Consider the following 57,098-nt stretch of genomic DNA (forward strand, 5'->3'; position numbering starts at 1 on the left):
GGGGAGGTCCACCACCACCACCACCCCCCCAACCCCCACCACCCCCCCCCCCCACCGCCCCCCCCCCCCTTATTTCTCTTAAATTCCGGCGCCCCCCCCCCCCCCCCCCGGCGGAGGGGGAGCGGAAGGTGCCTAGTGCATCCCCAGCGCGGCCTCGATCGGGCCGATGGCGAAGAACAGCAGGAACGCCGCGGCCACAGCCCACATGAGCGGGTGCACCTCGCGTGCGCGGCCCTGGAAGGTGCGGATCAGGACGAAGGTGATGAAGCCGGCACCCAGGCCGTTGGCGATCGAGTAGGTGAACGGCATCAGCGTGAAGGTCAGGAAGGCCGGGATCGCGATGCCCAGGTCCTGCCAGTCGATCTTGCCGACCTGGGAGACCATCATGAAGCCGACGATGACCAGCGCCGGGGCGACGGCCTCGAACGGCACGAGGTTGATCAGCGGGGTGAAGAACATGGCCACGAGGAACAGCAGGCCGGTGACGACCGAGGCCAGGCCGGTCCGGGCGCCTTCGCCGATGCCGGCGCCGGATTCGACGTAGATCTGGTTCGAGGAGACCGAAGCGCCGCCGCCGATGATCGCGCCGAGCGCGTCCACCTGCAGCACGCGGTCCACGTTGGGGATGTTGCCGTCCTTGTCGATGCTGCCGGCCTCCGTGGCCAGGCCCACCATGGTGCCCATGGCATCGAAGAAGATGCTGAGCAGGATCACGAACGCCAGCAGGGTCGCGGCGACAAAGCCGAGGTGCTCAAAGGCGCCGAACGGGTTGGCCTGCCCGATCAGCGACAGGTCCGGGGCCGCCCATTCCGAGAACGCCGGCGCCACGAGGGACCAGCCCTGCGGGTTGTAGGTCGTGCCGTCGAAGCTGGGGCCGATATGCAGCGTGAATTCCAGGATCACGGACAGGATCGTCGAGGCAACGATGCCGATCAGGATCGCGCCCTTGACCTTGCGGACCACGAGGGCGATGGTCAGGATCAGGCCGAAGACGAAGACCAGCGTGGGCCAGCCCAGCAGCTTGCCGTCGAAGCCCAGGCCGACCGGCACGGTGGTGCCGGCAACATCGGGGATGCGGCGCACGAAGCCGGCGTTGACCAGGCCGATCAGGGCGATGAACAGGCCGATGCCCACCACGATGGCGGTCTTCAGCCCTTCCGGGACCGCCTTGAAGACCGCGGTCCGGAAGCCGGTGAGGACCAGGATCAGCATAGTGATGCCCGAGAGCATAACGAGGCCCATCATGTCCGGCCAGGTCAGGCCGGGGTTGGTGGCCACCGTGACGGCGACGAAGGCGTTGACGCCCAGACCCGTTGCCAGCGCGAAGGGGTGCTTGGCCCACGCGCCCATCAGGATGGTCAGGATGCCGGCCACAAAGGCGGTGACGGCGGCGACGGCAGGGAAGCCGAGGGTGGCGCCGGAGGAATCGGGACCGGAGAGGATCAGCGGGTTCAGCACCACGATGTAGCTCATGGCGAAGAACGTGGCGAAGCCTCCCCGGATCTCCCGCGACAAGTTCGACCCGCGCTCGGAGATCTTGAAGTACCGGTCGAGTGCAGAGCCCTGCTTGAGCATTAGATCTTGCATTAGTCCTCCGGGAGTGATGTGTATTGCCCTAATCCTATTTGGCGCCCGAGGGCCGACCCCGCGATTTCGCCTAGTCTGTAAGGAAGCCAACACTAGGAGCAGCTTTTCCATGCGCCTCATCCGCCAGCTTTCAAGTGCCCTCCTGGGCGCCCTGATCCTCGCCGCCGCCCTGCTCGGCGCGCTTGCCCCGGCCTCGGCCCACGATGCCGCCGAATCCACCAGCCCGGCCTCCGGGGCCACGGTGGCGGCGCCGCCGGAGCAGGTCTCGGTCACCTTCAACAAGAATCCGCTGGCGCTGGGGTCGCAGATCCTCGTGAACGATGCCGCCGGCACCAACTGGTCCGACGGCGCCGTCGAGATCGTGGACAACGTCGCCTCGCAGAAGCTCAAGGCCGGCGCCCCGGCCGGGGCCTACACGGTGGTCTGGCGCGTCGTCAGCTCGGATTCACACCCGATCGAAGGCAGCTTCACGTTCACGGCCACAACCGGAGCGGCGGGCTCGACGGCGGCCGCCGCAGTCCCCACGATGGGAACCGCCCAGCCGGGCACCACGCCGGCGCCATCGCAGCCGGTCAGTTCCGCCGAGCCGTTCCCCTGGAGCATTGTGATCTTTGTCGGAACGGCCATCGGCATCCTGGTGGTCCTGGGCCTGATGGCCAAGAGCCGGCTCAAGCCGGACTCCGGCAGCGACACGAAAAGCTGATCAGACGCAGCGCCGTTTCCCCGGCTAACTCAGTCACCACCTAACCCCGACACCGCATAACTCCGGGCGGCGAGCTGCGGCTAGGCCGGCGAGGCGAGATCGTAGTAGCCCGTGAGGGCGGCGGGAAAGCCGTCGGGGTGGACCTTGGCGGAGATCGCCTGGCCCACGACCTTCGCCTGGCGCAGCACTTCCTTCGGCGTCGGTGTGATGAGTTCGCCCACGCCCACCAGGTACATCCCGACGGCGTGCATGGCCGCCATCAGGTTTTGCCCCGCGGTCATGCCGAGCTCGGAGAGCATCCGGCGCAGCTGGCTGTGGGCGCAGCGCGTCAGGACGAGGTGGTCCGCCAGGAGGACGCCGCCGGGCGTGCGCACAGCCCACTGCTGGGCCGGGCCGGTGACGCCGGCGTCGACGTGGTCCAGCTGCAGGGCCCGGATGTTGTTCCGGACATCCAGCTTGTGGCTGGCGGCGTAGTTCCGCAGGTGCCGGAGGATCTCGTTGCGCTCCCGGAGGCTGGCGGCGTCGGCCGCGTCGCAGCGCTGCAGGGAGGAGGTGTTGGCCGGATGCCCGGCGCCCAGCAGATCGAGCCCGTCCACAATGATGGAGTCCACGCCGCGTCGCTGCAGCTCGCTGGCAACCGCCAGCCCCGACAGGCCGGTGCCGATCACGACGGCTGCGGTCCGTTCGATACCACCGGACATGGGCATGGTCGACACTGCAGGGTCCCTCCTCGAATGGTGCCAGTCGCGGGGCCGATGCCCCGGACGCTGTCCGCTGCCCGCCCGAACGCGCCTCTCACCGCAACAGCAGCAGGATTCGCGTTCTGAAACACGAGTCTCGGTTCAGCAACGCCTCGAAGACTACCTAACATTTCCGGCCTTGGATAGAGCAGCCGCCACATTGGCTCATCCGGGAATTTCCGGGCTTTTCGGGCGGCGCCGAGGGCTTTTTCCCGCGCCCTCCGGGGCCGCCGGCAGCCCTGTAAACACTGGGCAAAACCTGCGTGACGATCGCCGGTTCGGAGGCCCGGCAGCGCGCTTGCTAGTTCCCCGAAAACCGAGAATAGTTGGAAAGACCAGGGGTTCTAGCCCGCGGATTCTTCGGGCGCGTCGCCGGTGGACGCTGCACGCGGACACGTCTGGCAGAATAGCCGCAACATCAGGCAAGAATCGCGAGGAGGCGGACCCCATGGGCCGAGAACAGGTTCATCCGGATCCGGCAGGGGATACCCCCGGCGGGTCTGCGGCTCCCCGGGGGATCGTGGTCGGCGTCGACGGTTCAGACCACAGCAAGTGCGCCCTGGTCTGGGCCGCCCGCGAAGCCGAGCGCCGCAATCGTCCGCTGCACATCGTGACCGCCTATTCCGTTCCGATCTTCGCGGCCTCAGGGCTCGACGGCGGTTATGCCACCGTTGATGATTCGGTGATCCGCGAAGGCGCTGAGGCCATCCTGAAGCAGGCCGTGAACAAGGTGGCCGGGTACCTGATCGACGTCGACGCCTCCGTCGAGAACGGCGATGCCTCCGGCGTCCTGCTGGAGATGTCCGAAACCGCCGAGCTGCTGGTCTTCGGCACCCGGGGCCGGGGCGGTTTCGTCGGCCGGCTGCTGGGATCCGTCAGCAGCGCCCTCCCCGCGCATTCCAAATGCCCCACGGTCACCGTGCCCCTGATCTGCGCCGACCGCCTGGGCGAGACCACCGACGACAAGCATGTCCTCGCGGAGCGGGCGAAGTCCGGTCACGTCCCCGTCGAAAACGTGGTGGTGGTGGGGGTCGACGGCTCCGAGCAGGCCCGCGTGGCGGTGTTGGAGGCAGCAACGCAGGCCGAGCGGCTCTCGGCACCGCTGCGGGTGGTGTGCGCCGTCCCGCAGTACAGCGGTTCGCTGGCCTGGGTTCCCGCGCCGATGGACCGTGACGCGCTTTTCGCTGACATCAGGGCCCAGCTTGAGGCCGGCAGTGCCTGGATCAGGAGCCATTTTCCCCGCCTCACAGTGGAGACGCAGCTCGTTGATGGCTCGCCGGTGGACATCCTCGTCGAGGCCAGCCGGCATGTGGAACTGGTGGTCGTCGGCACCCGCGGACGCGGCGGCTTCGCCGGGATGCTGCTCGGGTCCACCTCGGACGGGATCCTGCACCACGCCAAGGGCCCCGTCATGGTGGTCCCGGACCGGGACGATCCCCGGCTGGCGGACCGGGTGAATTTCGGACCCATCCTCGGCGATTCATAGCCCTGACAAGTCCGGCCCCGGGACGGGCCCGGACCCGGCCGGGACGGAAGGCTTCCTCGCTGAAGGGAGGGCCGGCAGGTGAAGCAGCTGGTGCTCGCACTGGAACTGGCCGGCGCGGAGCTGCTGCCCGACGTCGGCGGCAAGGCGGCCAACCTCGGTGAGCTGCGGCGGGCCGGGCTGCCGGTTCCGGCCGGTTTCTGCCTGACCACGCAGGCCTACCGGCGGGCCACGGCGCCCGCCGGGCTCGAGAACATCCACGCCGGACTGGCCGAGACCGCCCCGGAGGACCTTCCGGGGCTCGCCCGGCTCGCCGCCGCCGCCCGGGCCCTGGTCCTGGCCGCTGACATCCCCGCTGACGTTGCCGAGGCCGTCCGGGCTGCCTACACGGCACTGGGACCGGACGCGCCCGTGGCGGTGCGGTCCTCCGCGACCGCCGAGGACCTGCCGTTCGCCAGCTTCGCCGGCCAGCAGGATACCTTCCTGAACGTCGTGGGCGCCGACGCGGTCCTGGCCGCCGTCCGGCAGTGCTGGGCGTCGCTCTGGACGGACCGCGCCGTGAGCTACCGCGCCACCCACGGGATCAGCCCCGCAGCGGTGTCGCTCGCCGTCGTGGTCCAGCAGATGGTGGACGCGGCCGTGGCCGGTGTCCTGTTTACCGCGAATCCGGTGACCGGACGGCGGCATGAGGCGGTCATCGACGCCAGCCCCGGGCTGGGCGAGGCCGTGGTGTCCGGGGCGGTCAACCCGGACCACTTCGTTGTCGACAGCGCCACGCGGCGGATCCTCGAGCGCCGGACCGGGAGCAAACGGATGGCCATCCGGCCACGGCCGGGCGGCGGAACCGAACGGATCGAGCAGACCGGTTCCGGGTCCCAGCCCTGCCTGGACGAAGCCCAGCTCCTGGCGCTGGAGCGCCTTGGACGGCGCGCGGAGGTGCACTTTGGCGCGCCGCAGGACCTCGAATGGGCCATTGACGGCAGCGGAGCCGCATGGCTGACACAGTCGCGGCCCATCACCACCCTCTACCCGCTGCCGGAGCCGCGGCCCGGCCGGGACGGGACACGCGTCTACCTGTGCTTCAGCCTGGCCCAGGGCCTGACCCGCCCGCTGACCTCGATGGGGCTGGCCGGCTTCCGGCTGATTGCCTCGTCCGTGGCACGGGCCGCGGGGTTCGATGTCCCCGTCCCGCACGACGGGCCGGCGCCCTACGTCCAGGCCGGCCAGCGCCTCTTCTTCGATCTGACCCCGGTGGTGCGCAGCGCCGTGGGACGGGCCATCGTGCCGCGCGTGTTCGACATCATGGAGGCCCGCTCCGCGGCCGTGCTGCGGCGGCTGTTCGCAGATCCCCGCTGGTCCGTCACCAGCAGGTCCCCCTGGCGGGTGCTGCGGCACGTCGGCCCGGTGGCGGCGCGGGCCAGGGTCCCGGAGACGTTGCTCCGCGCCCTGTTCCGGCCCGAGGCCGCGCTGCGCCGGGCGGAACGGTTCGGCGAACGGTTCAGGGCCGCCCTCGTCGTGCCGGCCGGGTCCACCCCGGTGCAGCGGCTGGACCACGTGGAACGCATCCTCGGGCAGGAGCTCTTTCCGGTGGTGCCCAACATCCTGCCGCTGCCCGCCCTGGGCTTTGCGCTCCTGGCGGCCGCCGGCCGGCTGCTGGGACCCGCGGCCGGCCCGGGAGCACTGCAGCCGGTGCTGCGCGGACTTCCCAACAACGTGACCACCGAAATGGACCTGGCACTCTGGCAGCTCGCCTCAGCCATCCGGGCCGACGCCGGATCCGCCGCGATGTTTGAGGGTGCTGTGTTCGATGAAACAGGGGTGCCGGAGCTGGTCCGCCGCTACCGGGCCCGCGAACTGCCCGCCGTCATGCAGTCCGGGCTCGCCGGCTTCCTGGGCCGCTACGGGCACCGCGCCGTGGCGGAAATAGACCTCGGGATGCCGCGCTGGTCCGACGACCCGGCCCATATCCTCGGCGTCCTGGCCAACTACCTGCGGCTGGACGACCCCGGCCAGGCCCCGGACCGGCTGTTCAGCAAAGCGGCACGTGACGCCGAGACCCAGGTGGAGCGGCTTACCGCCGCCGCGGGGGAACGGGGCAGGCTGCGAGCAGCGCTGGTCCGGGCGGCGCTGAAACGCACCAGGATGTTTGCCGGGTTGCGGGAACTGCCGAAGTACCACATCGTCGAGGCCCTGGCCGCGGTGCGCGGGCAGCTCCAGGCCATCGGGGCCGAACTCGCGGCCGCCGGCAGCATCACTGCAGCGGACGACGTCTTCTTCCTGGACCTGCCCGAGGTCCGCGAAGGCCTCGCGGGAAGGGAACTGCACGACGTCGTGGCGCAGCGCCGCGCAGCGTATGCCCAGGAACTGGGCCGCCGGCACATCCCGCGGGTACTGCTCTCGGACGGAACGGAACCTGAGGCGCTGCAGGCCGGCGCCGCCGGGGCGGAGGCCGGACCCGCGGGCCTGCTGACGGGAACTCCGGCGTCGGCGGGCACGGTCACCGCCCCAGCCCGCGTCATCCTGGAGCCGCAGGGCGCGCACCTGGAGCCGGGCGAGATCCTCGTGGCGCCGTCCACGGACCCGGGCTGGACGCCGCTGTTCCTGACCGCCGGCGGACTGGTGATGGAAATGGGCGGCCCCAACTCGCACGGCGCCGTCGTCGCCCGCGAGTACGGGATCCCGGCAGTGGTCGGGGTTCCGGACGCCACCTCGCTGATCGTCACCGGGCACAGCGTCACGGTCGACGGCGCCGCCGGCACCGTCAGACAGGACCGCCCGGACCAATCCGCCGGGGAAGGGTGAAACGGGACAATCCCGGGCGTAGTGTTGAATCATGAACTGCAAGGTTGGAGCGCGGTCACGATGACGCGCAAATGGCTGCGTTGGATGCCCGCCGCCGTGGTGCCCGCCGTGATCGCGGCCGGTGTCCTGTCCGGATCCCTTCCCGCGAGCGCCGGAGACCCGCTGCCGGAGAAAACCCCGCAGCAGGTGCTGCTGATGGTCGCCCAGCACGGCGAGAAATCCCTGTCCGGGACGCTGGAACAAACCTCCGAGATGGGCCTGCCGGCACTTCCGAAGGCCGGTGCCGGGTCCCCGGAGACCGCCTGGCTGGAACTGCTGACCGGACCGCACACCGCCCGCGTCTACCGGGACGGGCCGGAGAAGGCCCGGGTGCAGGTCATGGACCGGATGGCGGAACGGAACGCGGTCCGGAACGGTGATGAGCTCTGGTTCTACAACTCCAAGGACAACACTGCCGCCCACGCCCAGCTTCCCGCCGATGCTGACGGCCGCCACGAATCGCATCCAGGAACCGTAGCCACCCCCGAGGAGCTGGCCGACAAACTGCTCGCCAAACTCGACGCGAGCACCGACGTGACCGTCGGAGCGGATGTCCAGGTCGCCGGACGGGCAGCCTACAATCTCCAGCTGACCCCGACGTCGGAGGCCACCCTGGTGGAATCCGTCGCCATCGCGGTCGACGGCGACAGCGGACTTCCGCTTGGCGTCGAAGTGAAGGCGCGGGGACAGGCCGAGCCGGCTTTCAGCGTCGCCTACACGAGCCTCACGCTTGAGGCCCCGGATGCCGCCATCTTCAACTTCACCCCGCCGCCCGGGGCCGCCGTGGAGGAAATTCCGGTGCCGGACCACAAGGCCGCCGCCGCCGTGCCGCCGTCGGACGCCGACGCGGCGAAGGCTGCGAAGCGGCCGACCGTCACCGGCACGGGCTGGGCCTCGGTGCTCGAATTCCCGGCCGGGGCCGTGGCGCTGCCGGGCCAGGCACAGCTACAGGACGGAACCCCGGACCCTGCGACCGCCAACCCGCTGCGGCCTGGAACCTCCGACCCGGAGGGAACCGGGTCCGGCGCAGCCGCCCTGCTGGAGCAGGCCGCAGTTGCCGTCCCGGGCGGACGGCTCGTCTCGACGTCGCTGCTGAATGTGCTGATCCTCGACGACGGGCGCATCCTCGCCGGTTCCGTGCCGTTGGAGCGGCTGCAGGCCGCCGCGACGCCGCGGTGAACCACCCGCGGAACCACTCGGTGAACCGCCCGGTGTCCGCCGCGTGACCGCCGCCGCGCCGGCGACGGAACTGAGCATCGAGACGACCGGTCTCAGCAAGCGCTTCGGCCACCAGCTGGCGGTCGACAGCGTTGACCTGGCCGTGCCCAAGGGGTCCGTCTTCGGCTTCCTGGGTCCCAACGGCTCGGGAAAGACCACCACGATCCGGCTCATGCTCGGTCTCGCCGCACCCACGGGTGGCTCCGTCCGGCTCCTCGGCGAGGAAATGCCGCGGCAACTGCACGGTGTGCTGCCCCGCGTGGGTGCTTTGGTCGAGGGACCGGCTTTCTATCCTTTCCTCTCCGGCGCGGCCAACCTGCACCGGTTCGACGCCGCCGACCCGCATGTTCCCGCGGCCACGCGGAAGGCGCGGGTCCAGTCGGCGCTGGACCGGGTGGGGCTGACGCATGCCGCTGACAAAAAGGTCCGCGCCTATTCGCTGGGCATGAAGCAGAGGCTCGGCATCGCCAATGCCCTGCTCGCCCCCCGGGACCTGTTGATTCTGGACGAACCCACAAACGGGCTGGATCCGCAGGGCACGCGGGAAGTCCGCAGCCTGGTCCGCTCGCTCGCGGCCGACGGCGCCACCGTATTTGTCTCCAGCCACCTGCTGGCCGAGGTGGAGCAGATCTGCACCCACGCCGCCATCATGAGCGCGGGCCGGCTGGTGGCGCAGGGAACCCTGGAGGAACTGCGCCAGGGCGGGCAGGCACGGATCCGGGTCCTGACGCCCGACGCAGGGACCGCGGCCGACGTGCTGGCCCGGCTGGGCCTGAGCGCGGCCACAGGTTCCGGCAGCGCAGCGTACGGCGGCGCCGAGGTGCTCTACGCGCCGCTCCCCGAGGCGGCAGGGAACGGAGCCGTGGCACCCGAGGCCGTGGTGGCCGCCCTGGTGGCCGCCGGCGTCCGGGTCCGGGGCTTCGCCACCGAGCAGGTCAGCCTGGAGGACCGCTTCGTGGCGCTGACGGGGGAGGGCTTTGACGTTGTCCAGTAAAGAATCCGCGACCACGCAGCGGGGGCAGTGGGGCCGCGGTCTGCTCGCGTCCGAGCTTGGGGTGCTTTTCCGCCGCCGCCGGACCTGGGCCATGCTGTGCGCCCTGGCGGCCATTCCGATCCTGATCGCCGTGGCAGTGCGGCTGTCCTCCGCCGTGCCGCCGGGCCGGGGACCGGCGTTCCTGGACCGCATTACGCAGAACGGCTTGTTCGTGGGCGTGACCGCCATGCTGGTTTCCGTCCCGCTGTTTCTGCCGCTGACCGTGGGGGTGGTGGCCGGCGATACCGTGGCCGGCGAGGCCGGACTGGGGACGCTGCGGTACCTGCTGGTGGCGCCCGCGGGCCGGATCCGGCTGCTGCTCGTGAAATACGCCGGGGCCGTGGCCTTCGCCGTCGCTGCGCCGCTCGTGGTGGCGCTGGTCGGGGCCGGCATCGGTGCGGCGCTCTTCCCCGTGGGGCCGGTCACGCTGCTCTCCGGGGATTCGATCGGGGCCGCGGAGGCGCTGCAGCGGCTGCTGCTGATTGCCGCCTATCTTGCCGTGTCGCTGACGGGGCTGTCGGCGATCGGGCTCTTTATGTCCACACTCACGGACGTCCCCGTGGGCGCGATGGCGTCCACGGTGGTGCTCGCGGTGGTCTCGCAGGTCCTCGACGCGCTGCCGCAGCTGGAATGGCTGCACCCGTGGCTGTTCAGCCACTACTGGCTGGACTTCGCCGACCTGCTTCGCCAGCCCATTGCGTGGGATTCCTTCCTCACCAATGCACTGCTGCAGGGCGGCTACGTCGCCGTGTTCGGCGCGCTCGCCTACGGCCGGTTCGTCACCAAAGACGTGCTCTCCTGACAGGGGCCTCCGGCCAGTAATGCGGGGCCGGGCTCAGGCGTGCTGGTGGGATTCGTGCTCCGCGTGGGAGACCGGTTCCAGCTGGAAAGTGCAGTGTTCGGTGTCGAAGTGCGAGCCCAGGCAGCTGACAAGCTTGTCCAGGATCTGGTCGGCGCCGCGGGCGCCGAGGGCCGAATCCTCCACCACCACGTGGGCGGAAAACACGGGCACGCCGGAGGTGATGGTCCAGATGTGGATGTCGTGCACGGACACCACACCCTCCACGGCAAGGATGTGCTCGCGGATCATCTGCACTTCCACGCCCTTGGGGGTTGCCTCGAGCAGCACGTCCACCACGTCGCGGAGCAGGTGCCAGGCCCGCGGCAGGATCATCAGCGCGATGACGATCGAGGCGATGGTGTCCGCCGTCTGGAAGCCCGTGACCATGATGACGACGGCGGCGGCGATGACGGCGAAGGAGCCGAGCAGGTCGCCCAGGACCTCAAGGTAGGCGCCGCGGACGTTGAGGCTCTCCTTCTGGGCGCGGCGCAGGATCAGCAGGGACACGAGGTTGGCGACGGCGCCGAGGACGGCCGCGGCAAGCATGACGTCGGTCTGCACCTCGGGGGCGGAGCCAAGCCGGCGGATCGCCTCCGTGAAGATGACCACCGAGATCACAATCAGGACCAGGGCGTTGGCCAGGGCGGCCAGCACCTCGGCGCGCTGGTAGCCGTAGGTGCGCTGCTCGCTCGCCGGCCGGGCGGCGATCCAGGCGGCCAGCAGGGCGATGAAGACCCCGGCCGCGTCGGACAGCATGTGCCCGGCGTCGGCCAGCAGGGCCAGGGAGCCGGAAATCAGCGCGCCGACGATCTGGATCAGGACGACGGCGAGGGTGATGGCCAGGACGGCGACCAGGCGCTTCCGGTGCTTGGCCGTGCCGGTAAGGCCGTGTGAGTGGCTGTGGTCGTGTCCCATGCCTACAAGGCTAGCCCCAGCCGAGCTCATGCAGGCGATCGTCGCTGATGCCGAAGTGGTGTGCGATCTCGTGGACCACGGTGACCGTCACCTCGTGGATGACGTCCTCGCGTGTTTCGCAGATGTCCAGGATCGGCTGGCGGTAGATCGTGATGCGGTCCGGCAGCGAGCCGGCGTCCCACCACGAGTCCCGTTCGGTCAGGGGCACGCCCTCGTAGAGGCCCAGCAGCACGGTGTCCGGATCCTCGCCGGGCTGGGGGATGTAGTCGTCCTCGATGAAGATGGCCACGTTGTTCATGGTCTTGGCGAGGTCCGGCGGGATCCGGTCCAGGGCGTCGCTCACCGCGGCCTCGAAGTCGGTCTCGGACATCGGGAACGGCACGTGGCCGTGGCCGTTCCCGCCGTCGCCGTTCCCGCCGTCGTCCGGGTTGTCCGGAATGATCGGGAGACCTGGCGGCAGGGAGGCGGGCATAGCTGAAACTCTAGCGCCGAATCAGCGGGACCGGCGCCGCGTCAGACCCACGCCCACGAGGCAGATCGCGCCGCCGACCAGGCCCCAGATCGTGGGGATCTCGCCGAGCACCAGCCAGGAGATCAGGATTGTGGTGCCGGGCACCAGATAGGTGGTGGCGGCGAGCCGGCCGGCGTCGATCAGCGACAGGGCATAGGCCCAGGTGGTGAAGGCGATCGCGGTGGGGAAAACGCCGAGGTAGACGAGGCCCAGGGTGGCCGGCAGCGGGGCCGCCTGCAGTTCGGAGATCAGCTGGCCGCTGAAGGGCAGGCAGCAGATGGCGCCGACCATGATGCCGAACCAAGTGGCCTGGGCGGCGGGGAACTTCCGCAGCACCGGCTTCTGCACGATCACACTCACCGCGGCGAGGGCCGCCGCCAGCAGGCACAGCAGCACCCCGGCGACGTCCGCCGTCGACCGCTGGCCGGAACCCAGGGCGATTACCGCGACCCCGCCGAATGCGACGAGGCTGCCGATGATCAGCCAGCGCGGGAAGCCCTCCTTGAGGATCACGCCGGCCATGATGGCGACCAGGATCGGGTTGACGTTGATGAGCAGGGCGGCCGTGCCGGCGTCGAGGAGGTGCTCCGCCGCGTTCAGCGCCACGTTGTAGCCGCCGAACCACATAACGCCGTAGGCCAGGATGGGCCACCATTCGCGGCCCCGGGGGAGGTTGCGGGTCTTCAGAAGCTGCGGCAGCACCACCAGGCCCAGCACGACGGCGGCAATCGCCAGCCGGCCCAGGGTCAGGGAACCGGGGGAGAAGCTCGGTCCCACGGCCCGGATGCCGACAAAGGCGGACGCCCACAGCACCACGGTGACCACGACGGCGGCGATGCCCAGCCGGCTGATCTGGCCCGGCTGCAGGGTCTTGGACGGGGGAGCGGGGGCGGGAGCGCGCGGCGGCACTTCGTGGGTGCCGTCCTGGTGCGTGCTGTCCGGCTGGGGGGAGCCTGTCTGGGCGGTGGTGGCCATGCTGCCAATCTAGTCCGCGCGGCGGCCCCGGGGCTGGCGGAAATCGGCCATGTCTAGTCGAGTTCCTGCCAACCGGGACGCCGCGGCATGGTCTGTCTCACCGGAGGGGGCGGGCGGCGGCCTGGATTGCCGCTGCGACCTCCTCGAGGGCCGCCGATCCGTGCCGCCACTGCTGCCAGTGGAGCGGCACGTCGACGTGCGCGGCGGGGTCCAGGGAGACCAGCGTGCCGCGCCTCAGTTCCTCCGACACCTCGATCTCGGGGAGCAGCCCCCAGCCCATCCCCCAGCGGATCGCTTCGCCGAACTCGTGGGCCGCCGGGACATAGTGCCGGGGCGGCTGGAGTGCCTGGCGGCTCACCGACCGCAGGTACCGGTCCTGCAGGTCGTCCTTGCGGTCGAAGATGATGACCGTAGCGGCGGTGAGCGTTTCCGGCGCTGCCCCCGCGGGGAACCACCGGGCGGCGAAGTCCGGCGTGCAGACCGGCAGGTAGCGCATGACGCCCAGGCGCCGCGAGGAACAGCCCGGCGCCGCCTTGGCCGTGGTGGTGATGGCAGCGGCTGCGGCGCCGCTGCGGAGGAGCTCCAGCGAGTAATCCTGGTCCTCGCGCAGAATCTCCAACTGGACCCTGTCCGCCACGGCCGCCAGCCCGGGCAGCGCCCAGGTGTGCAGGGAATCGCTGTTGATGACCAGGGTCAGCCGGACGCTGGCGGGCTGCGCGCCGGGGTGCAGCTCTTCGGCCAGATCGGCGGAGAGCATGTCCAGCTGCCGGGCGAAGCGCACCACCGCCTGACCGGAGGAGGTGAGTTCGACGGGGCGGGTCCGTTTCAGCACCGGCCGGCCGACGGCCACTTCGAGGGCGCGGACGCGCTGGCTCACCGCCGACGCCGTGACGCGCAGGTGGCTGGCGGCGGCCTCGAAGCTTCCGTGGGCCACGATGGCCGCGAGGGTCCGGGCCTGGTCCGGATGGATGTCAATCATTAGCTCATCTTATATTGGCCAAGAATTATTAACTGGCTTCATGTTCCAACGCCCTCTAGCGTGGAACCCGTGATCCTCTCTCTCCTTTCGGGCCTGGCAAGCGGGCTGTCCCTTATCGTCGCGATCGGTGCGCAGAACGCCTTCGTGCTTCGCCAGGGCGTCCAGCGCTCGCACGTGCTGCTGGTTGTTGCCGTGTGCGCCCTCTCCGACGTCCTGCTGATCGTGCTGGGCGTGGCCGGGGTGGGCGTCCTCATCGAGCAGGCGCCCGGCGTTCTCGACGTCGTGCGCTGGGCCGGAGCCGCCTTCCTCCTGGCCTACGGCGGCATGGCTGCCGTGCGGGCCATCCGCGGAACGCAGGCGTCCCAGCCGGTGGCCGGGCAGCCGGGAACGTGGGCGGCCGCGCTGGGGACCTGCCTTGCGCTGACCTGGCTGAACCCCCACGTCTACCTGGACACGGTGCTGCTGCTGGGGTCCCTGGCCGGCACCCACGGCCCGGACGGGCGCTGGTGGTTTGCCGGCGGTGCCGGTCTGGGGAGCATCGCGTGGTTCGCGGCCCTCGGCGCCGGCGCCCGGTTCCTCGCGCCGGTGTTCGCCCGGCCGGGCAGCTGGCGCGTGCTCGACGGCGGCATCACCCTGGTTATGGTCACCCTGGCTGTCATGCTCGTAGTCTGAGCTGACCAGCCGTCCCGCACGACACATCACCATTCGACAAAGGAAGCCGCCATGTACGTCCCCTCGCACTTCGCCGCCGACCAGGACGCCATCAGTGAACTGCTCTCGGATCCGGGCGCAGCCAACCTGGTGACCTCAACGGAGCGCGGACTGCTCGCGACGCTGCTGCCGTTCGTCTATGACCCGGAGGCCGGCGACCACGGGGCTCTGCTGGGCCACCTCGCCCGGAACAACGACCAGTGGCTCTTGCCGGCGCTGGGCGAATCCCTGGTCATCATCCAGCGCCACGATGCGTACATCTCCCCGTCGTGGTACCCGTCCAAGGCCGAACACGGCCGGGTGGTGCCCACATGGAACTACACCACGGCGCACGTGTACGGCCGGCTGGTCATCCACGACGACCCGGTCTGGGTGGAAGATCTGGTCCGGCGGCTGACCACACTGCACGAAGCGTCGTCCGCAAAGCCCTGGACCGTGGACGATGCACCCGCGCGCTACGTCGCCGGGCAGCTCCGGGCGATTGTCGGCGTCGAACTTGTTATCACGAGGGTGGAGGCGAAGCGGAAGCTGAGCCAGAACCGGCCGGCTGCCGATGTGGACGGCGTCATCGCGGGACTGCGGGCCAAGGGCGACCTGGGGTCGGCCGGTGACGTGGAGCGGGCGCAGCAGGAGTCGGGCCGGCGGGACTGAGCGCCCCGGAGCGCTGCGACCGACGATTTTGGATAATCCGGGGGTCTGCCCTTATAGTTTTATAGTCCAGTTCGGAGCAACCCGAAAGGACAAAAACGACAGGCTTCGGCCCTTAATTTTTGCCCTTGTTTATATCGTGTTTATCCGAATGGCGTCCTGGCCCCCATCGTCTAGCGGCCTAGGACACCGCCCTTTCACGGCGGCGGCACGGGTTCGAATCCCGTTGGGGGTACGCAAGGAACTGGTCTAACCGGATGTGAAAGTCTGGTAGGCTAAAGGCCTTGAAAAATTGCAGTAGCGATACTGCAGAGAAGCAAGAAAATAGCAAGGCCCTGTAGCGCAGTTGGTTAGCGCGCCGCCCTGTCACGGCGGAGGTCGCGGGTTCAAGTCCCGTCAGGGTCGCTCTGATTGCCAGAAGAAATTCCGGCTCTCATGGTGACATGTCACCTAGGCTCTGTAGCTCAGTTGGTAGAGCGTTCGACTGAAAATCGAAAGGTCACCGGATCGACGCCGGTCGGAGCCACCACTGGGAAGCATCAGTTCTTCGGAACTGGTGCTTTTCTTCTTTAACCCCCATCGACTGCTCCGCAACTGCCCTTCTCGCGGGGCAAAAGGGCCGTTGCGGAGCAGTCGATGGGCCTGTGAGTGGGTCCGGCGCCCGCGGCCGCGGCGGCACGGCCTTCCTGTACTAGTCCGTCGACCTCCGCCGCTGGGACTGCATCGGCCCGCTGTTCATTGGCGACGACGCCTCCGCGGATACGGCCGCCACAGACTGGCAGGGCACCATATGTGGGAGTGCGTTGACCTGTTTCGCGCAGGGCACGGGGCGCTGGGGGACGGGACCCTGGTCCGGCCGCCGGGCGGCGAAGGAGCCCGCCCAGGGATCGGCGGCAGCGTCGATGCCACCGACGTCCCGGTTTTCTCGGCCTGCTGTTCCCCTGACATCCCCGTCGAGTGCTCCGTATCGGCCCTTTTGGGGCTTCATAACGGCCGTTGCGGAGCAGCCGATGCCCCGCCGGACGGCCGGGCAACGTATCAGGCGGCGCTGGTGACCGGCCCCACGGATGAATCCCGGGGGCCGGGATACGGTGAATTGCGCGTCGCCCGAGGGTGACATTTCACACTATCGATGCGGCATTTGACGCGGAAAATTTCCTGTGGCACGCGCGCGGATTGTGCAATGTAAGCGCTTGCACTGGTGGCGTCAAACACGGTTCTTCGGGCCTAGAATCACGGTTTGGTAAGCAGGCTTCGGCTTGCATAGCGTAGTAACCGGCACAGGAAAGGAGTCCTTTCCGAATCGCCAGACGGGGCCCTACCCAGGCCCCGTCCCTCGACACGATGGCGTCCTCGATGACGCCTGCGGTGTTGTCGGGACTGTCGGAGTTCGGGAAATGAGGGCACAAGCCCGACTTCCACGACTGGTCTCAACTCCGCGAGAGAAGCAAGAATGCACAAGCACCCCCATACACCCCAGATGCTGCGGTGGCGCCGGGCCTCCGCAGTACTGGTAGCCGCCTTCGTGGCCTCAGCGTTTCTGGCCGCTCCCGCGGCGCAGGCCAACGAGCCTGCGGATCCGCCGGCGGCGCAGATGCCGGAGCCGACTCCCGGCTTCCCGCTGCCGACCAAGCACAGCCAGCAGGCGTACGATCCGGCGTCGGACTTCACGTCCAAGTGGACCCGGGCCGACGCCAAGCAGATCATGGCGCAGAGTGACCCCACGGTCGCCCCTGGTGAGAACTCCATGAACCCGAACGTCACCATGCCGGAAATCCCGGAAGACTTCCCCACCATGAATGAGGACGTCTGGGTCTGGGATACCTGGTCCCTCACCGACGAGAACGCGAACCAGATCAGCTACAAGGGCTGGGACGTCGTGTTCTCCCTGGTCGCTGACCGCAACGCCGGCTACGGCTTCGACCAGCGTCACTGGAATGCCCGGATCGGCTACTTCTTCCGCAAGACCAACGCCGACCCGGCCAAGGACAAGTGGAACTACGGAGGCCACGTCTTCGCCGACGGGGCCTCGATCGGCAACACTGAATGGTCCGGTTCCACCCGCCTGATGCAGGGCAACCAGGTCAACGTGTTCTACACGGCCACCACGTTCTACGATGTGGCCGAGCGCAACACCGGCGGCGGCGGGATCGCCCCGGACGCAGCCATCGCGAAGGCCCTGGGCAAGATCCACGCCGACCAGAACGGGGTCACCTTCGACGGCTTCCAGCACACCAAGCTGCTGGAACCGGATGGCACGATGTACCAGACCAAGGCCCAGAACCCGGGCTTCGCCTTCCGCGACCCGTACACGTTTGCGGACCCGGCGCACCCCGGCAAGACCTTCATGGTCTTCGAAGGCAACACCGGCGGAACCCGCGGACAATACGAGTGCAAGCAGGAGGACCTGGGCTATCAGCCCGGTGACCCCAATGCCGAGGCCCTGAACGACGTCAACAGCAGCGGCGCCTACTTCCAGACCGCCAATGTGGGCCTGGCCGTGGCGGACAACAAGGACCTCACCAAGTGGTCCTTCCTGCCGCCGGTGCTGTCGGCGAACTGCGTCAATGACCAGACCGAGCGTCCGCAGATCTTCATCCAGAACGAGGGCGGCAAGAACAAGTACTACCTGTTCACGATCAGCCACCAGTTCACCTATGCGGCCGGCATGCGCGGCCCGGACGGTGTCTACGGCTTCGTAGGGGACGGGGTCCGTTCCGACTACCAGCCGATGAACAACAGCGGCCTGGCGCTGGCCTCACCGACCGACCTCAACCTGCCGTCAGAATCCCCGGAACGGCCCACCCCCAACCAGAACGGCCGGCAGTTCCAGGCCTACTCGCACTACGTGCAGCCCGGCGGCCTGGTGCAGTCGTTCATCGACAACGTCAACGGCGTCCGCGGCGGCTCCCTCTCGCCCACCGTGAAGATCAACTTCCGCGACGGTGTTTCAGCCGTTGACCGCACCTTCGGCCAGGACGGCCTCGGCCCGTTCGGTTACCTGCCCACCAACGTCAAAGTTGGCGGGAACGGCCTCTACAAGTAGCGCATCAATGAGGCAGTAACAGGGAGGAGGCGCCCGGGAATCCGGGCGCCTCCATCCACCGTGTGTGCGGATGCCTGTGCTGGCCCACCAAGGTGGAACCGGCCCCAACGGCGTCACGTCACCACCAGAACCAGGAATGTTGAATTGTGAGAGACCTTGTCCGCCCGCAGGTGCTGAAAAAGTTGAAGCAACTTCGACGCAAGCGACCGCCAGCCTGGCTAATCAATGCGCTGAGCCCCCGCACGATCTGGATTGGTGTGGCGGCCGCGGCCGCGGCGGTTCTCGTCGCGGTGGCGTTGGTCCCGACGACGACGGGTTCCCGTCCGGCTGCCCGCGGCCAGGTCGAGCAGGCCCTTCTGGGCATCGCCGACGCGCAGGCCGAAGCCATGGAATCCCAGGGCCGTTACGGCTCCTATTGGCTCAGCGGCGGTGACCGCACCCTCGAGAAGCTGACGCATCCGATCCGGACCGAAGGCGTGGCGGATCTGCGGAGCATCGAATGCACCAACGGGTGGGTGGCAGCCGCACGGATCGGCGATGACGTCGAGATCAGGTCCAGCGTGGAAGACCGGGTCGTTCGTGCAGGCACCGGTGAAGTCGTCCGCCCGGAGTGCATGTCTTCCGAAGCAGTTGCGTCCATGCTCTCGGATCTGGGCGTGCCGCGGCAGACGCCGCCGCTCCCGGCTTCAGCTTTCGACCGGCCCGACGGGGCATCCGAGTTCCGGCCGAGCTATCACATCACGCCCCAGAAGAACTGGATGAATGATCCGCAGCGTCCGATCCTGCTGGACGGGCTGTGGCACTACTACTACCTCTACAACGCCGGGTATCCGACGGAAAACGGCACCGAGTGGTACCACCTGACCAGCACAGACCTGGTGCACTGGAAAGACGAAGGGGTCGCGATCGCCAAGTACAAAAACGGGCTGGGCGACATCGAGACCGGAAGCGCCGTGGTGGACCATGACAACTCGGCCGGCTTTGGCAAGGGGGCCGTTATCGCGGTCATGACGCAACAGGACCAGGGCATCCAGCGGCAATCCCTGTTCTATTCCAACGACAACGGATACTCGTTCACCGAGTATGAGAACAACCCGATCATGGAAAACCCCGGCGAACCGGACTGGCGGGATCCCAAGATCATCCGCGATGAAGCCCACGGCCAGTGGGTGATGGCACTGGCCGAAGGCGAGAAGATCGGCATGTACACCTCCACGGACCTCAAGGACTGGCACTACTCTTCGGGCATCGAACGCACCGGTCTGGGCACCCTGGAATGCCCGGAACTCTTCCAGCTGGATCTCGACGGGGATCCATCCAAACGGACCTGGGTCCTGGCCGCCAGCGCCAACGGGAGCGACGAGGGGTTCACCACGGGCGTTGCCTACTGGACTGGCTCTTGGGACGGAACCCGCTTCACCGCCACGGACGACGCGCATCAGTGGCTCGACGCCGGCTCCGACTTTTATGCCGCCGTGACGTGGGATGATCCGAGGCTCACCGAAAGCCAGCGGATGTCCTCCCGGCACGCCGTCGGGTGGATGAACAACTGGACGTACGCCCGGCAGCTTCCCACCGAGGACTGGCACGGCGGTGCCGACTCCATTGTGCGCGACATCAGGCTGAAAACAATCACCGGAAAGCCGACCCTGGTGTCCAGCCCCACCGCAGCCATGAAGTCTATTGAAGGACCGGTGGCAACGGTCGGGGAACGTCGAATGACGCAGGAGGGCGCAGGGCAGCTACCGGCTCCGGAAGGCGGGGCCTACAGGCTCGATGTGACGCTTGAACGGACGGCCGGCCAGGACGGATCCGAAGCGAGGATCGAGCTTGGAAGCGACAAGGGAACGTTCGCGACGGTCGGATATGACTTCGCAAGTGAATCGGCATTCATTTCCCGCGATGCTGATGCCGCCGCCACCGGCAAGGCCGAACTCCACCCTGGCTACCGGGCATCGCGACGCACCGTCAGCCCGCCGCGGGAAGGGAAAGTCGAGCTGACAATGTTCGTCGACTATTCCTCAGTGGAGGTTTTCATCAATGGCGGGGAAAAGACCATGACGTCACTCGTGTTCCCGACCGGGGGGGCGCCGACCATCAACGCCGTCACGGCGGAGGGGTCCCTGACGCTCAAGTCCCTCAGTTACAGGCGGCTGGCCGCGACACGCTGACGTGTATGGACCCCTTTTGACCTCGTGGCCCGCCGGGAAGCGGCCACGTTGTCGGTGGCAGGTACTAGGGTGGTCACAAAGAGAAGGGGGAGTGCCTTATGGAATACCAGAATTCCCAGCCCGCAGCGGCCCCGGTGCCCGGGTTGGCCACCGACCTGCCGCTGCCCGGTGCCGGCCGCACCGTCATTTCCGAAACCGCCGTCGCGAAGGTCGCGGGCATCGCCGCCCGCTCCGTTCCCGGCGTGTACTCCCTGGGATCCGGCCCGTCCCGCGCGCTCGGCGCCTTCCGCGACGCCGTCGGCAGCTCAGACCACGCCGCCGGTGTCCGCGCCGAAGTCGGTGAAACCCAGGTCGCCGTCGACATTGACCTGGTGGCGCTGTACGGCACACCCCTGCACGCCCTGGCGGACCAGATCCGCGCCGCCGTGTACGCGGCGGTCGAGGAACTCGTCGGACTGCAGGTCATCGAAGTGAACATCGAGATCATCGACGTCTACGTGCCCGGCCCGGCGAAGCCCGGCACCCCCGCCGAGACCCGGCCGCCAAGGGAGGCAATCCAGTGAATCTGACGGTTGTGGGAATCGCGATGGGCGCCTTCGTCGCGTTCATGTCCTTCCAGTTCGGCGCATGGGGCTTCCTCGGCGCCCTGCTGTTCATGGGTATCGGAGCCCTGCTGGGCCGCGCCGCGGAAGGGAAACTGGACCTGCGCAGCGTGCTTGACGCCCTCACAGGCCGGCGTTCCTCCTCATGAGCGCGGCAGCTGGGGCGGTCCGCGCCGCCGCGATGGCTGGACACACCAGGATCAGCACGCAGGCGCTCACGAGCGTGGCCCAGGCCGCCGCGGCCGAAGCCCTCGGTGTCACGCCGCATGAGGTGCGGGCTGAATGGTCCGACGACGACGGGCTGCTGGCACTGTCCCTCGTCTCACCCATCACCCTCCCGCCGCTGGCCGTAGTCCTTCGGGAGCCCGGACGCGTCGCGGGCTTCGGCGGCTCCGTCTGGAACCGGGCTGTGGCCGCCAAGGCCGACATCCTGCGCCGCGTGACGGAGCTGAGCGGTGCCCGGCTGAGCCGGGTCGACATCCGGATCAGCGGCGCCAGCGTGAGAGAAGGAGGGCGGGTCCATTGAGCCACGCCACCGACCGTCATTCCAGCGGCGGACGCCACGTCCCGCCCGCTCCCAGCGCCGCACCGTCCGCCGGCAACCCGTCAGCTGCCGGGACGGGCGTCGAGGGTATGGAACAGATCCTCAAGCGCGAAACCCACTCCTCCAGGGCTACGGCCTCGATCATCGCCGCCGTGCTCGTCATTGCCCTTTGCGTCTACGCCCTGCTGGAAACCGCGGTCCGGGCCGTCGGCCAGCCGCCCTGGCTCGTGGATCCGCAGACCGCCGCGGAGAAGGTTGTGGCGCTCCCGGACGGGGTCCCGCCGCTCCTGCTCGGCGTCGTTGGCGCCGTGCTGGTCATGGCCGGGCTGTTCTTCTTCCTGAACGCGGTGCTGCCCGGACGCCGTGCCCGCCACGTCCTGCTGGACCGCCGCGCCGCCGTCGTGGTGGACGACGAGGTGATCGCTTCCGCGCTGGCGCGGCGGGCGCGGCTGGCTGCCAACGTGAGCCAGGAACAGGTGATGGTGACGGTGTCCCGGCAGCAGGTCGAGGTCAACGTCCGTCCCACCTCCGGTGTCCCGTTGAGCCGGAGCGCCGTGCTCACGGCCGTCCAGGACGAGCTCCGGGAGATGGGATTGACCCCGACGCCGGAAGCCCGGATCAATGTCACCTCGACGGGGGTGGTCGGCGCATGAACGGCACCCCCAGAACCCTCAACCGGATCCTGATCGGCGTCCTCGGCTTCAAGCTGCTCGCCATCGGCGTGCTGCTCATCCTGCTGGCGACTGTGCCGGCGGTCGCCGTTTGGTGGCAGGGCTGGGCCGCCGGCGTCTGGAGCCTCTGGCGGGAGCTCTTCGAGCGCACGCGCTTCCCCGGCCGCGCGGAGAGCTGGCTCTGGATCGTGGTGGTCCTGATGCTGCTCCTCGTGATCGGTGCCATGGTGGCCTGGGTTGCCCAGCAGGGCAAGGGCCGGGCCAACACGCTCCTGTCCGAAGAGGACCCCGGTGAGGTGCCCGGAAACGTCAGGATCGGCAGCGGGGTAGCCGAGCAGGCGCTCCGGGCCGCCCTGGCAGACCGTCCGGATCTGGCCGGCACGACCGTGGCCACCTACGAATTCCGCGGCGAACCGGCCCTGAGAATCAGGATCCAGCCCCGCCATGGCGTGGCCCCGCACCGGCTCGCGGCCGAGGTGTCCGCCCTTGTGGAGGCCCTCGACGTCGCGCTCGGGAAACGCACCCTGGTGCTCATTCATCTCGCCTCGGGGGCCCGGTCACGGTTTGGCCGGGCCGAACGGGTCCGCTGACCGGTGTGAGCTTTCGGCAACATCTTTTTCGGGCATGCTGCAGGCGCCCTGTGGCCGGATTCCAGTGAATCGGCGCGGGCTCACCCACAGAAAAATCTCCGGCACAAGGGTCTCCTTTCTGTAAAGGTTCCATGTAAACGCTTGCATTCCTCACCGGGTGTTGATTATCGTGATGGGCACCACACGAACGCACCGCCGTTTCTTGACCGGTACTCAGCGAGGAGCCCCCCAGTATGAAAACACCGAAGTTCTTACTTCCCGTCGCCGCAGCAGGCGTTCTAGCCTTGACTCTCTCCGCCTGTGGCGGCGGAGGAGGCGGCACGACCGCCGGCGCCGACGCCGAGCAAGGCCTCGACGGCCGCGGTCCCATCACGTACGTCCAGGGCAAGGACAACAACAACGTGGTCCGCCCGGTGATCGAAAAATGGAATGCTGCCCACCCGAACGAGAAAGTCACGTTCAAGGAGCAGACCGACCAGGCCGACCAGCAGCACGATGACCTGGTCCAGAATTTCCAGGCCAAGAACGCCAACTACGACGTCGTCAGCGTCGACGTGGTGTGGACGGCCGAGTTCGCCGCTAAGGGCTGGCTCCAGCCGCTCAAGGACAAGATGGCGCTGGACACCTCGGCGATGCTGAAGCCGACGGTGGATGCGGCATCCTACAAGGGCACTCTGTACGCGGTACCGAAGGACTCCGACGGCGGCATGCTCTACTACCGCAAGGACTTGGTCCCCACGCCACCCAAGACTTGGGACGAGATGATGAGCATGTGCTCCATCGCCAAGGAGAACAACATCGGTTGCTTCGCCGGCCAATATTCCAAGTACGAGGGCCTCACTGTGAACACCGCAGAGGCGATCAACTCGACCGGGGGGTCCGTGCTGGATGCGGACGGCAAGCCGAACCTGAACACCCCCGAAGCCAAGGCTGGCCTCGGCAACCTCGTCACGGCATATGCCAACGGCAACATCCCGAAGGAAGGCATCACCTTCCAGGAGGAGCAGGGCCGCCAGGCCTTCCAGGACGGCAAGTTGCTCTTCCACCGCAACTGGCCCTACATGTACAGCCTGGCAACGACGGAAGGGTCGTCGAAAGTCAAGGACGTCCTCGGCCTAGCGGCTCTGCCCGGCATTGACGGTCCCGGGGCATCGACGCTCGGCGGGCACAGCGTCGGCGTGAGTGTCTACTCGAAGAACAAGGCCACGGCCGTGGACTTCCTGAAGTTCATCACCACCGAGGAAACGCAGAGGTTCTACGCCACGCAGGGTTCACTCGCTCCGGTTCTCAGTGCGCTGTACGACGACCAGGAACTTGTCGCCAAGCTGCCGTACCTCCCGGTGCTGAAGACCTCCATCGAGAACGCCGTGCCGCGTCCTGTCACCCCGTTCTACCCGGCCGTCACGAAGGCCATCCAAGAAAATGCGTACGCTGCCATCAAGGGTGAGAAGACCGTTGATGCAGCCTTGTCCGACATGCAGAAGTCCATCGAGTCCGCTAGCGCGGGACAGTAGCTAGCCATGGCAACCGAATTGGGCCCGACGCCGGTCAAGGAACCGGCGTCGGGCGGTACCCCGATCCACCACGGGCCCAAGGGCGTCGGGGAGGATAACGCGATTGCGAGCCAGGGCAAGTGGGCCGCATGGCTCCTGGCTCCAACCATCGTCGCACTGGCCATCGTGATCGTTTACCCGATCATCAGCGCCATCGTGATGTCATTCCAGAAGGACGCCGGCCTTGACCCCGTCACGGGGCTCTTCACCGAAGGCGGCCCGGCTGGCCTCTCGAATTACACGAACTGGATCTTCCAGCAGTGCGCCGCCCCGGGCGGCGGAACCGTGGCCTGCCCGCCAGGAACCCTCGGCTCCCAGTTCTGGTCCGCCACGGGAACGACCTTCTACTTCACCATCGTCACGGTGACGCTGGAGACGATCCTCGGCTTCTGGATGGCCATCATCATGGCGCGTACGTTCCGCGGACGCAGCCTGGTGCGCGCGGCCGTGCTGGTGCCGTGGGCCATCCCCACCGCCGTCACTGCCCAACTGTGGCTGTTCATCTTCGCTTTTGAGGGCATTGGCAACAAGCTGTTCAACACCACAATCCTGTGGACGGGCAGCGAAAACCCGGCCCGCTGGGCCGTCATCATCGCCGACACCTGGAAAACGACGCCGTTCATGGCCCTGCTGATCCTAGCCGGGCTGCAAATGATTCCGGCCGACGTCTACGAAGCGGCCAAGGTCGACGGGGCTTCAGCGTGGCAGCGGTTCCGGATGATTACCCTGCCGCTGGTGAAGCCGGCGCTGATGGTCGCCATCCTCTTCCGGACGCTGGATGCCCTGCGGATGTTCGACCTCCCGTACATCCTGACGGAGGGCTCCAACAACACCACAACGCTCTCCATCCTGGTGGTCAACCAACTCAGGCAGGGGTTTAACTCAGCCGCTGCCTTGTCGACCATTACGTTCATCATCATCTTCATTGTGGCCTTCATCTTTGTCCGTTTCCTCGGAGCGAACGTCGTGGAGCAGCAGACCGGTGCAGGTAAGGGGAAGAAATGACCGCCGCGACCGAACTCCGTGCCAAGCAGGACCGTGGCCGCAAGGTGGCCCAGAACCGCGAGAAGTGGGCGAGCGTCCGCACCTATGTCAGTGCAGCCGTCATCCTGTTCTGGTGCCTCGCACCGGCCTACTGGATGGTGGTGACGGCGTTCCGCGAGGTGGGCTACACCTACGACACCTCACTCCTGCCCACTCACGTGACGCTCGACAACTTCAAAACAGCCTTCGATACATCGTTTGGCAACAGGTTCGGCCAGGCGCTGCTGAACAGTGTGTTCATCGGCGTAACGGTGACCGTGATCTCGCTGGTGGTTGGCGTTTTCGCAGCCTATGCGCTGGCCCGGCTGAACTTCCGGTTCAAGTACCTGGTGCTGGGCTTCATCCTGGGGGCGTCCATGTTCCCCGGGGTCGCCCTCATCACCCCGCTGTTCCAGCTGTTCACCAATATCGGCTGGATCGGCACCTATCAGGCGCTGATCATTCCGAACATCTCCTTTGTCCTCCCGTTGACGGTCTACACCATGACGTCGTTCTTCCGGGAAATGCCGTGGGAGCTTGAGGAAGCAGCCCGGGTGGACGGCTGCACCCAGGGGCAGGCGTTCCGGCGGGTGATCATGCCGCTGGCGGCACCGGCCATCTTCACGACGGCGATCCTGGCGTTCATCTCCTCGTGGAATGAGTTCCTGATTGCCAGCCAGCTCTCCAATGATGCGACCCAGCCGGTGACGGTGGCCATTGCCAACTTCGCCGGGGCCCAGCCGCAGCAGATTCCCTACACGGCCATCATGGCCGCCGGAACGATCGTCACAATTCCGCTGGTGATCCTGGTGCTGATCTTCCAGCGTAAGATCGTCGCGGGCCTCACCGCCGGCGCCGTGAAGTGACGGCTTGGCCATGAACAGCAAGCCGAGCCGCGGGCTGGTGCGCAGCCAATACCGCCACGTCCGTTCCGGGGAGGATTTCGACATCATCATCGGTCTCCTCGGGTTCTGGGGACTGGTGCTGCTGGTGATCACCGTCTGGATGGAGGTGACCGGCCAGCCAGCGCTGGGCTGGGCCCTGGGCCTGCTGGCCATGGTGTTGGCCCTGTACGGATTGATCCGGCTGCGCCGGCGCCTGCCCGAAAGGACGGCGTCCCGGCGCAAGTGAACGCGGGGTCACCTGGCGCCCATCCCGAGGGGGTTTATGGGCGGAAAGTGACCCCGCGTTGCTTAAGCGGGGCATTTGTTGCCGTGGGGGAGGCAGGCTAATGGAGTGCTTCGGAGGCCGCGAGTTGCCTCAGGAGCCAGTCGACAAGGGGACACGGTGGCAAGGACGACAGACAGGGCACAGCGCGGGGGCCACTCCGGTGTCAGCATCGAAGATGTGGCCGCCGCCGCCGGAGTATCCACCGCCACCGTGTCCCGCGCCGTCCGCGGCCTGCCCAGGGTTTCGCCGGCCACCCGGGAGAAAATCCTGGGCATCGCCGCAGACCTGGGCTACGTCGCCTCCTCCTCGGCGTCCGGGCTGGCCACCGGGCGCACCAAGACCATCGGCGTGCTGGCCCCCTTCGTCAGCCGCTGGTTCTTCTCCAAGGCCATCGAGGGTTCCGACCGTCAACTGCACGCCCGCCAGTACAATCTGTCGCTCTTCAACCTGGGCGGCCACGGCAGCAACCGCGAACGGCTCTTCAGCAAGACTATGGTCTACAAACAGATCGACGCGCTGCTGGTGCTGTGTATGGCACTGACCCACGAGGAAATCGAACACCTGCAGAAGATCGACATCCCGCTGATCGTTGTCGGCGGCCACGTCGAGGAATGCCCCTACATCGGAATCGACGACTACGCCGCCGCCGCCACGGCCGTGCGGCACCTGATCGACCTCGGCCACACGGAGATCGCACTGCTGCACGGCGATGACGAAACGGACCTCAACTTCGACGTTCCCCGAGTCAGGATCCAGGGCTTCCAGGACGTCATGGCCGAAGCCGGCCTAAACGTCCGGAAGGAATGGGACGAATGGGGGGACTTCACGGTCCGCAGCGGCCAGGACGCCTTTCACCGTCTCTGGGACAGGCCCGGACCGAAGCCCACGGCAATCTTTTGCGCCTCGGATGAGATGGCCATGGGGATCATCTTTGAGGCCACCCGGGCCGGGGTGAAGATCCCTGAGGACCTCTCCGTCATCGGGATCGACGACCACGACTTCTCCGAGGCCATGGGGCTCACCACGGTGCGGCAGCGACCGGACGAGCAGGCCGAACTGGCCACAAAAATGCTGCTGGACGAGCTCGACGGGATCGCCGGTTCAGTGCACTCCATGCTGGCCCCGCACGAGCTGATTGTCCGGACCACGACGGCGCCGCCCCGCGGCGCGGAGGCTGCAGCCCGGAAGGGCGCCGCACCGGAGACTCTCATCCCTCGGGCCGGCCGCCCGTAGCGCCAGCCGCCGCCCGAGGCCCCGGCCCGAAGCGGAGGCCGCGCACAGTGCCAGCCCCCGGCGAGCAGCCGGACGCGGCCGGCGCCCCCGTCAGGACGCGCGGGCCAGCTGCCGGATCGGGATCCAGCGGGACGCCAGCCGGCGGTAGGCGGCAGCGGCCCCGGTCATGTCCCCTTCGGCCAGGCACTCGATACCCAGCCGGACATCCATGGGCGAGTCATCCGGGTAGACCTTGTCCGCCACGGCGCCGTAGTCCAGCTCCACCATGGACTCCGGGTGGAAAAGCTCCAGCCATTCGGTGAGCTGGGTCAGGTCCTCGAGCATGTCCAGATCCGGGGCGGCCAGGGCCAGATGGGCCACGGCGTAGCGGACCCGCTCCAGGGACTCGCCGATCGTCGCGCGGATGCGCACGGTGACGATCCGCCCCTCGGATTCCACCACGTCCGTGGGGTCCGATTCCTTGAACAGGCAGAACCAGCTGAAGGGGATGCCCCAGGTGGACGCCCGGGTGTGCACGCGGCCCAGCCCGGAATGCGCCCGAACTTCATCGATGCGCTCCTGGTGCCGGTCGCGCTGCTCCTCCGGGATGAGCAGCTGGGCCAGCGGCCCGTGGATGCCCTCCATCAGGGCGTTGGCCGCCAGCCCGGCCCGCAGCACCAGCTGGCTGGGGCAGTACAGCAGCCGCTCCGGCCGCCCGGCGTCCGGAGCAACGGTGTCCGGCGCCCCGGCGTCGGAGCTCCCGGCATCGGCCGGCCCTGCCTCCTGGGCAGTGCCGCCGGGGGCGGTGCCTCCGGGGGCAGTGCCGCCGGTCCGCGGGACGGCAAGGATCCTGACCAGGTCCGTCGCCCCGGTGGGGAACGGGTCCCCGCCCGGGCGGGTGATGCGGCCGAGGGAAGCCAGCAGCTCGGCGTTTTCAACGGCGGCCCGGGAAACGCTCCGGGCCCCCGCAGTGCGCAGGGCACCCTGCTGCTCCTCCGGGAACGCCTCCAGGGGTTCGTAGACCCGCAGCGCGGAGGAGAACGGCAGCCCGGCCTGGCCGCGGTAGAGGTTTCCCGTCATCGCACCACGTCGCTTCCCTGGGCTGCGCCCATCAGTCGCTCAGCTCCACGATCACGGGGGCGTGGTCCGAGGCACCCTTGCCCTTGCGTTCCTCGCGGTCGATGGCGGCGCCCGTGACCCGGGCCGCGAGGGCGGGGGAGGCCAGGACGAAGTCGATCCGCATGCCTTCCTTTTTCGGGAAGCGCAGCTGGGTGTAGTCCCAGTACGTGTACACGCCGGGGCCGGGGGTGTGCGGGCGGACAACGTCCTGGAAGCCGGCGTTCTCAAAGGCGTGGAAGGCTTCGCGTTCCGGTTCGCTCACGTGGGTGAGGCGTTCGGCGCGGAAGTAGTCGATGTCCCAGACGTCGTCGTCCTGCGGGGCAATGTTCCAGTCGCCCATCAGGGCAATCTGCGCTGCGGGGTCCTCCCGGAGCCAGCCCTCGGCGTGGGTCCGCAGGGTGTCCAACCAGCTGAGCTTGTACGGCATGTGTTCATCGTCAAGGGCCCGGCCATTGGGAACGTAGAGGCTCCAGACCCTGATCCCGCCGCAGGTGGCGCCGATGGCTCGGGCCTCCTGCACGGCATCCTTGCCGGCCTTGCCGAAGACGGGCTGGTCCAGGAAGGTGCGTTCGACGTCGTCGAGCCCCACGCGGGAGGCGATCGCCACGCCGTTCCACTGGCTCAGGCCGAAGTGCGCCACCTCGTAGCCCAGGCTCTCGAACAACTCCCAGGGGAAGTTGTCGTCCTTGCACTTGGTTTCCTGGATGGCCAGGACATCACAGTCGGTGCGCTGAAGCCAGGCTTCAACACGGTCGGCACGGGCGCGGAGCGAGTTCACATTCCAGGTAGCTATCTTCACAATCCCTAACTTACCGAACTTGGCTGCCGGACGAAGCGGCGGTCCGGCCCCGCCCCTCTGGAATTTAGTAGGAAGTCCGAGTATATTCGGGAGCAGAGGATGGCGTGGGTCACACGGCCCGGCCGTCACTTCGGCAATCACACGGTGCAAAGGAGCATTCCATCATGGTTCGCGAACTATCCCATTACATTGACGGACAGCACGTTGAAGGCACCTCGGGGCGCTTCAGCGATGTCTACGATCCGTGCACCGGCGAGGTCCAGGCCAGGGTGCCGCTGGCCAGTACCGAGGAAGTCCGCAACGTGGTCTCCAATGCGGAAAAGGGCCAGCTCGAATGGGCGGCCATGAACCCGCAGCGCCGCGGGCGGATCCTGCTCAAGTTTGTCGATCTGGTCAACCAGAACCTCGACGAACTCGCCACTCTGCTGTCATCGGAGCACGGCAAGACCTTCCTCGACGCGAAGGGCGACATCCAGCGCGGCATCGAGGTCGTGGAATTCGCCGCCGGCGCCCCGCACCTGCTCAAGGGTGAATTCTCGGACAACGCCGGAACCGGCATCGACGTCCACTCGCTGCGCCAGCCGCTCGGCGTCGTCGCCGGGATCACGCCGTTCAACTTCCCGGCCATGATCCCGCTCTGGAAGTCCGGCCCGGCGCTCGCCGCGGGCAACTCCTTCATTCTCAAGCCGTCCGAGCGGGACCCCTCCGTGCCGCTGCGGCTCGCGGAACTCTTCACCGAGGCCGGGCTGCCCGCCGGTGTCTTCAACGTCGTCAACGGCGACAAGGAAGCGGTCGACGCGCTGCTGGAGGACCCCCGGGTCCAGGCCATCGGCTTCGTCGGCTCCACACCGATCGCGCAGTACATCTACGCCACCGCCGCCGCGAACGGCAAGCGCGCCCAGTGCTTCGGCGGGGCCAAAAACCACATGGTGATCATGCCGGATGCGGACCTGGACATGGCCGCGGACGCCCTGATGGGCGCCGGCTTCGGCTCCGCCGGCGAACGTTGCATGGCGATCTCGGTGGCCGTGCCGGTCGGCAAGGCCACAGCCGACGCGCTCGTCGCGAAGCTGGAGGAGCGGATCGCGGCCCTCAAGGTCGGCCACAGCCTCGCCAAGGACTCGGACTTCGGCCCGGTCGTGGCGGCCTCCGCCAAGCAACGGATCGAAGGCTACATCCAGGCCGGCGTCGACGAGGGCGCAACCCTGCTCACCGACGGCCGCGGCCTCAAGGTCGAGGGCTACGAGGGCGGCTTCTGGGTCGGCCCCACCCTCTTCGACAACGTCACGAAGGACATGTCGATCTACAAGGAAGAGATCTTCGGCCCGGTGCTGAGTGTGCTCCGCGCGGAGGACTACGACGAGGCGCTGCGCCTGTGCAGCGAGCACGAATTCGGCAACGGCGTGGCAATCTTCACCCGCGACGGCGACTCCGCCCGCGACTTCGCCAGCCGGGTCCAGGTGGGCATGGTGGGCATCAACGTCCCCATCCCGGTGCCGATCGCGTACTACACGTTCGGCGGCTGGAAGGCCTCCGGCTTCGGCGACCTCAACCAGCACGGCGCGGACGCCTTCCGCTTCTACACCAAGACCAAGACGGTCACCACCCGCTGGCCCTCCGGCATCCGCACCGGTGCCAGCTTCGTGATGCCGGAAGGCAGCTGATGGCGGGGAAGCATTCCTCTGACGCCACGTCGGCGGAGGTGCTGTTCGAACGGCGCGGCCGGCTGGGCGTGGTCACGCTCAACCGGCCCCAGGCCGTCAACGCGCTCACCGCGGGCATGGCCTCGGCCATGCTGGAGCAGCTCACGCTCTGGGCGGACGACGACGCCGTGGCGGCGGTGCTGGTCCACGGCGCGGGTGACCGGGGCCTGTGCGCCGGCGGCGACATCGTGGCGATCTACCGGGACATGCTCGACGGCGGCGACGCCACAGCCGACTTCTGGGCCGAGGAATACCGGATGAACGCGCTCATCGCGGGCTACCCGAAGCCGTACGTGGCGTTCATGGACGGCCTGGTCCTCGGCGGCGGAGTGGGAATCTCCGCACACGGATCGGTCCGGATCGTCACCGAACGCACCCGGATGGGGATGCCGGAGACCACCATCGGGTTCGTGCCCGACGTCGGCGGCACCCTGCTGCTCTCCCGCTCACCGGGGGAGTCCGGCACCCATGCGGCCCTCACCGGCGCGCACCTGAGCGGCGCCGACGCCCTGTTCCTGGGCCTCGCGGACCACTTCGTCCCGTCCGCGAAGCTCGCGGAACTTGCCGACGCGCTGGAGAGCGAGGCGGCGGATGACGCCGTCGCGCGCTTCGCCGAGGAGGCACCGCCCTCCGTCCTCGCAGCGCAGCAGGAATGGATTGACGCCTGCTATTCAAGCGACGACGCCGGGGAGATCGTGCGCCGGCTGCGGGCCGTGGGCGGGGAAGCCGCCGACGCCGCCGACACCATCGAGGCCAAGTCGCCGACCGCCGTGAAAGTGGCGCTGGAATCCCTCCGCCGGGTCAGGGGACTGGGCCTCGAGGAAGCCCTGGCGCAGGAATACCGGGTGGGGCTGCGGTTCCTCGCCGGGCCCGACTTCCGCGAAGGCATCCGCGCCCAGGTCGTGGACAAGGACCGCAACCCGCACTGGCAGCCCGCCACACTGGCGGAGGTCAGCCGCGGCGACGTCGAATCCTATTTTGCGCCGCTGGGCGACCGTGAACTGATGCTATCGAAGGAGCGCGACAATGTCTGAACCCTCGACGCCTGAACCCGGCCGGCCCGGGGCGCAGGCCGGCCCGGTCGCCTTCCTCGGCCTGGGCCACATGGGCGGGCCGATGGCCATCAACCTGGTCAAGGCCGGCTACACCGTGACCGGCTTCGACGTGGTGCCGGCCGCGCTGGAGACTGCCCGGGCGCACGGCATCGCCACCGCGGACACGGCGGCCGAGGCCGTGGCCGGTGCCGCCGTCGTCCTCACCATGCTGCCCAGCGGCAAACACCTGCTGGATGCCTACCGCGGCACCCCCGGCCAGCCTGGACAGTCCGGTCTCCTCGCCACCGCAGCCCCCGGCACCCTGTTCCTGGACTGCTCCACGATCAATGTGGATGAGGCCCGGGAGGCGGCTGAACTCGCCGTGGCGGCCGGGCACCGCGCCGTGGACGCACCGGTTTCCGGCGGCGTCGTGGGCGCCGAGGCGGGCACCCTGACGTTTATGGTCGGGGCGCTTCCGGAGGACTTCGAGGCCGTCAGGCCGATGCTCGAGGTGATGGGCAAGCGGGTGGTCCACTGCGGGGAACATGGTGCCGGACAGGCCGCGAAGATCTGCAACAACATGATCCTCGGCGTCTCGATGATCGCGGTCAGCGAGGCCTTTGTGCTCGGCGAGAAGCTGGGCCTGACCCACCAGGCGCTGTTCGACGTCGCCTCGGCGGCCTCGGGCCAGTGCTGGGCGCTCACCACCAACTGCCCCGTGCCGGGGCCGGTGCCCACGAGCCCCGCCAACCGCGACTACCAGCCCGGCTTCGCCGGGGCCCTGATGGCGAAGGACCTCAAGCTGGCACTCAACGCGCTCCAAAGCACCGGCGTCGCCGCGCGGCTGGGTCCGCTCGCTTCCGAAATCTACGATAGCTTTGCCGCGGAAGGCGGGGCGGGCCGGGACTTCTCCGGCATCATCACCGACATCCGGGACAGATCCGCACACTAGCCGGGTCTGAACACCGACCAGCCGAACACCAAACATTTTTGAACAGCTAAGGGGACAGGCATGAGAGAGCAGTACACAAACATTCTGGTGGAGCGCCGTGGCCGCGTGGGGCTCGTGACGCTCAACCGGCCCGAGGCGCTGAACGCCCTCAACAAGGCCACCATGGACGAACTCGTGGCCGCCGTGTCGGCCATGGACGCCGACCCCGAGGTGGGGGCGGTCGTGCTGACCGGCTCCGCCAAGGCCTTCGCGGCCGGGGCGGACATCAAGGAAATGCAGTCCAAGGGCTACATGGACATGTACGCGGCGGACTGGTTCCGCGGCTGGGAGGACTTCACCCGGCTGCGCATCCCGGTGGTCGCGGCCGTGTCCGGCTTCGCCCTGGGCGGCGGCTGTGAACTCGCGATGATGTGCGATTTCATCATTGCCGGGGACAACGCCAAGTTCGGCCAGCCGGAAATCAACCTGGGCGTGCTCCCCGGCATGGGCGGCTCGCAGCGCCTCACCCGGGCGGTGGGCAAATCCAAGGCGATGGACATGATCCTGACCGGACGCTTCATGGACGCCGAGGAAGCCGAACGCGCCGGCCTCGTGTCCCGTGTCGTGCCGGCCGCCGACGTCGTGGACGAGGCCCTGAAGGCCGCCGCGGTGATCGCCTCCAAGTCCAAGCCGGTGACGATGGTGGCCAAGGAGGCCGTCAACACCGCGTTCGAGACCGGGCTGGCCCAAGGGGTGCTGTTTGAACGGCGGGTGTTCCACTCGCTGTTCGCCACCGAGGACCAGAAGGAAGGCATGGCGGCCTTCGCCGAGAAGCGCCAGCCGGACTTCACGCACCGTTAGACCACACGGCGTCATCAGGTGAAGATGTCGGCCACGTACCTGCTGTGGGTGCGTTCCACCTCATCCATCCATGCCTCGGCCTCCGCCTTTGAGGCGCCGGTCGCCTCCTGGTAGATCAGCGCGCACGTAGCGCGGACCTTCGGCGCCATGTGCCTGCCATCGCCGCAGACGTAGACAGTGGCGCCCTGCCTGACCAGCTCGACGACGTCGGCCCGGTCTGCCCACAGCCGGTCGTGGACGTACTTCACGCCGTCCACGGGTGCGGCGGAGAAGGCCGGCCGGAGGTCCAGGTTGGCTTGGTCTGCCCACGAAGCAAGTTCCGCGTGGTAAAGGAAATCGGTGTCCGGGGCCCGGCAGCCGAAGAACAGTAGGGCGGGCGCCGGAGTCGTGTCTTCGGCCTCGGCCCGCAACGCCCGGTCCTGCACGAATCCGCGGAAGGGTGCCAGCCCGGTTCCTGCACAGACCATGATGAGCGGGACCGCCAAGGACGGTGGCGGGTGGAAGGCCGCATTCGAAGCGCGGACAGTGACTGCGACTCTTGACCCGGGCCTGGCCTGGGCGAGGAAGGTCGAAGAGGCGCCTTCGAAGACGCCGCGTCCGGACCAGGCCGGCGCCTGGATGACGGTGAAGGTCAGGGTCGCGTGGGCGGGGCTCCAGAGCGGGGACGAGGAAATGGAGTACCGCCGAGGGGTCAGCTGGGTCAGCAGTTGCAGGAACGAGGTGAACGATAGCTGGCATGACGGGTGCGTTTCCAGCAGATCCAGGACAGAGACGCGCTTGTCGAGGATCTCGGCCGCATAGCGCTCGCGGTTCTTCGCCAGGGCCTGAAGTTCCCCGCGCTGTGCCGGATCCGTTGCAACATCAGCCAGGTCCTCCAGCTGGGGGCGTGTGGCAGGAACCGCGAGCTCGACATAACTGCTCAGCAGTTCGCCAACAGCCACGGGCGCGCCGGTGGGAAGGAACGTATTTCCCCGCTCCATGCTCAACTGGACGTGCGAGTCGTAGTCGAGGTTGAAGCGGGCCAAGGCGCGCTGGACGAGTGCGCTGGGGTTCAGCGGCAGGACAGCCAGATAGTCCCCGGTCCGGTAGGTCATCCCTTCGGGCAGGGCGATCTCGACATGCCGTTTGGACCGGGCGCCGGGCTTGGCCAGATCGACCAGTTCCCGGTTCGCGACGACGGTACCGAGGGACAGCCCATTCTGGCGCAGCAACGGGTCCCGGACGTTGCCGACGAACTGAAGTTCAAGCTGGGGCTGCGCGGCCGGGGTGCTGGTCTTCTGCCCGAGGGCGGCGTCGACGGCGGGCCAGAACCCCGCGTACCACTCTTCAAAGTTGCCGAAGAAATCGCCCCGGGCGTTGGCTTCGCCCCGGACATAGATCCGTGTGGCGCCGGCAGCCTCGAGCCGTGCGTCGATGGCCTTGGGCACCTCCTGGTACGTTCGCGCCCAGTCCTTGTTGCCGTTGCCGAAGACCGTGTACCGCACTCCGGCGAGGCCGCCCGGCTGCAGGCCCTCCGTCCAGGCCACGAATTTTCGGGCGTTGTCCGGTGGCTGTCCCTCGTAGGAGGATGTCACGATCGTGACGAGCCCCTCCGCCGGCAGTCCGGCAGCCGCCTCGTCGAGCGGAACGAGGGTGGGGCTGTAGCCGCGCCGTCCGGCATCGTTGGCGATACGCTGGGCGAAGTCCTTGGACGTGCCTGCATTTGAACCGTAGAGCACACGGATCGGGACGCCGTTGGGTGCGGCGGCCGTCGCTGCCGCTTCTACCTGCCGGGCATGTTCGACGGCGACCTGGAGTCCGGCCGCGATCGTGACCTCCCGCCTGCGCACGTGGATGAAGAGCCCCTCAGGCTTCATCGTCAGCGTGTGCTTGATTTGCAGTTCGTAGCCCGGGTCCGCCGCCGTGATCTCGAAACGCTGCAGGAGCTTGGCCAGGAAGAGCATGGCCTCCTGCAGGGCAAATCCCCGGCCGATGCAGGAGCGCTGCCCGTTGCCGAAGGGCTTCCACGCATTGGCGGGGATTTCCGCAGCCCGTTCCGGGGAGAACCGGTCCGGATCGAAGATCTCGGCGTCCTCGCCCCATGCCGCCTTGTCCCGGTGCAGCAGCGGGATCACAACCAGGATGGGTTGGCCTGCCGGGACCTCGAAGCGGCCGCCGAGCGTCGTGTCCTCATACGGAGCGACGTTGTACGCCGGGGCGGTGGGCCACAGCCGGAGCGTCTCCTTGAGGATTTGGTCCAGGTACCCCAGTCGGGGCAGGTGCTCGAAGCGGGCGCTTTCAGTGCCGAGGACCTCGTCCGCCTGGGCGCGCGCCTTGGCCAGGACACCCGGATGGCGGAGCAGCTCGTAGAGCGCAAAGGACAGCAGTCCGCTGGTGGTCTCGTGCCCGGCCACCAGGAAGGTGACCATCTGATAGCGGACGTTTTCCTCGGACAACCGCTCGCCGGTCACCGGGTCCGCCGCATTGAGCATGGTGTCCAGGATGTCTTCGCTTCCGGCCGGACTCGGGTGGCGCCGACGGTCGCTGATAATCTGGTCGGCGACCTCGAACAGCAGGGCAGTGTCTTCCTCGAACTGGTGTCGTCTCCGCAGCATGATTTTGTTCTGGACCGGGAGCCTGCGCGCCCGATCCCCGGATTCGACCAGGGCTCGGACCATGGACCCGACGAAGGGATGCATCTCCTCCCGGTAAAGGCTGTTAAAACGGTAGCTGAACGAGCACAGGGCTATCGTGTCCAGGGTCAGCCGGGTGGTGTTGTCGGGAACGTCGATCCGGGCCGTGGGGCCGAGCCTCTCCCACTTGAGGAGCAGCTGCTCGGCGATGTCGTCCATACCGCTGAACATCCGCTTCAACGCGGCAGGCCCGAACGCCGGCATCAGGATCCGGTGCGCCTTTTGCCAGTTTGGTTCCTCCGTTCTTGCGGTGAATAGGCCGTCGCCGGTGAAATCCCGTACTTGTCGAAGGGAAACTCCCAGCACTTTGCCGAAACGGGACTCGTCGCACACTTCGTTGACGAGCTGCTGGGAGGAGATGGCGATGACGCTGCGGTTGAAGAACTGAATGCGCACAATGGGGCCGTACCGCTCGGCCACCTCGACTATGCCAAAGATTCCCTTGCTGGAGTCAATGTCGGGAAGGTTGCCCACCACCGGCTTCGGGGGAGGCTGCGGTATGGGGAGGCTGGGCGAAGTCATGGCCCCTCCTGGGGGATCGCCAATCGACGCTCTGTGAGCACTAATTGCTGCCTGACCGGACGGCGCTGTCCGGCTTCGAACCACGATACTCCGGTCAGATTCAGGGCAAAATAGGCTCCGCCGCTTCGGCCCGACGCTGCTGGTTAGGTCATCACGCCGCGCTGATCCCGAACAGGCCGATGATGAGGGCCATCACCATGAGGGTCACGAGTTCGTGCGCGCAGTTCAGCACCGTCAGTCCGGCCGGGCGGCCCTCGAAGGCGTCGTGGGTGATGAAGCGCGCCGCCGTGAACCCCGCCCACAGGATCAGGGCCGTGACCAGGGTGTTGGCCAGGAAATCCCCGCCGTAGAAGTGCTGCGAGATGGCGGCGGCCCCGGCCAGCACCAGGGCGCTGACGAAGCTGACGACGAGGGTGATCAGGATCGGTTTGACGGCGTCCTTGGCGTCCCCGCTCGGGGTGACCTTGGCGACGCGCATCCAGTAGTTGCCGAACACCTTCGGTGTGTACCAGACGGACCCCACCACCATGCTGGACAGGGTGGCCAGCAGTACCGCCCAGATGTTGATCTCCGGGATCATGACGCTCCTCAGGTTCAGAATTGGTTTCTTCCCGAAGTCTAGGGGACCGCCCGGGTGGTCCCGCGCTTTTCGGAACTACCTCTTTTGGGAGGTAGTTGGATGTCCACGCTTTTCGCTACGGTGAGCTAAGTCACAAAGCCGCGCATCGAGGCTGACATCAAAGGAGATTGCCATGACTTCAGTTTCACCAACTTCGCCGGCCGGGCTGCAAGCGCCGCCCAGTAAGAAGACGCTGCGCAAGGTTGCCTTCGCCAGCGCCGCCGGAACCACCATCGAGTTCTACGACTTCTTCATCTACGGCACCGCCGCCGCCCTGGTGTTCCCGGTCGTGTTCTTCCCGGCCCTGGGTGCCGCCGCCGGCACCATTGCCTCCTTCGGCACGTTTGCCGTCGCCTTCTTCGCCCGTCCCGTCGGCGCCATCATCTTCGGCCACTTCGGAGACCGGATCGGCCGGAAGAAAACCCTCATCACCACGCTGCTCATGATGGGTATCGCCACCGTGATGATCGGCCTGATACCTGACGCCAACACCATCGGCGTGGCCGCCCCCATCCTGCTGGTCGTGCTCCGCTTCGTGCAGGGACTCGCCGTTGGCGGCGAATGGGCCGGCGCCACGCTCCTCGTGGCCGAATACGCCCCCAAGGGCAAGCGCGGGCTTTTCGGCTCCTTCCCGCAGATGGGCCCGTCCGTTGCCTTCGCCCTGGCCAGCGGCACGTTCCTCATTACCAACCTCACACTCGGGGACAAGTCCGACGCCTTCATCACCATCGGCTGGCGGGTGCCGTTCATCCTCAGCGCCGTGCTGGTTCTCGTGGGCCTGTGGGTCCGGCTGAGCATCGAGGAGACCCCGGTCTTCAAGAACGCCGCCAAGGTTACGCATACCAGCACCAAGCTGCCCATCCTCGAATCCGTCAAGCGCCAGCCGCGCGAAATCCTCCTCGCCGGCGGCTCCCTGACGCTGCTGTTTGCCTTCTTCTACATTGGCACCGCCTACCTCACCAGCTTTGCCACGAGCCCCACAGGCATGGGACTGAGCCGGGTGGAAGTGCTGAGCACGGGCATGGTCTCCTCCCTGTTTGTCGCCGCCGCCACCCTGGCCTCCGGCGTCCTCTCGGACCGCTTCGGCCGCAAGAAGGTCATTGCCACCTCCTGCATCCTCGCCGTGCCGTGGTCGCTCATGCTGTTCCCGATCCTCAGCGCGAACACCGTCTTCGCCTTTGGTCTCGGCCTCACCGTCACCCTGGTGATCTTCGCCATCGCCTATGGCCCTGCCGGGGCACTGCTGCCGGAGCTCTTTGAGACCCGCTACCGCTACACCGGCGCCGGTATGGGCTACAACCTGGCCGGCGTCGTCGGCGGAGGCATTGTCCCTCTCGTGGCGGCGCAGCTCGCCGTTACGTCCGGTGCGTGGTCCATCGGGGTCCTGCTCGCCGGGATCGGCGTGTTCAGCGTGCTCTGCACCCTGGCCCTGCCCAACCGCGAAAAGCAGGGGCTGGACGACGGCGGTCCGCACGCCTCCTCGAAGCATGTGGACGACGCAGCATTTGTCGGGCCCGTCGCCGGTCCCTAGGGGTCTGCGCCGAGACAAATCCAGGCTGCGGTTCCCGGGCGTGCGGGGATCCGCAGCAAGGGGCGGGGCCGCCGGTGAACACCGGCGGCCCCGCCCTACGGGATGAGTCCCAGCCGGCGGGCCGCGGACACGGCCTCAAGCCGGTTGTGCGCGGACAATTTGGACATCGCGTTTTGCAGGTAGCTCTTGACCGTCACCGCTTTCAAGCCGAGGCGTTCAGCGGTTTCCTGGTACGAACAACCCAGCGCCACCTGCGCCAGCACATCGAGCTCGCGGCGGGCCAGCCGGGCCGTCGGATGGATCCCGACGGCGGACGGCGGCGCCAGATGGCTGCCGATAATGTCCAGCTGCCGCGCCAAATGAGGATCGGACACCGTGCCGGCGAGGGACCGCAGCTCGGCGTGGGCTTCCCGGACGTGCTCGAGCCAGCTGCGGTCCTGGACCAGGGCAGGCGCGGCCCTGGCAGTATCGATGATCGAGACCCGGCGGTCCACCTCGTCCCGGATCCGCAGTTCGGCGGCGATTTCGGCGGCCGCCTCCATCGCCTCGCACACTGTATTTTCGCCCAGCGGGGCGCTGTCCCTGCTGGCGATGTACAGCACCGCGCGCGACTGGCCCCGGACCACCACCGGCACGGCCGCCATGGACGTCAGGCGTTCCCGCCGGACCGCGAGATCGTATTCGTGGGTGATTCCCTCGGAGGCGATATAGTCCTCGACGAGGAACGGCCGCCGCTGCGTGAAGACCCGGCCGCCGAGCCCCGTGCCTGGAACCACCTGCATCTGGTGCAGGCTGGACGTGGCGGTGCCCAGGAAATCCGTCAGCTGCAGCAGCTCGCCGCTGGCCAGTCCGGCGAAGAGCACGGCGGGCCGGAACCTGCCGGAGAGCAGGCGCAGGGAGGCGCGGAGCAGCTCCCGGTCATCGGGGCGGGAATAGGCGTTCGGCTGCATGAGTCGTCTCCTGGTGCCGCGGAACCCGCCACTGCGGTGTGACGGGACGTCAGTTCTGTTGGGGCCCTCCGGCCGGGGTTAGTCGCTGAAATCGCCGGCGTCGCGGCGGAAGGTGCCCAGGATCCGGATCAGCTGGTCGACATCCTGCTCCGCGAAGCCGGACTGGGCGAAGACCTCGGAGTTCAGTGCCGCCGTCGCCCTTTTAGCCAGCGTACGCCCTTCCTGGGTGAGTTCAATCAGGGTGGTGCGCCCGTCCGTGGGGTGCGGCGAGCGGATCACCAGCCCCGCGCCCTGCAGCCGGTCGACGGCGTTCGTCACCGAGGTGGGGTGGACCTGCAGCAGCGCGCTCGCCTTGTTCATGGGCAGCGCGCCGCTGCGGGCGAAGCTCAGCAGGGCGAGCAGTTCGTAGCGGGCGAACGTCAGCCCGAACGGCTTCAGGATGCCCTCGATCCGGGCCAGCAGGATCTGCTGGGTCCGCATGATGGCGGTGATGGCCGCCATCGGTGCGGCGACGTCGGACCAGCCGTGCCGTTCCCAGTTCAGCCGGGCGTCGGCGATCGGGTCACGCGGCAGCGGCGTTGCCACGGCACCCCCAGCGTCTTGTCCTGAATTTCATACGGTTCAGCCTAGCTTTTCGGCGGGGCTTTTCAGGCCGGGGAAGTCGGCTTCGGAGTACTCCGTGCCGAGTCCGGCCGGGACGGTCCCGCCGCCGTGGCGCAGTTCCTCGCTGTGCCGCAGCTCCACACGCCGGATTTTGCCCGAGATCGTCTTGGGCAGTTCGGCGAATTCCAGCCGGCGGATCCGCTTGAACGGGGCCAGGTGGTCGCGGCAGTAGCGCAGGATGTCCTCGGCGAGTTCCGGGCCGGCCTCGTGCCCGGCGGCAAGGACCACAAACGCCTTGGGCACCGAGAGCTTGAGCGGGTCGGGGGAGGGGACGACGGCGGCCTCGGCCACCGCCGGGTGCTCGATGAGCACGCTTTCCAGCTCGAACGGGGACAGCCGGTAATCGGAGGACTTGAAGACGTCGTCGCCGCGGCCCACATAGGTGATGATGCCGCGCTCGTCCCGGCTCGCCATGTCACCGGTGTGGTAGTAGCCGTCTCGGAACGCCTCCGCCGTCTTTTCGGGATCCCCGTAGTACGCCTTCATCAGCCCGACGGGGCGGGGGTCGAGGCGCAGGCAGAGCTCGCCGTCGTCGCCCTCGTCACCCGTCGCCGGGTCCACGAGCACAACGTCGTAGCCGGGCAGCGGCTTGCCCATGGCGCCGATCTTGATCGGCTGGCCGGGGGTGTTGGCGATCTGCACCGTGGATTCGGTTTGGCCGAAGCCGTCGCGGATGGTCTGTCCCCAGGCGCGCTGGACCTGGTCGATCACCTCGGCGTTGAGCGGCTCGCCGGCGGAGACCACCTTGGTGGGCGGGTTCTTCAGCAGGGTCAGGTCGGCCTGGATGAGCATGCGCCAGACCGTGGGAGGGGCGCAGAAGCTCGTCACGGACTCGCGGTCCATCTGCTCCATGAGTGCCTTGGCGTCGAAGCGTTCGTAGTTGTAGATGAACACGCAGGCTTCGGCGATCCAGGGTGTGAAGACGTTGGACCAGGCGTGCTTGGCCCAGCCGGGCGAGGCCACGTTGAGGTGCACATCGCCGGGTTCCATCCCGATCCAGAACATGGTGGACAGGTGGCCGACCGGGTACGAGGTGTGCGTGTGCTCGACGAGCTTGGCCTTGGAGGTGGTGCCCGAGGTGAAGTAGAGCAGCAGGGTCTCGTCGGCCAGGGTCGGCGCGTCCGGGGTGAAGGCCTCCTCTGCGCCGGCGGATCCGGTGTACTGCAGGGCGGCTGTGTTTATGCCGGCGTTGGCTGTGTTTATGCCGGCGTTGTCGGCGCTGCCGGCGTCGCCGCCGATTTCGATCAGGGTGTAGTCGCCCGGGACCTCGGCGAACTTGGCTATATTGGCGCTCCCGACGGCGGCCCAGTTCGCGCCGCCGCGCTCCACCCGGTCCTTGAGGTCCGCGGGCCCCATCAGGGTGGTGGTGGGGATCATGACGATGCCGAGCTTGATGCCGGCGAGCATCAGTTCCCAGAGTTCCACCTGGTTGCCGAGCATGATGATCATCCGGTCACCGCGCCGCACCCCCTGGCTGCGGAGCCAGTTGGCCACCTGGGCCGAGCGCCGGGACAGATCCGCGTAGCTGCGCCGCGTGGCCGAGCCGTCCTGCTCGACGATGACGAGGGCCGGGTTGTTCGCCTTGGCCGGGTCCACCGCGATCTGGTCGAACCAGTCGAGGGCGAAATTGAAGTACTCAAAGCGCGGCCACTGAAATTCGCTGCGCGCCGCCTCGTAGTCCGTGCGGAGGTCAAGCATGCGGTCGCGTGCTGCGCGGAATTCCTCAGTGACTGTCATGGTGCACCTTTCGAAGTCTGGTGGCGCAGCCGTTTCAAGCCCGGCGCCGTTGCCCGGTGATCACGAGTTGCCTAGTGATCACCATCACTATGCAATATACTAGGACATCCAAGGGTTTGGAAGAGCCGACCCGGTTCATGACCGGATCACTACGAAGGGATACCTGCCCGTGCAGCCACAAGGACGTGCCAGCGGAGCGACCCTCACGGAGGAGGCCACGCAGCGGCAACCCGCCGCGTCAGCAGCGGAGAGCGCGGCCGGCATAGCGGCACCGCCGTTCCCGGACGCCGACCTGATGTACATCGTCGACCTGCTTCCCCCGGAGGAACAGTTCCGCTACCAGGAAGTCCGTGACTTCCTCCAGTCCCGGGTCCGGGCGGCCTCGATCGACTACTGGAACCGTGAGGAATTCCCGTTCGGACTGGTCGCCGAGCTCGGCAAGTACGGCCTGGGCGGCCTGCAGACGGACGGGACGTCCAAGCTGTTCAAGGGCCTGATGTACGTCGAGTTGGCCCGCGCCGATGTGTCCCTCTCGGCCCTGGTAGGGATCCACAATGAGCTGATCGTCGGGATGATCGACCAGCTCGGCTCCGAGGAACAGAAGGCGCGCTGGCTGCCGGGACTTACGGCCCTGACGCAGATCGGCGCCTTTGCCCTGACTGAGCCGGAGCACGGCTCGGACATCGCGGGCGGCCTGGCCACCACGGCACGGCTGGACGGCGGGGAATGGGTCATCAACGGCGCCAAGCGCTGGATCGGTGCCGGCACCATTGCGGACTTCGCCGTGGTGTGGGCGCGGGACGTCGCGGACCAGCAGATCAAGGGCTTCATCGTGGAGACGGACCGCCCCGGCTACACCGCCACCAAGATCGCGAACAAAATCGGGCTGCGGATCATGCAGAACGCGGATATCGTGCTCGACGAGGTCCGCATCCCGAAGGCCAACCTGCTGCCCGGGGCCACGGACTTCTCCAAGGCCAATGAGCTGCTGCGCGATTCGCGCGCCTGGGTGGGCTGGCAGGCCGCCGGCATCCAGCTGGCCGCGTTCGACGTCGCGCGGTCCTATTCGCTGGAGCGGAAGCAGTTCGGCAAGGAACTGGCGCGTTTCCAGCTGATCCAGCAGCAGCTGGCCGAGATTCTGGGCAACGCCTCCGCGTCGCTGTCGCTGATGGCGCAGCTCGCCAGGATCCAGGAGGACGGCCAGCTGGAGATGGTCCAGGCCGCAATGGCCAAGTCCACCACCACCCGGCTGGCCCGGGCGTCGGTGGCGATGGGGCGCTCGCTGATGGGCGGCAACGGGATCAGCAGCGACTACGAGATGGGCAAGCTCTTTGGTGATGCCGAGATCCTGTACACGTATGAAGGCAGCTACGAGATCAACTCACTGATCGTGGCCCGGGCTGTGACGGGCAAGTCCGCGTTCGTGTAGGGAGGGACCGGTCCCGCGGATCCCGCGGGACCGGTCAGGGCAGGAACCGGTAACCGATCCCCGCCTCGGTGATCAGGTGCCGGGGCGTGGCCTCGGGTTCCAGCTTGCGCCGGAGCTGGGCCATATAGACCCGCAAATAGTTGGTTTCTTTGGCGTAGGCCGGACCCCACACCTCGGACAGCAGCTGCTGCTGGGTGACGAGCTTCTCCGGATTCCGGACCAGCACCTCCAGCATTTTCCATTCGGTCGGAGTGAGCCGGATGTCCTGGCCGTCGCGAAGCACGCGGCGTTTACCCAGATCCACAGTGAATGCTTCGGTAGTGATGAGCGCCGGAGGCTCCGCCTCAGCGCTGCGGCGCAGAAGAGCGCGAAGCCGGGCCAGGAGTTCGTCCAGCCCGAACGGTTTGGTGAGGTAATCGTCGGCGCCGGCGTCGAGCGCTTGAACCTTGTCCTCGGAACCATGACGGGCGGAGAGGACCAGAATCGGCACTGAGCTCCAGCCGCGGAGCTTCCGGATCACCGCCGATCCGTCCATGTCAGGAAGCCCCAGGTCCAGGATCACGAGGGCGGGCGGCTGTTGCTGCGCAGCGAGCAGCGCCGAACGGCCGTCCGGTGCCGCCACGACGTCGTAGCCATGGGCCTGCAGGGTGATCCGCAGGGCCCGGAGCAGGTAGGTGTCGTCGTCGACTACCAGCACGGCGGTCATACCGGGTCCGTCCCGGACGCGAGGATAGGCGGTGCATGGTGGCGGCCGATGATCGCTGATTGCGGTTCCAGCGGCGCCTGCTCCGGCTCGGCGTGGAACGGGATGCCAGCTGACAGCGGAAGGCCGATCACCATGGTCAGGCCGCCGCCCGGCGTCGCTTCGGCGGTCAGTCTGCCGCCCATCGCTTCGGTGAATCCCTTCGCCACGGCCAAACCGAGTCCCACCCCGGTTGCCTGCGTGGCATCGTCGAGGCGTTGGAAGGGGCGGAACATGTCCACGACCCGGTCCGCCGGGATGCCCGTACCGTGGTCGATGATGCGCAGTTCACCGGCCGGGCGGCCGCTCACGGGTGCCGGGCCCAACACGCCTGCTGATCCGGTCAGGACAATGTCGGATTCGGGGGCGTACTTGACGGCGTTCTCGACAATATTCGCCAGGACACGTTCAAGCATGCCCGGGTCCGCCTCGACCTCGGGCATGTTGGCCGGGAGCTCGACGCGCACCCGGCCCGGATCGATCCCGTGCAGACCGCCGGGAATGACCTCGTACCACCGCACCGGCCGCAACAGCGGCTTGATCGAGTCGGATGTGAGCCGGGACATGTCCAGCAGGTTTCCGACCAGCACTTCCAGCCGGTCCGAACAGTCTTCGATGGTTGCCAGCAGTTCCTGCTCCTCCTCCGGGCTGTAGCGGACGCCCTCCTGCCGAAGGCCTCCCACCGCGAGCTTGATGCCGGCCAGCGGAGTTCGAAGGTCGTGCGAGACGGCGCGCAGGATCGAAGTCCGCATCGTGTTCCCCTCAGCGAGCTTGAGGACTTCGGATCGGCTGGCCAGCAGTTGCTGGCGTTCCAGCTGAGCCATCAAATGGACAGCAAAGGCGCCGAGCAGGCGTCGGTCGCTGGCCGGCAGCACCCGGCCGGTCAGCACCAGGCAGGTGGTGTCATCGATCCGTTCCACGGTGTCGCCGCGGATAGCTGCTGTTCCGGGGCTGTCCCCGGCGCCGCCGGAACCGACGTCCGGAGCTTCGCCGGCGCTGGCGATAAGCCGCCAGCTTCCACCCGGGCGGGCCACGGTTCCGGCGCCAGCCGGGAAAACGTCGTCGTCCTGGCGGCTCAGAAGGGCCGCGGCCCGGACCTGGAAGACGTCCAGGGCTTGCTCCAGCAATCCCACAACCGTATCCTCCGAACCGGCCGCCCCGCGCGAGAGGTCCGCGAGGGTGGCGGCCTCCGCCCGGGCGAGTGCCGCTTCCTTGGAACGCCGCGCGGAGAGGTCCACCACGGTGGCGACTGCTGCGGACACCCCGACAAACACCAGGAGGGCCAGCACGTTCTCTGAATCGCTGATGGTCAGGGTCCCTACCGGCGGGGTGGAGAAGTAGTTCACCAGCAGGCTGCTCCAGAGCGCCGCGAGGACCGCTGGCCACAGTCCTCCGACCAGCGCCACCGCGACGGAGCCGGTGAGCTGGACCAGGACCGTAGTCGCCAGATTCTTGTCCGGGTTGACCGCCAGCAGGAGCTGCAGCAGGGCGGGAAGCAGGACGGCCATGACAAAACCTATTGTGACGCGGGTGCGGCCCAGATTCCGCCGCCGGGGCACGTCCGGGCTTCCGCCCTCGGGCGGCTGGGACACGATGTGAACGTCGATGGCACCAGCGCCGCGGACCACCCTGGCGCCGGTGCGGCCGCCGCGAAGGCCAGCCAGTAGTCCGGCCAGCCTGCCGCGGCGTGAGATTCCGACGACGATCTGGGTGGCGTTGACACTGCGGGCGAAGTCCAGCAGCGCTGCGGCCGGATCTTCACCGGCCACCAGATGATAGCTGCCGCCAAGGTCCTGGACCAGGCGCCGCTGTGTCTCGAGCTCCTGGGGAGATTCTGCCGCCGCACTTTCCGCCGCGCGTACGTGCACCGCCAGGAGGTCGCCCCCGTTGACCCGGTTGAGGATGCGCGCGCCGCGGCGGATCAGCGTTTGACCCTCGGGGCCGCCGGGCAACCCGACGACGACCCGCTCACGGGCCGGCCAGCTGGCTTCGATGCCGTTCCCCGTCCGGTACCTTGCAAGACCCTCGTCCACCCGGTCCGCCAACCACAGCAGGGCCAGCTCACGTAGGGCTGCCAGGTTGCCCGGGCGGTAGAAGTTCGTGAGCGCAGCGTCGACCCGGTCTGCGGCGACGATTTTGCGGTCCGCAACGCGCTGCCGCAGGAGTTCCGGGGAGACATCAACGAGCTGAATCTGCCCGGTCCGCCGGGCGACCTCATCGGGCACCGTCTCCGCCGGCCGGACGTCGGTGATGGCGCTGACAACGTCGCTGAGGGATGCGAGATGCTGGATGTCAAGGGTGGACAGGACGTTGATCCCGGCCTCCAGAAGTTCATCAACATCCTGCCACCGGTGGTCGTTCCGGCTGCCCGGGGGGTTGGTGTGGGCGTAATCGTCGACGATGGCCGTGGCCGGGCCGCGACGGAGGACCGCGTTCAGGTCCAGCTCCTCGAGGAAGACCCCGCGGTACGGGACCCGCTTGGCCGGAATCAGCTCGAGCCCCGCCAACAGGGCGCGGGTGTCGCGGCGCCCCCGGTCCCGGGCGAACGCGACGACGACGTCCTCCCCGCCGTCGTGCAGCCGGTGCCCCTCCCGGAGCATCGCGTAGGTCTTCCCGACGCCAGGTGCTGATCCCAGGAAGATGCGCAGCGTTCCACGTGCCATGGGGCCATTCTTCCATTTCACGCAGCATTGGGCGGGGCAGCCCGGCGTCAAGGATTCGTCAAGATCCCCGTCCCGGCAGGGGCGCCGCGGGCGGCCGCTGCTAGTTTCGCAACTGAGAGCTGTGCGGCGCACCGCCATCTTCGACCGCGCTGTGAGGGAAGGAAACCATGACCACGCTGAGCAGGCCGCCGGCAGACCCGTCTGCCGCGCGCCCCCGTGCCAGGACCACGCTGAAGAACTGGCTGCTGTTCGGGCTGCAGGACAGCAAGGGCACCCACCAGGGCCCGGGCGGGGTGCCCACGGCCCACGAGAAGAAGCACACCTGGTGGCAGGTGATGTGCCTGACCGGCGTCGACTACTTCTCCACCCTGGGGTACCAGCCGGCGATCGCAGCGCTCGCCGCGGGCGTGATTTCGCCGCTCGCGACCCTCGTGCTCGTCGCCATCACGTTGCTGGGCGCCCTCCCCGTCTACCGGCGGGTGGCGGGCGAGAGCCACCGGGGCGAGGGCTCCATTGCAATGCTCGAGCGGCTCATGCCGCGCTGGGGCGGAAAGCTGTTCGTCCTGGTGCTGCTGGGCTTCGCCGCGACGGACTTTATGATCACCATGACGCTGTCCGCGGCAGACGCCACGGCGCACCTGATCCAGAATCCGGTAGCCCCCGGTTGGCTGCAGGGACAGGACGTGCCGGTCACCCTGTTCCTGCTGGCGATGCTGGGCGCGGTCTTCCTCCGCGGCTTCAAGGAGGCCATCGGTGTCGCGGTCCTGATAGTCGCCATCTACCTGGGACTGAACGTCGCAGTGCTAGCCGTTTCGGTCCTTGAGGTGTTCACGCACCCCGTTGCGGTGGACAACTGGTGGCAGGCAATCTCCACCTCGCACGGAAACCCGCTGCTGGCCGTCGGCTTTGCCCTGCTCGTCTTCCCGAAACTCGCACTCGGCCTGTCCGGGTTCGAGACCGGGGTCGCTGTCATGCCGCAGATCCGGGGACACGCAGGCGATACCGAGGACCATCCCGCCGGCCGCATCCAGGGGGCCAGGAAACTGCTGACGACGGCGGCGCTCATTATGAGCAGCTTCCTGATCGTCAGCAGCTTCACCACGGTGGTGCTCATCCCGGAGCAGGAATTCCAGCCCGGCGGCGAGGCGAACGGCCGCGCGCTGGCGTTCCTGGCGCATGAGTATCTGGGTGTGGGATTCGGCAGCGTCTATGACATCAGCACCATCGCGATCCTCTGGTTCGCGGGGGCCTCCGCCATGGCAGGGTTGCTGAACCTGGTGCCCCGTAACCTGCCCCGCTACGGCATGGCCCCTGGGTGGGCCCGGGCCGTCCGGCCGCTGGTGCTCGTGTTCACCCTGGTCGGGTTCCTGATCACCTGGCTGTTCGACGCCGACGTCGATGCCCAAGGCGGCGCCTACGCCACCGGCGTGCTGGTGCTGATGACCTCGGCTGCGGTGGCCGTCACTCTCTCGGTCCGCCGTCAGCGGCAGCGCAAACGCACGGTCGGGTTCGGTGTCATTACCGTTGTGTTCATCTACACGACCGTCGCGAACATCATCGAACGTCCTGAAGGCATCCGGATCGCGTCGGTCTTCATCCTGGGGATCATTGTGATATCGCTGCTGTCGCGGGTCGGACGTTCCTTTGAGCTGCACGCCACCCGGGTCCATCTGGACAGTTCGGCGCTGGAATTCATGTCCGACGAACTCGAAGGACCCATCCGGATCATCGCGCATGAACCGCTCCGGCTCAGCCGTGGGGCGTACCAGCAGAAACTGGAGTCCGCCACGGAGGTCAGCCACCTACCGCTGGACTACCGCGCACTGTTCCTTGAGGTGGTAGTCGACGACTCGTCCGACTTCGAAACAGAACTCGTGGTCCGCGGCATCACCCGGCACGGCTACCGGATCCTGGAAGTCCACGGACCCGTCGTCGCGAACACGATCGCGTCGGTCCTGCTCCACATCCGCGATGTGACGGGCCTGATGCCGCACATCTACTTCCGCTGGACCGAAGGGAACCCCATCACCAACCTCCTGCGCTTCCTGGCCTTCGGCGAGGGGGAAATTGCGCCAGTGACCCGCGAAGTGCTGCGGGAGGCGGAGCCGGACGTGACCAGGCGGCCGTGGGTCCACGTCGGCTGACACCACGGCGCCCACAACGACAGACGCCCCGTCCGAGGAATCCTCGGGCGGGGCGTCTGTGGTCTTGGGGAAAGCATGGCGGCCGGATGGCCGGTGCTGCTATCCGGAGTATTTAGAGCGGGCGGATGTTCTCGGCCTGCGGGCCCTTCGGACCCTGGGTGACGTCGAACTCGACCTTCTGGTTCTCGTCCAGCGAGCGGTAGCCGCTGCTGGCGATTGCCGAGTAGTGGGCGAAAACGTCGGCTGACCCGTCATCCGGGGCAATGAAGCCAAAACCCTTTTCGGCGTTGAACCATTTAACTGTGCCTGTAGCCATGCCATATCCTTCTGAAATGCTGCTGATCTCCGGCGGCCCGGAGGCCAACGGCTGCGGAGACATTCGTCCGCTGTTGCTCAACCTACGGGGCCGGGGGCCGCGGTGCAAGGGTCCAACGGGGGTATTTCGTCCCGTTCGCGGACTATAGTCGGGGCAATATGACAACAATCTCGGTGGTTATCCCGACCCGGAACGACGCTGACGTGCTCGCCGTCTGCCTTGCGGCACTCGCCCGGCAGACCCGTCCGGCCGATGAAATCGTCGTTATAGACAACGCCAGCACGGACAATACCGCGGAGGTCTGCGCCGCCGCCGGGGCCCGGCGGGTCGCCGTCGAACTCCCCGGGATCGCCGCGTCCACGGCATACGGATTCGACGAGGCACGCTGCGAGCTGATTGCCCGGCTGGACACGGACTCGATCCCGCCCGCGGACTGGCTCGAACGGGTTGAATCCATTCTGGAAAAGGCTGGCCCGCTGTCCGCCGTGTCCGGTCCCGGCGACTTCTACGGCGAAACCCGGTTCGCCCGGTGGGTGGGTACGAGTGTCTACATTCCCGGGTATTTCTGGGCCATCGGGTGGCTGCTGGGTCATCCTCCGCTGTTTGGCTCGAACTTCGCCCTGCGCTCGGACGTCTGGGACCGGATCCGGAATTCCGTCCATCGTGGCCTTCCGGCCGTGCACGATGATCTGGACATTTCCTACCAGATCCCGCCCGAAGCGACGGTGATCGCCGACCCCACCCTGCGCGTGCAGGTCTCCGCTCGGCCGCTGGCGAACTGGCACTCCGTCGGGCGCCGGCTGTCGATGGCGTGGACCACTTTCGGTATCGAGTTCAGGCAGGAGGGCCCGTTCCGGCGGCGCCGCCGGCGTCGTCAATGGGAACGCGACCACCCGCGCCGGGGTGTGTTGCCGTGACTAACTATCGCGACCTGACCACGGCCGAGGCCACCGCCGCCCTCCAGGAGTTCCTCGACGAGCGCGGCCCGGCACTGGCGCGGCTCAGGGATTACCTGGTGGCCGACGGCCAGGACCCGGTTGCGCTCCTTGACGGCACCCCGGAGAGTTTCGTTCCCCTGTGGCGATGGATGCTGTCCCGCCTCACCAGCATCGACGCCCCCGGCGCGACGGACCCCGCCTCCGTGCCGCGCGAGGCATGGCCGTCGTGGGAGCGGCACACCGCCGAGAAAGAACCGACCCTGTCCCTGGAGTCCCTCACGCTCCTGGACGGTCTTGTGTCCTACCTCGCCGCTGTAGTGCGGAACCGGGCGCCGCTGGCACGCTGGGAGATCGCGCGCGATCCCCACAAGCGCTACGCCTATAACAACCACCCGGTCCTGGTCAGCGGCAGGGGCGAGAACCACAACTTCCTGCCCGGGCTCTCCACGGTCGACGCACGCGCGGCCCTTCGCGGGGTACGGGAGTCGCCGGATGACACGATCGCGGTCTATGCTCGGGCGTTGATCGAACAGCTAGGCACGGCCGCGGGTGACACCGCGGAGGGGCTGGAACCAGAGCCGCCCTTCGAGATCGGGGACGTCCGCGACGAACCGGGCGGCTACGACTTCGAGATCGGCCTGGGCGACGAGATCGCCCACGAACGGTCGGCCGACGTCGACCGGGTCGTCCGCAAACTATCCCGTGAGGACGGCATCCTCGAGGTCCTCCGGGAGGACCGGGAGCTGATTCTGGTTAGGGCACCGTCGTGGAGCCTCGGCGCGCTCCAGACGTGGATCTCATAGCGACTTTGACGGCGCGTGCCGGGGGCGTCACGCGAAAATGTTGGCGGCCACAACGTGGAAGCGTCCGGCCAAGGTGACACCCTAGCCCCCGGCCGGACCTGCCCATGCGCCAAAGGAACCGGCCCCGCCGCCTCCGCGGTCGTCGTCTTTGCCGCAACGTTTGCAGCGCTTATATAAGGCGCCGTCGTCGGCGTGTTCAATATGCCACTCGTGCTGAATGTTCAGCTTGCACAGCCACGTCTTGAGCATGGTCTTCTCCGATCGAATCGAGCCGGCGGAGGTCGGTAATCCAATGATCTCCTTCGTGCCGCCGCCGCAAAAGACCTAAAAGCTGGGTTCCGTCTTTCCCTCCGGGAACGGCCTAGGCGGATTCGTAGAGCGCGATCAGGTCCCGGCTCATCTGGTGCGGCGAGGTCTCACTGGGACTGTGCCCGCCGCGGTACACCGCGATGCGCGCGCCGATGGACTGCGCTAAGCGGCGGTGCAGCGTCAGCGGCCAGAGGTCGTGTTCCCCGACGGCCACGAACTTCGGCAGCGACGCTGCCGCCAGTACCGGCCGCAGATCCGGCGTGTGCTGCATCAGTCCGACGATGTCGCGCACGGAACTCCGGCGGGTGAAACGGAACCGGTGATTCACGAACCGAATCCGGTTGGGCGGGACACGCACGACGTTGACGCGGATGCCCCAGATCATCAGCGCGGCCCCGACCCTCGGGCTGACCCAGCCGCTGAACCATCCGATGCGCTGGACGCCGCGGAAGCTCTGGCCGGGTTCGGGCGGGCAGCTGAGCAGGGTGAGGCTGCGGAATTTTTCCGGCCGCCGGGAATAGGCCACCTGGGCGACGATCGCGGCGAAGGAATACCCGACGACGTGCGCGGCCCCGTCGTCGGCGTCGAGCATGGCGAGCAGGTCGTTCGTGAACAGCTCGTAGTCGTAGTGCATGCGGGGCGGCGAGAGGTTTTCCGGTCCCGCCGCGGCGGATTCGTACTGGCCGGCGATGTCGCAGCTCAGGACGAAGTACCCGGCCGCGGCGAGCTCGGGCAGCATCAGGACAAAGTCTTCCTTGGACCCCGTGGCGCCGGGGATCAGGAGCACCCGCGGGTTGCCCGGGGTGCCCATGGAGAGCGTGGCGAGCGGGCCGCTGGGGGCCTCGAAGGTGCCCCGCACCGCGCCCTCGGGCAGGATGGTCCAGTCCACGTCGCCCAGGGCGGCGTCCCGGCGGGCGGCTTCGTCAACTAGCGCCGATCCGAATCCCTCAGGATCCCGGTCGCCCTGTGCGTTGCTGTCGGCAGACACCATGGACTAAACATAGCCCCGGGCGGCGGCGGACGGGACCCGGTCGGGCCGGAGCAGCAGTCCTCAGGCCACTTTCCGCACGAAGGCGTGCAGCCGGCGGTACACTTCCTGCGATTCCGGGTAGCGGAAGTCCTGCTGCCAGGTGTGCTCGGTGTTGGAGTTGTCCCAGTCGTAGATAAGGCTGTCCACGGGGACGGAATGTTCGCGCAGCCGGGCAATGAAGTTCATGTTGGCGGCGTAGAAGAAGTCCCGTTCCGAGGTGGTCACGAAGACCGGCGGAAAGCGCGAATCCAGCCATTCGATCGGGGAGAGGAAGCCTGCTCCCTTGCGGAGCGCCTCGATGCCGCTGGGACCGGAGCCGGAAAACCTGCTGCCAAAGCCGCCGCGCAGCCCCCCGCCGATGCCGCGGTTCCGGCCGCCGGAACGGAGGCCGGGAAGCAGCATGCGGATGAAGTTCAGGCTGAGCACGAAGCCCTTTTCGAAGAAAACGGAGAAGTCCACGACGCTGCAGTGCTGGACGAGCCCCTTGAAATCGGACGCCGGGACGGCGGGCGTGAGGCCGTGGTGCCGCGCCAGTTCCGGACGGAAACTGGCGGCGGTGAGGAGGGCCGCGATCTGGCCGCCGGCGGAGTCACCGCCCAGCACGATCCGCGATCCGTCCCCGCCATAGCCGGCAATGTTTTCCCGGACCCAGGCCAGCGCGGCGTTGGCGTCCGCCAGGACGTGGGCCATCTGGAAACGCGGAGCCTTCCGGTAGTTCACGTTGACCACCACCATGCCGCCTTCGGCCTGGCTGGCGCAGTACTTGGTCAGCGAGACCTTGTCCCCGGACGTCCAACCGCCGCCGTGGAAGTACACGTACACCGGCAACGCCCCCGGCGAGCCGGCTGGGGTGGTGCCGTCTGCTGTGGTGCCGGCGGGCACGTGGGGGGTGATGACGTCGAGGCGGTGCGCCCGGATGCCGTCGCCCACGAAGTCGATGTCGTGGAAGTAGTCGACGCCGGTGATCGGGTCGACGTTGAAGCGGGAGTTCTCGCTGGCCTTCACCGAGTGCATCAGCACCCGCCAGGTCCACACCGGAACCCGCCGTAGGACGTTCCTCGCCTTGCGGGCCAGGGCGAAGGAGTTGCCGGATGGTTGCGGCCGGTGCTGGGACAGCTGAAAGGGCGACTCGTGGTGCGTTGGCTGGTGGGCCGGTGTGGTCATCATCCAATTCTATCTGGCACACCTGTGCTACAGCTGTGAGGCAGCCTGCCCTGGTTACGGCTCCTCGCGAATGGTGCCCGCCGCGCCGTCGACGGTGACCGTCTGGCCGGTCCGCAACCGGGTGGTGGCGTCCGGGACGCCGACGACGGCCGGGATGCCGTACTCGCGGGCCACCACGGCCCCGTGGGAGATGACCCCGCCCATTTCCATGACGAGCGCGCCGGCCGTCAGGAACAGCGGCGTCCAGCCGGGGTCCGTCGAGGGGGCGACCAGGATGTCGCCAGGTTCCAGATGGGCGCCCACCGGGTCCATGATCACCCTGACCCGTCCGGTGGCGGTGCCGGCCGAGGCCGGTGTTCCGGTCACGGCCCCGGACGGCGGAGACTTCGCCATCATCGCGGCCTCGACGTCTGTGCCGTCGGAGAGCAGCAGCCGCGGGATGCGCCGGCGCCGCAGTTCAATGTCGTACAGCCGGCGGCGGTCCGCGACGATGCCGTGCAGCTCCGCGCCGCGCAGGCCCACGCGGATCTCGTCGAAGTCGAGGAAGAACACGTCCTGGGCGTCGGGGATCGTGCCGGCCGAGGCCAGGTCCGCGCCGATCCGCAGCAACTGCCGGTGCATCTCGCCGAGCACAAGCACGATGTAGAACTTGGGCAGTTCCCGCAGCCCCGCCAGTTGCCGCACGCGGCGCAGACAGAGCTCCACCGCCGTGCGCGCCAGGGGCTCCGGACCCGCGCCCGCTCCACCAGGCTGCGGATCCGGTCCTCCGCGTGCTCGGCGGCCCGGGCGAACTGCCGGTCGGGGGCCTGCTCCGGATCCTCGACGCGGAGGTAGTTGGAGATCATGCCGAGGATATGGTCGGGCTGCTCGGACCAGCGGGGCATGCCGAGGTCTATCTCCGCCACGGCGCGGTGGCCGTAGCGGGCGAGGAAGCCGCGCACCCCGGCCTGGGCCTGTGGCGGCAGTGTGCCGGCGAGATATTCGGCGGACAGCTCCTCGGGGCGTTTCGCCAGGAATTCCCCGCGCGACACCGGGTCGTCGCCGATGGAAACGGCGAGCTTCCAGAGCTCCAGGTCCATTTCGGTCGTGATGTTGTGGGGCAGGCCGCGCAGGACAGCCTCCAGCTCCCGGGGTGGGGCGATGCCGCGCAGCAGCCGCCGGGCCACGGCCAGCAAGATGTAGCCAGCGGACGGGCCCGGCAGGGTGGCGCGGATCAGCCCGTCAATCGTCCGGCCCAGGATCTGCTCGGTGAATTCGAGCCGCTGGGCGGAGCTGGCGGGTTCGGCCAGCCGGAGCTCGGCCTCGAGCCCCCTGCCGTAGTTTTTGGCCCGCCGAAGCTCAGCGGCGGGCCGCAACGCGGACCGGATCATGGCAGGAATGAGCCCCACAAAGAGGCCGAGGCTGGCCGATTTCTCGGTGCCGCCGGTGCGCCGCGGTGGTGTGGGGACGCGGCGCGCGGGCCCGCGCTTGCGCAGGCGTGCCCGGAACGGGTGCTCGATGAGGCTGAACCTGGGGTCCTCAAGCAGGGCCGGCATCACGGCACCGGATCTGCCGTCCGCCAGGGGGAGGACCCGCAGCAGGTAGGCGCGGCCGGACTTGTTGCGGGCCACCGCCGTCAGGTCAACGTACATCCGCAAGCCCGGATTGACGTACCGCCAGGGCCCCTTACTGTTGCGCATCACCTCGAGGACGGCCAGCCCCATCGGCGTGATCGGCCGGGTCAGCCCCTGGAACAGGGTGCCGCACAGGTACACCCGGGTGGGCGCCGCGGGGCCGGCGGCGACGTCTTCGGGCGCGGGCTCCGGCAGCGGGTACAGCGTGGTGATCGGACGTGACTGGGTGAGCCAGATCCTGCCGGCGGTGTCGACCGCCCATTCGATATCCTGGGGCGCCCCGAGGAGGTGCTGGACGCGGTCTCCCAGCGCCGTGAGTTCCTGCAGCCGGGAATCGCCCAGGACCGGGCCGTGACCGGGGTCCGTCCCTCCCGGCGTTCGAAGCCTGACCGCGCCGGAGGCCGTGTCCAGCACGAACTGGTCCGGGTTGACCGCTCCCGAGACCACGGCCTGCCCCGAACCCGGGCTCGCGTTGATGACCGTCTCCGTCCGGGTCCCGGTGACGGGGTTGGCGGTGAACAGCACTCCGGCCGTGGCGGCGTGGACCATGGCCTGGACGACGACGGCGAGTCCCACGTCGCGGTTGCTGATCCCGTTGGCGGACCGGTACGCCACCGCCCGGTCGCTCCAGAGGGACGCCCAGCAGCGCCGGACCGCCTCGACGACGTCGTCGGCGCCGACGACGTCGAGGTAGGAGTCCTGCTGCCCGGCGAAACTCGCGAAGGGCAGGTCCTCGGCCGTGGCGGAGGACCGGACGGCTACCGGCAGGGTTCCGCCCAGGTCCGCGTAGGCGGTGCGGACGGCGGCATCCACCGCGGGCGGAATCGGCGCTTCCTCGATCAGTGCCCTGGCCCGCCCGGCAACCGTGACGGGCGCTGCCTCGGATGCTGCTATTCCCGCCGCCGTTCGCGGCGCGTCGAGTTCGGCTGCCAGGGCGGCGAGACCGGGTGGTTCCGCCAGTTCGTAGGCGGCGGTCGTCAGGCAGAATCCGCGGGGCACCGGCAGGCCGGCCGCCAGGAGTTTGCCGAGGTTCCGGGCC

Annotated in this window: 49 protein-coding genes and 3 tRNA genes (1 of these 52 running past the window's edge); 32 read left to right on the plus strand and 20 right to left on the minus strand. The window is 67.9% G+C overall.

Annotated features, from left to right (window positions below; all coding sequences use genetic code 11):
• Window positions 1–132: 132 nt before the first annotated feature.
• Complete coding sequence (locus tag J2W14_RS09540) at window positions 133–1,575, minus strand: NCS2 family permease (RefSeq protein WP_307462352.1); 1,443 nt, start codon at window positions 1,573–1,575, stop codon at window positions 133–135.
• Between the two features lie 121 nt (window positions 1,576–1,696).
• Between J2W14_RS09540 and J2W14_RS09545 the strand changes: the two genes are divergently transcribed.
• Window positions 1,697–2,290 (plus strand): copper resistance CopC family protein, encoded by a 594-nt coding sequence (locus J2W14_RS09545; RefSeq protein WP_307461637.1) that lies wholly within the window; start codon window positions 1,697–1,699, stop codon window positions 2,288–2,290.
• A gap of 80 nt (window positions 2,291–2,370) precedes the next feature.
• Here J2W14_RS09545 and J2W14_RS09550 read toward each other — a convergent pair whose 3' ends face one another.
• A complete protein-coding gene (locus J2W14_RS09550) occupies window positions 2,371–2,997 on the minus strand; it encodes an FAD-binding protein (protein ID WP_307462354.1) in 627 nt (208 codons plus the stop codon).
• Between the two features lie 481 nt (window positions 2,998–3,478).
• Between J2W14_RS09550 and J2W14_RS09555 the strand changes: the two genes are divergently transcribed.
• The 5 genes from J2W14_RS09555 (at window position 3,479) to J2W14_RS09575 (ending at window position 10,407) form a co-directional block, all read left to right on the plus strand.
• Window positions 3,479–4,516 carry a universal stress protein gene (locus J2W14_RS09555; RefSeq protein ID WP_307461639.1) on the plus strand — a complete coding sequence of 346 codons (1,038 nt, stop codon included), beginning with the start codon at window positions 3,479–3,481 and terminating at the stop codon, window positions 4,514–4,516.
• A gap of 78 nt (window positions 4,517–4,594) precedes the next feature.
• Complete coding sequence (locus J2W14_RS09560) at window positions 4,595–7,315, plus strand: PEP/pyruvate-binding domain-containing protein (RefSeq protein WP_307461642.1); 2,721 nt, start codon at window positions 4,595–4,597, stop codon at window positions 7,313–7,315.
• 60 nt (window positions 7,316–7,375) lie between these two features.
• The gene (locus J2W14_RS09565) at window positions 7,376–8,533 is read left to right on the plus strand and encodes a LolA family protein (RefSeq protein WP_307461645.1); all 1,158 of its coding nucleotides are present in this window, start codon (window positions 7,376–7,378) and stop codon (window positions 8,531–8,533) included.
• A gap of 43 nt (window positions 8,534–8,576) precedes the next feature.
• Window positions 8,577–9,566 (plus strand): ABC transporter ATP-binding protein, encoded by a 990-nt coding sequence (locus J2W14_RS09570; protein WP_307461648.1) that lies wholly within the window; start codon window positions 8,577–8,579, stop codon window positions 9,564–9,566.
• Window positions 9,550–10,407 carry an ABC transporter permease gene (locus J2W14_RS09575; RefSeq protein ID WP_307461650.1) on the plus strand — a complete coding sequence of 286 codons (858 nt, stop codon included), beginning with the start codon at window positions 9,550–9,552 and terminating at the stop codon, window positions 10,405–10,407. Before J2W14_RS09570 ends, J2W14_RS09575 begins: the two co-directional genes overlap by 17 nt.
• Window positions 10,408–10,440: 33 nt before the next feature.
• On the opposite strand, the gene J2W14_RS09580 is transcribed toward J2W14_RS09575, so the two are convergent.
• The 4 genes from J2W14_RS09580 to J2W14_RS09595 form a co-directional block, all read right to left on the minus strand.
• Complete coding sequence (locus tag J2W14_RS09580; RefSeq protein WP_307461653.1) at window positions 10,441–11,361, minus strand: cation diffusion facilitator family transporter; 921 nt, start codon at window positions 11,359–11,361, stop codon at window positions 10,441–10,443.
• A 10-nt stretch (window positions 11,362–11,371) separates the two neighbouring features.
• Entirely contained in the window at window positions 11,372–11,833 is a 462-nt protein-coding gene (locus tag J2W14_RS09585) for a metallopeptidase family protein (protein WP_307461656.1), read from the minus strand.
• A gap of 21 nt (window positions 11,834–11,854) precedes the next feature.
• Complete coding sequence (locus J2W14_RS09590) at window positions 11,855–12,847, minus strand: DMT family transporter (protein WP_307461657.1); 993 nt, start codon at window positions 12,845–12,847, stop codon at window positions 11,855–11,857.
• Window positions 12,848–12,944: 97 nt separating this feature from the next.
• Window positions 12,945–13,826: an ArgP/LysG family DNA-binding transcriptional regulator gene (locus J2W14_RS09595; RefSeq protein WP_307461658.1), complete on the minus strand. Its 882-nt coding sequence runs from the start codon at window positions 13,824–13,826 to the stop codon at window positions 12,945–12,947.
• Between the two features lie 69 nt (window positions 13,827–13,895).
• Here J2W14_RS09595 and J2W14_RS09600 point away from each other — a divergent pair, with 69 nt between their 5' ends.
• From J2W14_RS09600 to J2W14_RS09680, 17 genes are all read left to right on the plus strand, one after another.
• Complete coding sequence (locus J2W14_RS09600) at window positions 13,896–14,498, plus strand: LysE/ArgO family amino acid transporter (RefSeq protein ID WP_307461660.1); 603 nt, start codon at window positions 13,896–13,898, stop codon at window positions 14,496–14,498.
• Between the two features lie 51 nt (window positions 14,499–14,549).
• Window positions 14,550–15,188 (plus strand): FMN-binding negative transcriptional regulator, encoded by a 639-nt coding sequence (locus J2W14_RS09605; RefSeq protein WP_307461662.1) that lies wholly within the window; start codon window positions 14,550–14,552, stop codon window positions 15,186–15,188.
• A gap of 159 nt (window positions 15,189–15,347) precedes the next feature.
• Window positions 15,348–15,420: transfer RNA gene (locus tag J2W14_RS09610), tRNA-Glu, on the plus strand.
• 96 nt (window positions 15,421–15,516) lie between these two features.
• Window positions 15,517–15,590, plus strand: a tRNA-Asp gene (locus J2W14_RS09615).
• Window positions 15,591–15,638: 48 nt separating this feature from the next.
• Window positions 15,639–15,714 (plus strand) — tRNA-Phe (locus tag J2W14_RS09620).
• A 924-nt stretch (window positions 15,715–16,638) separates the two neighbouring features.
• The gene (locus tag J2W14_RS09625) at window positions 16,639–18,231 is read left to right on the plus strand and encodes a glycoside hydrolase family 68 protein (protein WP_307461665.1); all 1,593 of its coding nucleotides are present in this window, start codon (window positions 16,639–16,641) and stop codon (window positions 18,229–18,231) included.
• A gap of 146 nt (window positions 18,232–18,377) precedes the next feature.
• Window positions 18,378–20,402: a glycoside hydrolase family 32 protein gene (locus J2W14_RS09630; protein ID WP_307461668.1), complete on the plus strand. Its 2,025-nt coding sequence runs from the start codon at window positions 18,378–18,380 to the stop codon at window positions 20,400–20,402.
• A gap of 98 nt (window positions 20,403–20,500) precedes the next feature.
• Entirely contained in the window at window positions 20,501–20,965 is a 465-nt protein-coding gene (locus tag J2W14_RS09635; RefSeq protein WP_307461670.1) for an Asp23/Gls24 family envelope stress response protein, read from the plus strand.
• Window positions 20,962–21,153: a hypothetical protein gene (locus tag J2W14_RS09640; protein WP_307461673.1), complete on the plus strand. Its 192-nt coding sequence runs from the start codon at window positions 20,962–20,964 to the stop codon at window positions 21,151–21,153. The genes J2W14_RS09635 and J2W14_RS09640 overlap by 4 nt, the downstream gene beginning before the upstream one ends.
• Window positions 21,150–21,530: a hypothetical protein gene (locus tag J2W14_RS09645; RefSeq protein WP_307461675.1), complete on the plus strand. Its 381-nt coding sequence runs from the start codon at window positions 21,150–21,152 to the stop codon at window positions 21,528–21,530. The genes J2W14_RS09640 and J2W14_RS09645 overlap by 4 nt, the downstream gene beginning before the upstream one ends.
• Before the next feature lie 107 nt (window positions 21,531–21,637).
• On the plus strand, window positions 21,638–22,201 hold the full coding sequence (locus J2W14_RS09650) for a DUF6286 domain-containing protein (RefSeq protein ID WP_307462357.1): 564 nt from the start codon (window positions 21,638–21,640) through the stop codon (window positions 22,199–22,201).
• The gene (locus tag J2W14_RS09655; protein ID WP_307461677.1) at window positions 22,198–22,809 is read left to right on the plus strand and encodes a hypothetical protein; all 612 of its coding nucleotides are present in this window, start codon (window positions 22,198–22,200) and stop codon (window positions 22,807–22,809) included. Before J2W14_RS09650 ends, J2W14_RS09655 begins: the two co-directional genes overlap by 4 nt.
• A gap of 233 nt (window positions 22,810–23,042) precedes the next feature.
• Window positions 23,043–24,323, plus strand: coding sequence for an ABC transporter substrate-binding protein (locus J2W14_RS09660; RefSeq protein WP_307461678.1), 1,281 nt, complete (start codon window positions 23,043–23,045; stop codon window positions 24,321–24,323).
• 6 nt (window positions 24,324–24,329) lie between these two features.
• A complete protein-coding gene (locus J2W14_RS09665) occupies window positions 24,330–25,367 on the plus strand; it encodes a carbohydrate ABC transporter permease (protein WP_307461679.1) in 1,038 nt (345 codons plus the stop codon).
• Entirely contained in the window at window positions 25,364–26,251 is an 888-nt protein-coding gene (locus tag J2W14_RS09670; RefSeq protein WP_307461680.1) for a carbohydrate ABC transporter permease, read from the plus strand. The genes J2W14_RS09665 and J2W14_RS09670 overlap by 4 nt, the downstream gene beginning before the upstream one ends.
• A 10-nt stretch (window positions 26,252–26,261) precedes the next feature.
• Window positions 26,262–26,516, plus strand: a complete 255-nt coding sequence (locus J2W14_RS09675) for a hypothetical protein (RefSeq protein ID WP_307461682.1) — start codon at window positions 26,262–26,264, stop codon at window positions 26,514–26,516.
• 156 nt (window positions 26,517–26,672) lie between these two features.
• Window positions 26,673–27,788 (plus strand): LacI family DNA-binding transcriptional regulator, encoded by a 1,116-nt coding sequence (locus J2W14_RS09680; RefSeq protein WP_307461685.1) that lies wholly within the window; start codon window positions 26,673–26,675, stop codon window positions 27,786–27,788.
• A gap of 90 nt (window positions 27,789–27,878) precedes the next feature.
• On the opposite strand, the gene J2W14_RS09685 is transcribed toward J2W14_RS09680, so the two are convergent.
• The gene (locus tag J2W14_RS09685) at window positions 27,879–28,847 is read right to left on the minus strand and encodes a hypothetical protein (RefSeq protein ID WP_307461688.1); all 969 of its coding nucleotides are present in this window, start codon (window positions 28,845–28,847) and stop codon (window positions 27,879–27,881) included.
• Between the two features lie 31 nt (window positions 28,848–28,878).
• Window positions 28,879–29,685: an exodeoxyribonuclease III gene (locus tag J2W14_RS09690; protein ID WP_307461691.1), complete on the minus strand. Its 807-nt coding sequence runs from the start codon at window positions 29,683–29,685 to the stop codon at window positions 28,879–28,881.
• 164 nt (window positions 29,686–29,849) lie between these two features.
• Here J2W14_RS09690 and J2W14_RS09695 point away from each other — a divergent pair, with 164 nt between their 5' ends.
• From J2W14_RS09695 to J2W14_RS09710, 4 genes are read left to right on the plus strand one after another with little or no spacing between them, the layout of a single operon-like run.
• Window positions 29,850–31,349, plus strand: coding sequence for a CoA-acylating methylmalonate-semialdehyde dehydrogenase (locus tag J2W14_RS09695; RefSeq protein ID WP_307461693.1), 1,500 nt, complete (start codon window positions 29,850–29,852; stop codon window positions 31,347–31,349).
• Entirely contained in the window at window positions 31,349–32,422 is a 1,074-nt protein-coding gene (locus tag J2W14_RS09700; RefSeq protein WP_307461695.1) for an enoyl-CoA hydratase/isomerase family protein, read from the plus strand. Before J2W14_RS09695 ends, J2W14_RS09700 begins: the two co-directional genes overlap by 1 nt.
• Window positions 32,415–33,374 (plus strand): 3-hydroxyisobutyrate dehydrogenase, encoded by a 960-nt coding sequence (gene mmsB, locus J2W14_RS09705; protein ID WP_307461697.1) that lies wholly within the window; start codon window positions 32,415–32,417, stop codon window positions 33,372–33,374. The genes J2W14_RS09700 and mmsB overlap by 8 nt, the downstream gene beginning before the upstream one ends.
• A 60-nt stretch (window positions 33,375–33,434) precedes the next feature.
• Window positions 33,435–34,214: an enoyl-CoA hydratase gene (locus J2W14_RS09710; RefSeq protein ID WP_307461704.1), complete on the plus strand. Its 780-nt coding sequence runs from the start codon at window positions 33,435–33,437 to the stop codon at window positions 34,212–34,214.
• Window positions 34,215–34,228: 14 nt separating this feature from the next.
• Here the strand turns inward: J2W14_RS09710 and J2W14_RS09715 are convergent, their stop codons facing one another.
• Window positions 34,229–37,408, minus strand: a complete 3,180-nt coding sequence (locus J2W14_RS09715) for a bifunctional cytochrome P450/NADPH--P450 reductase (protein ID WP_307461707.1) — start codon at window positions 37,406–37,408, stop codon at window positions 34,229–34,231.
• A 151-nt stretch (window positions 37,409–37,559) separates the two neighbouring features.
• Complete coding sequence (locus tag J2W14_RS09720; RefSeq protein ID WP_307461709.1) at window positions 37,560–37,988, minus strand: DUF1761 domain-containing protein; 429 nt, start codon at window positions 37,986–37,988, stop codon at window positions 37,560–37,562.
• Window positions 37,989–38,160: 172 nt separating this feature from the next.
• Here J2W14_RS09720 and J2W14_RS09725 point away from each other — a divergent pair, with 172 nt between their 5' ends.
• Complete coding sequence (locus tag J2W14_RS09725) at window positions 38,161–39,558, plus strand: MFS transporter (protein ID WP_307461712.1); 1,398 nt, start codon at window positions 38,161–38,163, stop codon at window positions 39,556–39,558.
• A gap of 95 nt (window positions 39,559–39,653) precedes the next feature.
• On the opposite strand, the gene J2W14_RS09730 is transcribed toward J2W14_RS09725, so the two are convergent.
• The 3 genes from J2W14_RS09730 to J2W14_RS09740 all read right to left on the minus strand — a co-directional run bounded on the left by J2W14_RS09730 (window position 39,654) and on the right by J2W14_RS09740 (window position 42,908).
• Window positions 39,654–40,508 (minus strand): helix-turn-helix transcriptional regulator, encoded by an 855-nt coding sequence (locus J2W14_RS09730; RefSeq protein WP_307461715.1) that lies wholly within the window; start codon window positions 40,506–40,508, stop codon window positions 39,654–39,656.
• Window positions 40,509–40,586: 78 nt separating this feature from the next.
• Complete coding sequence (locus tag J2W14_RS09735) at window positions 40,587–41,093, minus strand: MarR family winged helix-turn-helix transcriptional regulator (protein WP_307461717.1); 507 nt, start codon at window positions 41,091–41,093, stop codon at window positions 40,587–40,589.
• A gap of 36 nt (window positions 41,094–41,129) precedes the next feature.
• A complete protein-coding gene (locus J2W14_RS09740; RefSeq protein ID WP_307461720.1) occupies window positions 41,130–42,908 on the minus strand; it encodes an AMP-binding protein in 1,779 nt (592 codons plus the stop codon).
• Window positions 42,909–43,203: 295 nt separating this feature from the next.
• On the opposite strand from J2W14_RS09740, the gene J2W14_RS09745 reads away from it, so the two are divergent.
• Entirely contained in the window at window positions 43,204–44,337 is a 1,134-nt protein-coding gene (locus J2W14_RS09745) for an acyl-CoA dehydrogenase family protein (RefSeq protein WP_307462360.1), read from the plus strand.
• Between the two features lie 34 nt (window positions 44,338–44,371).
• Here J2W14_RS09745 and J2W14_RS09750 read toward each other — a convergent pair whose 3' ends face one another.
• Window positions 44,372–45,043 (minus strand): response regulator, encoded by a 672-nt coding sequence (locus J2W14_RS09750; RefSeq protein ID WP_307461723.1) that lies wholly within the window; start codon window positions 45,041–45,043, stop codon window positions 44,372–44,374.
• Complete coding sequence (locus J2W14_RS09755; RefSeq protein ID WP_307461726.1) at window positions 45,040–47,742, minus strand: DUF4118 domain-containing protein; 2,703 nt, start codon at window positions 47,740–47,742, stop codon at window positions 45,040–45,042. Before J2W14_RS09755 ends, J2W14_RS09750 begins: the two co-directional genes overlap by 4 nt.
• A 167-nt stretch (window positions 47,743–47,909) precedes the next feature.
• On the opposite strand from J2W14_RS09755, the gene J2W14_RS09760 reads away from it, so the two are divergent.
• On the plus strand, window positions 47,910–49,886 hold the full coding sequence (locus J2W14_RS09760; RefSeq protein ID WP_307461728.1) for an amino acid transporter: 1,977 nt from the start codon (window positions 47,910–47,912) through the stop codon (window positions 49,884–49,886).
• Between the two features lie 112 nt (window positions 49,887–49,998).
• Here the strand turns inward: J2W14_RS09760 and J2W14_RS09765 are convergent, their stop codons facing one another.
• The gene (locus J2W14_RS09765; protein ID WP_013599688.1) at window positions 49,999–50,202 is read right to left on the minus strand and encodes a cold-shock protein; all 204 of its coding nucleotides are present in this window, start codon (window positions 50,200–50,202) and stop codon (window positions 49,999–50,001) included.
• A 158-nt stretch (window positions 50,203–50,360) separates the two neighbouring features.
• Here J2W14_RS09765 and J2W14_RS09770 point away from each other — a divergent pair, with 158 nt between their 5' ends.
• Complete coding sequence (locus tag J2W14_RS09770) at window positions 50,361–51,119, plus strand: glycosyltransferase family 2 protein (protein ID WP_307461731.1); 759 nt, start codon at window positions 50,361–50,363, stop codon at window positions 51,117–51,119.
• Window positions 51,116–51,943, plus strand: coding sequence for a hypothetical protein (locus tag J2W14_RS09775; protein ID WP_307461733.1), 828 nt, complete (start codon window positions 51,116–51,118; stop codon window positions 51,941–51,943). Before J2W14_RS09770 ends, J2W14_RS09775 begins: the two co-directional genes overlap by 4 nt.
• Window positions 51,944–52,304: 361 nt before the next feature.
• Here J2W14_RS09775 and J2W14_RS09780 read toward each other — a convergent pair whose 3' ends face one another.
• The 4 genes in view from J2W14_RS09780 to J2W14_RS09795 are tightly spaced (at most 60 nt apart) and all read right to left on the minus strand, a layout consistent with a single transcriptional unit that may run on beyond the window.
• Complete coding sequence (locus J2W14_RS09780; RefSeq protein WP_307461736.1) at window positions 52,305–53,243, minus strand: alpha/beta fold hydrolase; 939 nt, start codon at window positions 53,241–53,243, stop codon at window positions 52,305–52,307.
• Window positions 53,244–53,303: 60 nt separating this feature from the next.
• A complete protein-coding gene (locus J2W14_RS09785) occupies window positions 53,304–54,446 on the minus strand; it encodes an alpha/beta hydrolase (RefSeq protein ID WP_307461739.1) in 1,143 nt (380 codons plus the stop codon).
• A gap of 54 nt (window positions 54,447–54,500) precedes the next feature.
• Window positions 54,501–54,842, minus strand: coding sequence for a PEP-utilizing enzyme (locus tag J2W14_RS09790; RefSeq protein ID WP_307462363.1), 342 nt, complete (start codon window positions 54,840–54,842; stop codon window positions 54,501–54,503).
• Window positions 54,839–57,098 carry the 3' portion of a PEP/pyruvate-binding domain-containing protein gene (locus J2W14_RS09795; protein WP_307461742.1) on the minus strand. 107 nt of this gene lie beyond the right edge of the window, so the window shows 2,260 of its 2,367 coding nt (coding positions 108–2,367); its start codon lies beyond the right edge, outside the window; it ends in the stop codon at window positions 54,839–54,841. Before J2W14_RS09795 ends, J2W14_RS09790 begins: the two co-directional genes overlap by 4 nt.

This window comes from Pseudarthrobacter oxydans, from assembly GCF_030812335.1.
In the GTDB taxonomy this organism is placed as follows: domain Bacteria; phylum Actinomycetota; class Actinomycetes; order Actinomycetales; family Micrococcaceae; genus Arthrobacter; species Arthrobacter oxydans_B.

Excerpts from the sequence above, each read along its gene's own strand:
- J2W14_RS09540 (WP_307462352.1), bottom strand. The coding sequence starts at position 1,575 with ATGCTCAAGCAGGGCTCTGCACTCGACCGGTACTTCAAGATCTCCGAG.
- J2W14_RS09545 (WP_307461637.1), top strand. The coding sequence starts at position 1,697 with ATGCGCCTCATCCGCCAGCTTTCAAGTGCCCTCCTGGGCGCCCTGATC.
- J2W14_RS09550 (WP_307462354.1), bottom strand. The coding sequence starts at position 2,997 with ATGCCCATGTCCGGTGGTATCGAACGGACCGCAGCCGTCGTGATCGGC.
- J2W14_RS09555 (WP_307461639.1), top strand. The coding sequence starts at position 3,479 with ATGGGCCGAGAACAGGTTCATCCGGATCCGGCAGGGGATACCCCCGGC.
- J2W14_RS09565 (WP_307461645.1), top strand. The coding sequence starts at position 7,376 with ATGACGCGCAAATGGCTGCGTTGGATGCCCGCCGCCGTGGTGCCCGCC.
- J2W14_RS09580 (WP_307461653.1), bottom strand. The coding sequence starts at position 11,361 with ATGGGACACGACCACAGCCACTCACACGGCCTTACCGGCACGGCCAAG.
- J2W14_RS09585 (WP_307461656.1), bottom strand. The coding sequence starts at position 11,833 with ATGCCCGCCTCCCTGCCGCCAGGTCTCCCGATCATTCCGGACAACCCG.
- J2W14_RS09590 (WP_307461657.1), bottom strand. The coding sequence starts at position 12,847 with ATGGCCACCACCGCCCAGACAGGCTCCCCCCAGCCGGACAGCACGCAC.
- J2W14_RS09595 (WP_307461658.1), bottom strand. The coding sequence starts at position 13,826 with ATGATTGACATCCATCCGGACCAGGCCCGGACCCTCGCGGCCATCGTG.
- J2W14_RS09605 (WP_307461662.1), top strand. The coding sequence starts at position 14,550 with ATGTACGTCCCCTCGCACTTCGCCGCCGACCAGGACGCCATCAGTGAA.
- J2W14_RS09625 (WP_307461665.1), top strand. The coding sequence starts at position 16,639 with ATGCACAAGCACCCCCATACACCCCAGATGCTGCGGTGGCGCCGGGCC.
- J2W14_RS09635 (WP_307461670.1), top strand. The coding sequence starts at position 20,501 with ATGGAATACCAGAATTCCCAGCCCGCAGCGGCCCCGGTGCCCGGGTTG.
- J2W14_RS09645 (WP_307461675.1), top strand. The coding sequence starts at position 21,150 with ATGAGCGCGGCAGCTGGGGCGGTCCGCGCCGCCGCGATGGCTGGACAC.
- J2W14_RS09650 (WP_307462357.1), top strand. The coding sequence starts at position 21,638 with ATGGAACAGATCCTCAAGCGCGAAACCCACTCCTCCAGGGCTACGGCC.
- J2W14_RS09655 (WP_307461677.1), top strand. The coding sequence starts at position 22,198 with ATGAACGGCACCCCCAGAACCCTCAACCGGATCCTGATCGGCGTCCTC.
- J2W14_RS09660 (WP_307461678.1), top strand. The coding sequence starts at position 23,043 with ATGAAAACACCGAAGTTCTTACTTCCCGTCGCCGCAGCAGGCGTTCTA.
- J2W14_RS09665 (WP_307461679.1), top strand. The coding sequence starts at position 24,330 with ATGGCAACCGAATTGGGCCCGACGCCGGTCAAGGAACCGGCGTCGGGC.
- J2W14_RS09670 (WP_307461680.1), top strand. The coding sequence starts at position 25,364 with ATGACCGCCGCGACCGAACTCCGTGCCAAGCAGGACCGTGGCCGCAAG.
- J2W14_RS09675 (WP_307461682.1), top strand. The coding sequence starts at position 26,262 with ATGAACAGCAAGCCGAGCCGCGGGCTGGTGCGCAGCCAATACCGCCAC.
- J2W14_RS09685 (WP_307461688.1), bottom strand. The coding sequence starts at position 28,847 with ATGACGGGAAACCTCTACCGCGGCCAGGCCGGGCTGCCGTTCTCCTCC.
- J2W14_RS09695 (WP_307461693.1), top strand. The coding sequence starts at position 29,850 with ATGGTTCGCGAACTATCCCATTACATTGACGGACAGCACGTTGAAGGC.
- J2W14_RS09700 (WP_307461695.1), top strand. The coding sequence starts at position 31,349 with ATGGCGGGGAAGCATTCCTCTGACGCCACGTCGGCGGAGGTGCTGTTC.
- mmsB (WP_307461697.1), top strand. The coding sequence starts at position 32,415 with ATGTCTGAACCCTCGACGCCTGAACCCGGCCGGCCCGGGGCGCAGGCC.
- J2W14_RS09710 (WP_307461704.1), top strand. The coding sequence starts at position 33,435 with ATGAGAGAGCAGTACACAAACATTCTGGTGGAGCGCCGTGGCCGCGTG.
- J2W14_RS09715 (WP_307461707.1), bottom strand. The coding sequence starts at position 37,408 with ATGACTTCGCCCAGCCTCCCCATACCGCAGCCTCCCCCGAAGCCGGTG.
- J2W14_RS09720 (WP_307461709.1), bottom strand. The coding sequence starts at position 37,988 with ATGATCCCGGAGATCAACATCTGGGCGGTACTGCTGGCCACCCTGTCC.
- J2W14_RS09725 (WP_307461712.1), top strand. The coding sequence starts at position 38,161 with ATGACTTCAGTTTCACCAACTTCGCCGGCCGGGCTGCAAGCGCCGCCC.
- J2W14_RS09730 (WP_307461715.1), bottom strand. The coding sequence starts at position 40,508 with ATGCAGCCGAACGCCTATTCCCGCCCCGATGACCGGGAGCTGCTCCGC.
- J2W14_RS09740 (WP_307461720.1), bottom strand. The coding sequence starts at position 42,908 with ATGACAGTCACTGAGGAATTCCGCGCAGCACGCGACCGCATGCTTGAC.
- J2W14_RS09745 (WP_307462360.1), top strand. The coding sequence starts at position 43,204 with ATGTACATCGTCGACCTGCTTCCCCCGGAGGAACAGTTCCGCTACCAG.
- J2W14_RS09750 (WP_307461723.1), bottom strand. The coding sequence starts at position 45,043 with ATGACCGCCGTGCTGGTAGTCGACGACGACACCTACCTGCTCCGGGCC.
- J2W14_RS09755 (WP_307461726.1), bottom strand. The coding sequence starts at position 47,742 with ATGGCACGTGGAACGCTGCGCATCTTCCTGGGATCAGCACCTGGCGTC.
- J2W14_RS09760 (WP_307461728.1), top strand. The coding sequence starts at position 47,910 with ATGACCACGCTGAGCAGGCCGCCGGCAGACCCGTCTGCCGCGCGCCCC.
- J2W14_RS09765 (WP_013599688.1), bottom strand. The coding sequence starts at position 50,202 with ATGGCTACAGGCACAGTTAAATGGTTCAACGCCGAAAAGGGTTTTGGC.
- J2W14_RS09770 (WP_307461731.1), top strand. The coding sequence starts at position 50,361 with ATGACAACAATCTCGGTGGTTATCCCGACCCGGAACGACGCTGACGTG.
- J2W14_RS09780 (WP_307461736.1), bottom strand. The coding sequence starts at position 53,243 with ATGGTGTCTGCCGACAGCAACGCACAGGGCGACCGGGATCCTGAGGGA.
- J2W14_RS09785 (WP_307461739.1), bottom strand. The coding sequence starts at position 54,446 with ATGACCACACCGGCCCACCAGCCAACGCACCACGAGTCGCCCTTTCAG.
- J2W14_RS09790 (WP_307462363.1), bottom strand. The coding sequence starts at position 54,842 with ATGATGGCGAAGTCTCCGCCGTCCGGGGCCGTGACCGGAACACCGGCC.